46 protein-coding genes and 1 riboswitch are annotated in these 57,671 nt (G+C 74.1%); of the genes, 19 read left to right on the forward strand and 27 right to left on the reverse strand.

The window, feature by feature from the left end:
* Positions 1 to 39 precede the first annotated feature (39 nt).
* Positions 40 to 1,203: a xylose isomerase gene (xylA, locus tag GV155_RS04340; protein ID WP_160005575.1), complete on the forward strand. Its 1,164-nt coding sequence runs from the start codon at positions 40 to 42 to the stop codon at positions 1,201 to 1,203.
* A gap of 36 nt (positions 1,204 to 1,239) precedes the next feature.
* Positions 1,240 to 2,445 (forward strand): ROK family transcriptional regulator, encoded by a 1,206-nt coding sequence (locus GV155_RS04345; RefSeq protein ID WP_160005577.1) that lies wholly within the window; start codon positions 1,240 to 1,242, stop codon positions 2,443 to 2,445.
* Between the two features lie 79 nt (positions 2,446 to 2,524).
* Here the strand turns inward: GV155_RS04345 and GV155_RS04350 are convergent, their stop codons facing one another.
* The 6 genes from GV155_RS04350 to GV155_RS04375 form a co-directional block, all read right to left on the reverse strand.
* Positions 2,525 to 3,763, reverse strand: a complete 1,239-nt coding sequence (locus GV155_RS04350; protein WP_201300049.1) for an ROK family protein — start codon at positions 3,761 to 3,763, stop codon at positions 2,525 to 2,527.
* A gap of 10 nt (positions 3,764 to 3,773) precedes the next feature.
* Positions 3,774 to 5,066: a sugar ABC transporter permease gene (locus GV155_RS04355; protein WP_160005579.1), complete on the reverse strand. Its 1,293-nt coding sequence runs from the start codon at positions 5,064 to 5,066 to the stop codon at positions 3,774 to 3,776.
* A 27-nt stretch (positions 5,067 to 5,093) separates the two neighbouring features.
* Positions 5,094 to 5,873: an ATP-binding cassette domain-containing protein gene (locus tag GV155_RS04360; protein WP_160005581.1), complete on the reverse strand. Its 780-nt coding sequence runs from the start codon at positions 5,871 to 5,873 to the stop codon at positions 5,094 to 5,096.
* A gap of 170 nt (positions 5,874 to 6,043) precedes the next feature.
* Positions 6,044 to 7,132 (reverse strand): sugar ABC transporter substrate-binding protein, encoded by a 1,089-nt coding sequence (locus GV155_RS04365; RefSeq protein ID WP_160005583.1) that lies wholly within the window; start codon positions 7,130 to 7,132, stop codon positions 6,044 to 6,046.
* Positions 7,133 to 7,313: 181 nt separating this feature from the next.
* Positions 7,314 to 8,357 (reverse strand): mechanosensitive ion channel family protein, encoded by a 1,044-nt coding sequence (locus GV155_RS04370; RefSeq protein WP_160005585.1) that lies wholly within the window; start codon positions 8,355 to 8,357, stop codon positions 7,314 to 7,316.
* Positions 8,354 to 10,954 carry a bifunctional FO biosynthesis protein CofGH gene (locus tag GV155_RS04375; RefSeq protein WP_160005587.1) on the reverse strand — a complete coding sequence of 867 codons (2,601 nt, stop codon included), beginning with the start codon at positions 10,952 to 10,954 and terminating at the stop codon, positions 8,354 to 8,356. Before GV155_RS04375 ends, GV155_RS04370 begins: the two co-directional genes overlap by 4 nt.
* Positions 10,955 to 11,044: 90 nt before the next feature.
* Between GV155_RS04375 and GV155_RS04380 the strand changes: the two genes are divergently transcribed.
* Complete coding sequence (locus GV155_RS04380) at positions 11,045 to 12,592, forward strand: acyl-CoA synthetase (protein ID WP_160005589.1); 1,548 nt, start codon at positions 11,045 to 11,047, stop codon at positions 12,590 to 12,592.
* A gap of 17 nt (positions 12,593 to 12,609) precedes the next feature.
* Here the strand turns inward: GV155_RS04380 and GV155_RS04385 are convergent, their stop codons facing one another.
* The 4 genes from GV155_RS04385 to GV155_RS04400 all read right to left on the reverse strand — a co-directional run bounded on the left by GV155_RS04385 (position 12,610) and on the right by GV155_RS04400 (position 18,252).
* The gene (locus GV155_RS04385) at positions 12,610 to 13,446 is read right to left on the reverse strand and encodes a class I SAM-dependent methyltransferase (protein ID WP_160005591.1); all 837 of its coding nucleotides are present in this window, start codon (positions 13,444 to 13,446) and stop codon (positions 12,610 to 12,612) included.
* A 424-nt stretch (positions 13,447 to 13,870) separates the two neighbouring features.
* Entirely contained in the window at positions 13,871 to 15,019 is a 1,149-nt protein-coding gene (locus GV155_RS04390; protein WP_160005593.1) for an acyl-CoA dehydrogenase family protein, read from the reverse strand.
* A 75-nt stretch (positions 15,020 to 15,094) separates the two neighbouring features.
* A complete protein-coding gene (locus GV155_RS04395) occupies positions 15,095 to 16,126 on the reverse strand; it encodes an LLM class F420-dependent oxidoreductase (RefSeq protein ID WP_160005595.1) in 1,032 nt (343 codons plus the stop codon).
* Between the two features lie 50 nt (positions 16,127 to 16,176).
* The gene (locus GV155_RS04400) at positions 16,177 to 18,252 is read right to left on the reverse strand and encodes an acyltransferase family protein (RefSeq protein ID WP_160005597.1); all 2,076 of its coding nucleotides are present in this window, start codon (positions 18,250 to 18,252) and stop codon (positions 16,177 to 16,179) included.
* Positions 18,253 to 18,452: 200 nt separating this feature from the next.
* Between GV155_RS04400 and npdG the strand changes: the two genes are divergently transcribed.
* Complete coding sequence (gene npdG / locus GV155_RS04405; RefSeq protein ID WP_160005599.1) at positions 18,453 to 19,124, forward strand: NADPH-dependent F420 reductase; 672 nt, start codon at positions 18,453 to 18,455, stop codon at positions 19,122 to 19,124.
* A gap of 30 nt (positions 19,125 to 19,154) precedes the next feature.
* On the opposite strand, the gene GV155_RS04410 is transcribed toward npdG, so the two are convergent.
* Positions 19,155 to 19,703, reverse strand: a complete 549-nt coding sequence (locus GV155_RS04410) for a YbaK/EbsC family protein (RefSeq protein ID WP_236553970.1) — start codon at positions 19,701 to 19,703, stop codon at positions 19,155 to 19,157.
* A gap of 37 nt (positions 19,704 to 19,740) precedes the next feature.
* Here GV155_RS04410 and GV155_RS04415 point away from each other — a divergent pair, with 37 nt between their 5' ends.
* Together GV155_RS04415 and pcrA are read left to right on the forward strand one after the other, a co-directional pair.
* On the forward strand, positions 19,741 to 20,100 hold the full coding sequence (locus GV155_RS04415; RefSeq protein WP_160005603.1) for a hypothetical protein: 360 nt from the start codon (positions 19,741 to 19,743) through the stop codon (positions 20,098 to 20,100).
* 32 nt (positions 20,101 to 20,132) lie between these two features.
* Positions 20,133 to 22,610 carry a DNA helicase PcrA gene (gene pcrA, locus GV155_RS04420; RefSeq protein ID WP_160005605.1) on the forward strand — a complete coding sequence of 826 codons (2,478 nt, stop codon included), beginning with the start codon at positions 20,133 to 20,135 and terminating at the stop codon, positions 22,608 to 22,610.
* A 75-nt stretch (positions 22,611 to 22,685) separates the two neighbouring features.
* On the opposite strand, the gene GV155_RS20390 is transcribed toward pcrA, so the two are convergent.
* A complete protein-coding gene (locus GV155_RS20390) occupies positions 22,686 to 23,717 on the reverse strand; it encodes a M23 family metallopeptidase (protein ID WP_201300051.1) in 1,032 nt (343 codons plus the stop codon).
* Positions 23,718 to 24,072: 355 nt separating this feature from the next.
* On the opposite strand from GV155_RS20390, the gene sucC reads away from it, so the two are divergent.
* Positions 24,073 to 25,233, forward strand: a complete 1,161-nt coding sequence (gene sucC, locus GV155_RS04430; RefSeq protein ID WP_160005607.1) for an ADP-forming succinate--CoA ligase subunit beta — start codon at positions 24,073 to 24,075, stop codon at positions 25,231 to 25,233.
* 30 nt (positions 25,234 to 25,263) lie between these two features.
* Positions 25,264 to 26,160, forward strand: coding sequence for a succinate--CoA ligase subunit alpha (sucD, locus tag GV155_RS04435; protein ID WP_160005609.1), 897 nt, complete (start codon positions 25,264 to 25,266; stop codon positions 26,158 to 26,160).
* 82 nt (positions 26,161 to 26,242) lie between these two features.
* Here the strand turns inward: sucD and zwf are convergent, their stop codons facing one another.
* Both zwf and GV155_RS04445 read right to left on the reverse strand, forming a co-directional pair.
* A complete protein-coding gene (gene zwf, locus GV155_RS04440) occupies positions 26,243 to 27,682 on the reverse strand; it encodes a glucose-6-phosphate dehydrogenase (protein ID WP_160005611.1) in 1,440 nt (479 codons plus the stop codon).
* 56 nt (positions 27,683 to 27,738) lie between these two features.
* On the reverse strand, positions 27,739 to 29,661 hold the full coding sequence (locus tag GV155_RS04445; RefSeq protein ID WP_160005613.1) for a sigma-70 family RNA polymerase sigma factor: 1,923 nt from the start codon (positions 29,659 to 29,661) through the stop codon (positions 27,739 to 27,741).
* 134 nt (positions 29,662 to 29,795) lie between these two features.
* Between GV155_RS04445 and GV155_RS04450 the strand changes: the two genes are divergently transcribed.
* The 6 genes from GV155_RS04450 to GV155_RS04475 all read left to right on the forward strand — a co-directional run bounded on the left by GV155_RS04450 (position 29,796) and on the right by GV155_RS04475 (position 36,307).
* Entirely contained in the window at positions 29,796 to 31,082 is a 1,287-nt protein-coding gene (locus tag GV155_RS04450) for a cell division protein PerM (RefSeq protein WP_160005615.1), read from the forward strand.
* A gap of 10 nt (positions 31,083 to 31,092) precedes the next feature.
* Complete coding sequence (gene purN / locus GV155_RS04455; RefSeq protein WP_160005617.1) at positions 31,093 to 31,707, forward strand: phosphoribosylglycinamide formyltransferase; 615 nt, start codon at positions 31,093 to 31,095, stop codon at positions 31,705 to 31,707.
* Positions 31,708 to 31,715: 8 nt separating this feature from the next.
* A riboswitch (ZMP/ZTP riboswitch) is annotated at positions 31,716 to 31,791 on the forward strand.
* A gap of 33 nt (positions 31,792 to 31,824) precedes the next feature.
* A complete protein-coding gene (gene purH / locus GV155_RS04460) occupies positions 31,825 to 33,405 on the forward strand; it encodes a bifunctional phosphoribosylaminoimidazolecarboxamide formyltransferase/IMP cyclohydrolase (protein WP_160005619.1) in 1,581 nt (526 codons plus the stop codon).
* Positions 33,406 to 33,481: 76 nt separating this feature from the next.
* Positions 33,482 to 35,113, forward strand: coding sequence for a dihydroxyacetone kinase subunit DhaK (locus GV155_RS04465; RefSeq protein WP_201300052.1), 1,632 nt, complete (start codon positions 33,482 to 33,484; stop codon positions 35,111 to 35,113).
* Positions 35,114 to 35,144: 31 nt separating this feature from the next.
* Positions 35,145 to 36,014 carry a bifunctional methylenetetrahydrofolate dehydrogenase/methenyltetrahydrofolate cyclohydrolase gene (locus tag GV155_RS04470; RefSeq protein WP_160005621.1) on the forward strand — a complete coding sequence of 290 codons (870 nt, stop codon included), beginning with the start codon at positions 35,145 to 35,147 and terminating at the stop codon, positions 36,012 to 36,014.
* Positions 36,011 to 36,307 carry a DUF3017 domain-containing protein gene (locus GV155_RS04475; RefSeq protein ID WP_160005623.1) on the forward strand — a complete coding sequence of 99 codons (297 nt, stop codon included), beginning with the start codon at positions 36,011 to 36,013 and terminating at the stop codon, positions 36,305 to 36,307. Before GV155_RS04470 ends, GV155_RS04475 begins: the two co-directional genes overlap by 4 nt.
* 57 nt (positions 36,308 to 36,364) lie before the next feature.
* Here the strand turns inward: GV155_RS04475 and GV155_RS04480 are convergent, their stop codons facing one another.
* Positions 36,365 to 37,348: a malate dehydrogenase gene (locus tag GV155_RS04480; protein WP_160005625.1), complete on the reverse strand. Its 984-nt coding sequence runs from the start codon at positions 37,346 to 37,348 to the stop codon at positions 36,365 to 36,367.
* Positions 37,349 to 37,555: 207 nt separating this feature from the next.
* Here GV155_RS04480 and GV155_RS04485 point away from each other — a divergent pair, with 207 nt between their 5' ends.
* Positions 37,556 to 39,778 (forward strand): NADP-dependent isocitrate dehydrogenase, encoded by a 2,223-nt coding sequence (locus tag GV155_RS04485; protein ID WP_160005627.1) that lies wholly within the window; start codon positions 37,556 to 37,558, stop codon positions 39,776 to 39,778.
* 138 nt (positions 39,779 to 39,916) lie between these two features.
* Positions 39,917 to 40,798, forward strand: a complete 882-nt coding sequence (locus GV155_RS04490) for a deoxyribonuclease IV (protein ID WP_160005629.1) — start codon at positions 39,917 to 39,919, stop codon at positions 40,796 to 40,798.
* An 86-nt stretch (positions 40,799 to 40,884) separates the two neighbouring features.
* Here GV155_RS04490 and GV155_RS04495 read toward each other — a convergent pair whose 3' ends face one another.
* From GV155_RS04495 to GV155_RS04505, 3 genes are all read right to left on the reverse strand, one after another.
* Entirely contained in the window at positions 40,885 to 41,919 is a 1,035-nt protein-coding gene (locus GV155_RS04495; RefSeq protein WP_160005631.1) for a threonine aldolase family protein, read from the reverse strand.
* A complete protein-coding gene (locus tag GV155_RS04500) occupies positions 41,916 to 43,265 on the reverse strand; it encodes a class II 3-deoxy-7-phosphoheptulonate synthase (protein ID WP_160005633.1) in 1,350 nt (449 codons plus the stop codon). Before GV155_RS04500 ends, GV155_RS04495 begins: the two co-directional genes overlap by 4 nt.
* Before the next feature lie 75 nt (positions 43,266 to 43,340).
* Complete coding sequence (locus GV155_RS04505; protein ID WP_160005635.1) at positions 43,341 to 44,798, reverse strand: APC family permease; 1,458 nt, start codon at positions 44,796 to 44,798, stop codon at positions 43,341 to 43,343.
* Between the two features lie 172 nt (positions 44,799 to 44,970).
* On the opposite strand from GV155_RS04505, the gene GV155_RS04510 reads away from it, so the two are divergent.
* The gene (locus GV155_RS04510) at positions 44,971 to 48,531 is read left to right on the forward strand and encodes an ATP-binding cassette domain-containing protein (RefSeq protein WP_160005637.1); all 3,561 of its coding nucleotides are present in this window, start codon (positions 44,971 to 44,973) and stop codon (positions 48,529 to 48,531) included.
* A gap of 72 nt (positions 48,532 to 48,603) precedes the next feature.
* Here GV155_RS04510 and GV155_RS04515 read toward each other — a convergent pair whose 3' ends face one another.
* The 3 genes from GV155_RS04515 to GV155_RS04525 form a co-directional block, all read right to left on the reverse strand.
* Positions 48,604 to 49,314: an MOSC domain-containing protein gene (locus tag GV155_RS04515; RefSeq protein ID WP_160005639.1), complete on the reverse strand. Its 711-nt coding sequence runs from the start codon at positions 49,312 to 49,314 to the stop codon at positions 48,604 to 48,606.
* A 162-nt stretch (positions 49,315 to 49,476) separates the two neighbouring features.
* The gene (locus tag GV155_RS04520; RefSeq protein ID WP_160005641.1) at positions 49,477 to 50,502 is read right to left on the reverse strand and encodes an NAD-binding protein; all 1,026 of its coding nucleotides are present in this window, start codon (positions 50,500 to 50,502) and stop codon (positions 49,477 to 49,479) included.
* A gap of 2 nt (positions 50,503 to 50,504) precedes the next feature.
* Positions 50,505 to 51,533 carry a 6-phosphofructokinase gene (locus GV155_RS04525; protein ID WP_160005643.1) on the reverse strand — a complete coding sequence of 343 codons (1,029 nt, stop codon included), beginning with the start codon at positions 51,531 to 51,533 and terminating at the stop codon, positions 50,505 to 50,507.
* Positions 51,534 to 51,643: 110 nt separating this feature from the next.
* Here GV155_RS04525 and GV155_RS04530 point away from each other — a divergent pair, with 110 nt between their 5' ends.
* Together GV155_RS04530 and GV155_RS04535 are read left to right on the forward strand one after the other, a co-directional pair.
* Positions 51,644 to 52,459 carry a DUF1028 domain-containing protein gene (locus tag GV155_RS04530; RefSeq protein WP_160005645.1) on the forward strand — a complete coding sequence of 272 codons (816 nt, stop codon included), beginning with the start codon at positions 51,644 to 51,646 and terminating at the stop codon, positions 52,457 to 52,459.
* Complete coding sequence (locus GV155_RS04535; protein WP_160005647.1) at positions 52,456 to 52,983, forward strand: hypothetical protein; 528 nt, start codon at positions 52,456 to 52,458, stop codon at positions 52,981 to 52,983. The genes GV155_RS04530 and GV155_RS04535 overlap by 4 nt, the downstream gene beginning before the upstream one ends.
* Positions 52,984 to 53,003: 20 nt before the next feature.
* On the opposite strand, the gene GV155_RS04540 is transcribed toward GV155_RS04535, so the two are convergent.
* The 6 genes from GV155_RS04540 to GV155_RS04565 are packed head-to-tail and all read right to left on the reverse strand — an operon-like array spanning position 53,004 to position 57,590.
* Positions 53,004 to 53,921, reverse strand: coding sequence for a hypothetical protein (locus tag GV155_RS04540; protein WP_160005649.1), 918 nt, complete (start codon positions 53,919 to 53,921; stop codon positions 53,004 to 53,006).
* On the reverse strand, positions 53,918 to 54,424 hold the full coding sequence (locus GV155_RS04545) for a GNAT family N-acetyltransferase (RefSeq protein ID WP_160005651.1): 507 nt from the start codon (positions 54,422 to 54,424) through the stop codon (positions 53,918 to 53,920). Before GV155_RS04545 ends, GV155_RS04540 begins: the two co-directional genes overlap by 4 nt.
* Positions 54,417 to 55,064 carry a response regulator gene (locus GV155_RS04550; protein WP_160010829.1) on the reverse strand — a complete coding sequence of 216 codons (648 nt, stop codon included), beginning with the start codon at positions 55,062 to 55,064 and terminating at the stop codon, positions 54,417 to 54,419. The genes GV155_RS04545 and GV155_RS04550 overlap by 8 nt, the downstream gene beginning before the upstream one ends.
* A 44-nt stretch (positions 55,065 to 55,108) precedes the next feature.
* Positions 55,109 to 55,627: a flavin reductase family protein gene (locus GV155_RS04555; protein WP_160005653.1), complete on the reverse strand. Its 519-nt coding sequence runs from the start codon at positions 55,625 to 55,627 to the stop codon at positions 55,109 to 55,111.
* Entirely contained in the window at positions 55,624 to 56,814 is a 1,191-nt protein-coding gene (gene macS / locus GV155_RS04560) for a MacS family sensor histidine kinase (protein WP_160005655.1), read from the reverse strand. The genes GV155_RS04555 and macS overlap by 4 nt, the downstream gene beginning before the upstream one ends.
* A gap of 5 nt (positions 56,815 to 56,819) precedes the next feature.
* Entirely contained in the window at positions 56,820 to 57,590 is a 771-nt protein-coding gene (locus GV155_RS04565; protein ID WP_160005657.1) for a lysophospholipid acyltransferase family protein, read from the reverse strand.
* Positions 57,591 to 57,671: the final 81 nt, after the last annotated feature.

The raw sequence follows: 57,671 nt of genomic DNA on the forward strand, positions 1-57,671 counted from the left end.
CCCCGACTCCAGCACCAGCACCGACCGAGAGGCAGACCCATGAGCATCCCCACCCCGACCCCCGAGGACCACTTCTCCTTCGGCCTGTGGACCATCGGCTGGCAGGGCCGCGACCCCTTCGGCGAGGCCACCCGCCCCGCGATGGACCCGGTCCACGCGCTGGAGAAGCTGGCCGAGCTGGGCGCGTACGGCGTGAACTTCCACGACGACGACCTGATCCCCTTCGGTGCCGACGACGCCACGCGCGACGGCATCCTGGCCCGCTTCCGCCAGGGCCTGGCCGACACCGGCCTCGTGGTCACCACGGCCACCACCAACCTGTTCACCCACCCGGTGTTCAAGGACGGCGGGTTCACCTCCAACGACCGCGCCGTGCGCCGCTTCGCGCTGCGCAAGGTGATGCGCAACATCGATCTCGCCGCCGAGCTCGGCGCCAAGATCTACGTCTGCTGGGGCGGTCGTGAGGGTGCCGAGTACGGCGCCTCCAAGGACGTCGGCGTGGCCCTCGACCGCTACAAGGAGGGCTTCGACCTCCTGGGCGACTACGTCACCGAGCAGGGCTACGACATGCGCTTCGCGATCGAGCCCAAGCCCAACGAGCCCCGCGGCGACATCCTGCTGCCGACGGTCGGGCACGCCCTGGCCTTCATCGAGGAGCTCGAGCGCCCCGAGCTGGTCGGGGTCAACCCCGAGATCGGGCACGAGGAGATGGCCGGGGTCAACGCGGCCGCCGGCTACGCGCAGGCGCTGTGGTCCGACAAGCTCTTCCACATCGACCTCAACGGCCAGAACGGTCCCAAGTTCGACCAGGACCTGCGCTTCGGCGCCGGCAACGTGCGCGGTGCCTTCTGGGTCGTCGACACGCTGCTCGCCGGCGGGTACGACGGGCCGGTCCACTTCGACTTCAAGCCCGCCCGCACCGAGGGCGAGGACGGCGTCTGGGCCTCGGCCGCCGGCTGCATGACCAACTACCTGGTGCTGCGCGACAAGGTGCAGGCCTTCCGTGCCGACCCGGAGGTGCAGGAGGCCCTCGAGGCCGCCCGCGTGCCCGAGCTCGCCGTGCCGACCCTGGCCGAGGGCGAGACCTGGGCGCAGCTGCGCGAGGAGGCCGACCCCGACGTCGAGGCCCTGGCCGCCCGCGGGATGGGCTTCGAGCGTCTCGACCAGCTGGCGCTGGAGCACCTCTACGGCGTGCGCGGCTGACGGTCGGACGGTCGGACGGGCGGGAGCGCGGGAGTGGTGGCCGGCGGCGCGGGCACGACCGAGGGCCTGCGCCGGGCCAACACCTCCGTGGTCCTGCGGTCCCTGCGTGACCACGGGCCGGCGAGCCGGGCGGCGCTCGCCGCCCGCACCGGCCTGTCGAAGGCCACGGTCGGCGTCATCGTCGCCGGCCTCGAGGCGGCCGAGGTGGTCGCGCCGGCGTCCGCGGAGGTCCCCCCGGCCCGCGGGCGCCCCAGCCGGCCGGTGGCCCTGACCGGGCGGGACCACCTCGGCGTCGGGTTCGAGCTCAACGTCGACTACGTCGCCGCGTCGGTGGTCGACCTGTCCGGCCACGAGCGGCTCGCCACCACCCGGCCCGTCGAGCGTGGTCGCGGCCTGGCCGACCTCGGCCGCCTCGCGGGCGAGGTCGCCGACACGCTGAGCCGCTCCGGCGGCGGTGCCGGAGGGGCCCGGGTCGTCGGAGCCACCGTCGCCCTGCCCGGCCTGGTCCGCGGCGACGAGCGCACGGTCGCCTGGACCCCGAACCTGCACCTGCCCGACGACGAGCCGGCCCGCACGGTCTCCGAGGCGCTCGGGGACACCCTCGGCAGCGGCGTCACCGTGCGCGTCGGCAACGACGCCGACTGCGCGGCGCGGGCCGAGGCCCGTCACGGCGCCGCGCAGCAGGTCGGGCACGCGCTCTACATCACCGGCACCGTCGGCATCGGCGCCGGCATCCTCGAGGACGGCCGGCCGCTGCGCGGGGGAGCGGGCTTCGCCGGCGAGGTCGGCCACCTGCCCCTCGCCGGCCCCGACGCCCGGTGCGGCTGCGGGCGCACCGGCTGCTGGGAGGCCGCCGTCGGCCTGCACGCCATGCTCGCCGCGGTCGGGATGCCCGAGCTCGAGACGCCGCTGGCCTCGGCGGAGGCGGTCGCCGTGCGCGCCCGCACCGACGCGGGCGTACGCCGGGGGCTCGCGCAGGTGGGCCACGAGCTGGGCGTGGGGCTGTCGGTCCTGGTCAACGTGCTCGACCCCGAGGTCGTGGTGCTCGGCGGCTACTTCGCGGTGCTCGGCGACGACGTGCTCGACCCGGCGCGGGTCGCCCTCGACGCCCTGCTGGCCTCCCCGGTGCAGGTCCGCCCCGAGCTGCGGCCCGGGCGCCTGGGGATCGCCGCCGCGGCCCTGGGCGCGGCGGAGCGGTCGCTGGAGCCGGTGTTCGCGGGCGAGGTCGCGCTGCTCGCCTGAGCAGGCCGCGGGACGTCATCCACCCGGGTGCCTGGCCCGAGCACGTGGCGCATGACGTCCCGGGCGGTGCCTCCGGGCGCTAGCCCGCGAGGCGTACGGAGGCCTCGGCCAGCGACGACTGCAGCCCCGCCACGGGGTCGGCCAGCAGCGGCTCGAGCGCCATCTCGGCCGCGCCGAGCAGGATGGAGTCGGCGCCGAGGCCCGGCTGGGAGAGCACCAGCGACTCCAGCGGCGCGGGCAGCGTCCGGGCGTGGATGCCGGCGGCGATGTCGCCGGGGACGAGCCGGTGCAGCGCACGGAAGTACCCGCCGAGCACGACGACCTGGGGGTTGAAGGCGTTGACGATGCCCGAGAGGCCCTCGCCGAGCTGGTGCCCGATCCGGTGCAGCGCCGGCGGCGGGGTGGCGTACCCGTCGAGGACGTCACCCAGGGAGCCGACCGCGTCCGCGGGGCAGCCGATCGCCTCGGCGATGGCGTGCGCGCCGACCTCGGTCTCGAAGCAGCCCCGGCTGCCGCAGTGGCAGTCGCGACCGTCGGGGTCGAAGACCATGTGGCCGACCTCGCCGGCGTACCCGCCCGACCCCTCCAGCCGCTGACCGCCCGCGACCACGCCGGCACCGACACCGACGTTGCCGGAGACGAAGATGAGGTCGTCGATCCCGACGCCCACGCCGCGCCCGTGCTCGGCCAGCGCGCCGAGGTCGGCGTCGTTGGCCAGCGAGACCGGCACGTCGACGCCGAGCGCGGCGAGGATGATCGACCCGGGGGAGACGTCGACCCAGCCCAGGTTCGGCGCCAGCCGGACGAGGCCGTCGCTGCGGCGCACGAGGCCGGGGACGCTCATCCCGATCCCGGCCAGCGGTGCCCCGGTCGGCGCGCCCCGGACCACCCGGCGCACGAGCGCGGCGATGCCGGCGCCCACCTGCCAGGCCTCGGCGTCGGTGTCCACGGGTCCGCGGACCCGCTCGTGCACGACGCCCCCGAGACCGACCCGCGCCACGACGACCTGGTCGACGCCGAGGTCGACCGCCACGACGTACGGCCCGGCCTCGGCGAGGGCCACCCGGGGCGAGGGGCGACCGGCGCCCCGTGCCCCGCCCGGGCCGGCCGGGGCCGAGCCCACGGTGACCAGCCCGAGCGAGGTGAGCTCGGTGACCAGGCCGCCGATGGTGCTGCGGTTGAGGCCCATGGCCGCCGTCAGCTCCGCGCGCGAGGTCGGTCCGCCGAGGTGCACCTGGCGCAGCATCGTGGCCAGGTTGTGCCGGCGGACGCCCTCCTGGTTGGTCCCCGTGCCCGTGCGCCGTGGTGCGGCGTCCACGGCCACGGGACTAGATCCCGGCGGCCGAGCGACGGCGGCGCGAGATGGCGTCGACGCTCGCGGCGAGGAGCAGGACCCCGCCGGTGACCAGGTAGTTGATGAAGGAGGCCTGGTTGAGCAGGCCCAGGCCGTTGGCGATGGTCGCGATCACGATGCCACCGAGGACGGCGTCGAGCGCCCGGCCCTTGCCGCCGAAGAGGCTGGTGCCGCCGATGACCGCGGCGCCGACCGCGTAGAGCAGCACGTTGCCGCCACCGGAGGCGGTGGAGACCTTGCCGGTGTAGGACGACTGCACGATGCCGCTGATGGCGGCCATCGAGGAGCAGATGACGAAGGCGTAGACGCGCATCCGGAGCACGTTGATGCCGGCGCGACGGGCGGCCTCGGCGTTGCCGCCGACGGCGTAGAGGTGCCGGCCGAACGCGGTGCGGTTCAGCACGAACGTCCACAGGATCAGCAGGACCACGACGACGGGGATGACGTAGGGGATGCCCGCGATCGGGAAGACCGGGTTGAGGCTGCGGTTGATGTTCAGCATCGCGGTCAGGCCCAGGATGACCACGGCGACGACACTGATCTTGATCAGCACGACGCTCATGGGGTCGTGCTGGAGGTTGTTGGCGACCTGGCGACGCTGGCGCAGCAGGCTGCCGGCGGCGAAGGCGAGGGTGAGCAGCACCGCGGCCACCCAGCCGGCGGCGACCGGCACGTTCTCGATGGTCAGGCCCCGGATGACGGGGTCGGCGACGCGGACCGAGCCGCCCTCGCCGATCATGTAGAGGATGACTCCCTGGAGGCCCAGGAAGAAGGCCAGCGTCACCACGAAGGACGGGATGCCGAGCCGGGAGACCAGCTCTCCGATGATCAGGCCGATCAGGGCGCCGACCGCGATGGCGGCGAGCACCGCGACGTACCACGGCAGGCCGCGGTCGACGATGAACTGGGCGGCGACCGTGGCGGCGACGCCGCCGGCCACGCCGGCGGACAGGTCGATCTCGCCCAGCAGCAGGACGAAGACCAGGCCCATGGCGAGCAGGCAGATCGGGCCTGCCTGGACGGCCAGGTTGGCCATGTTGAGCAGGGAGAAGAACTCGTCGCTGGCGAGGCCGAAGACGACCAGCAGGACCACGAGGCCCAGGATCGCGGGCAGCGAGCCCATGTCGCCGCCGCGCAGGCGGCCGACGTAGTCGCCCACCGAGTCGCGCAGCGTGGCGGCCGATCGGTTGTCACCGGCGAAGTCGCCGGTGGCCATCTTGTCGCCGCCCTCGGGGGACGTGCGCGGGGTGGTCGGGGTGGTGCTCATCGGGTTCGGCCTCTCCGGTTCGGGCGGTCAGACGGTGGCGGTGGCGGGGTTGTCGCTGATGCCCAGCGACCCGCTGCGACCGGCGGTGATCAGCTCGACCACCTGGCTGTTGTTGACGTCCGAGGTGGCGACGTCGGCGGCCACACGGCCGAGGTAGAGCGCGGTGATCCGGTCGGCGACCTCGAAGACGTCGCCCATGTTGTGCGAGATCAGCACGACGCCGAGGCCGCGGTCGGCCAGGCGCCGGACCAGGTCGAGGACCTGGCGGGTCTGGGCCACGCCGAGCGCGGCCGTCGGCTCGTCGAGCAGCACGATCCGGGAGTTCCAGAGCACGGCCTTGGCGATCGCCACGGTCTGGCGCTGTCCGCCCGACAGGCTCGCGACGGACTGGCGCACCGACTTCACGGTGCGCACCGAGAGGGAGGCGAGCGTCTCGCGGGCCCGCGACTCCATCTCGGTCTCGTCGAGGACCAGGCCCTTGCGGGTCTCGCGGCCGAGGAACATGTTCTCGACGATGTCGAGGTTGTCGCACAGCGCGAGGTCCTGGTAGACGACCTCGACGCCGAGCTCGGCCACGTCGCGGGGGCCGTGGACCTCGACCTGCTTGCCGTCGTAGATGTAGTCGCCGTTGTCACGGCCGTAGATGCCGGCGACGACCTTGACGAGGGTCGACTTGCCGGCGCCGTTGTCGCCGACGAGCGCGGTGACCTGGCCGGGGTAGACCGAGAAGTCCACGTCGTGGAGGACGTGGGCGTTGCCGAAGCTCTTGTTGACCCCGCGCAGCTGCAGGAGTGGTTCGGTGGACATGCGTGGTTCCTCCGGTCGTGCGGGGACGGGCGGTGCTGGTGCGGTGGTGGTGGTGGTGCGGTGGTGCGTCGGCTGGAGTCGGGGGCGTGGCCTCGCGGTCGGCGGTGGCCGACCGCGAGACCCACCCTCGGACCTCAGCTGAGCCGCGGCTGGCGGTCAGCGGAGCGGCATCAGGAGATGCCGTTCTCCTCGCAGAGCTGGGCGAACTCGCCCGCGCAGACGTCCTCGACGGTCTGGCCGCCGTCGTCGATGACGTCCTGGACGTTGTCGATGGTGATCGAGACCGGGTCGAGCAGGACCGAGGGGACCTCGCGGCCGCCGTCGACGTCCTCGGTGGTGCCGTTGGTCTCGGCCTCGTCGCCCTGGGCCAGCGCGATCGCGACCTCGGCGAGAGCCTCGGCCTCCTGCGTGGCGGACTTGTAGACCGACATGCACTGGGTGCCGGCGAGGATGTTCTGCAGGCCCTCGACGGTGGCGTCCTGACCGGTGACGGGCACGTCGCCGGCCGCACCGTTCTTCTCCAGGATCGAGATGGCGGAGCCGCCGAGACCGTCGTTGGCGGCGTAGACGCCCTGCACGTCGCCGTCGGCCTGGGTGTAGAGCTGCTCGAAGATCGTCACGGCCTGGTCGTTGTCCCAGTCCGGCACGGCCTGCTCGCCGGCGTTGGTGTAGCTGCTGTTCTCGTCGAGCACCGAGTGCGCGCCCTCGGAGAACAGGGTCGCGTTGTTGTCGGTGGGGGAGCCGTTGAGGTAGATGATGTTCGCGTCCTCGTCACCCAGGCAGTCCGCGAGGCCCTGGCCCTGCAGCTCGCCGACCTTGGTGTTGTCGAACGAGACGTAGTACTCGGCCGAGCCGCCCAGCGTGAGCCGGTCGTAGTCGATCGTCGAGACGCCCTGGGTGGCGGCCTTCTCCTGGATCGCCGCACCCGAGTCGGAGTCGAGGTTCACGATGGCCAGCACGGTGACGCCGCTGGCGACCATGCCGTCCGCGATCTGCGCCATGGTGTCGGCGCTGCCCTCGGCGTTCTGGATGTCGTACTCGACGCCGGCCTCCTCGAAGGCCGCCTCGAGCGCCGGGCGGTCCGCGGACTCCCAGCGCACCGACGACTTCGTGTCGGGCAGGATCACGCCGATCTTGCCCTGCGACTCGCTGCTGCTGCCGCCGTCGCTGGCGCTGTCGTCCGAGTCGCTGCCGCACGCGCCGAGCGCGAGTGCCAGACCGACCGTGGCCATCATCGCCAAACCCTTGTTTCGCTTCACGCGAACCGCCTCCTCGCGGGTACCCGTGTCGGCTCTGGAGCGACACGCCTTTTGTTGTGTGGCACAACATATGAGCGTGGCGGCCGTCACGTCTACAGGCACAAAGTCCATGTTTCGCAACTGTTACCTCCGCAGGGACCTGCGGGACAGGCAGGACTTAAGTTGGTCGGGACAACAAAGGTCACGCGTCCTCGGTGCGATCCACCGTCAGTCGCTGGCGGGGCAGACCGGCCGGGTCGTGCGTCCGGGCCCAGCGCAGCAGCTCCTCGCGCACGTGGCAGCGCAGGTCGAAGAGCAGCGAGGCGTCCGCGGCGGAGACCAGCACGCGGACCCGTGCGAACCCGCCGACGGCGTCGGTGACCTGGAGGACCTGGGTACGCCCGTCCCACAGGTCGGTGAGGGGCAGCACCCGCTCGAGCTCGCGGCGCATGCCGTCGGTGTCGACACCGAAGTCGAGGTCCATCTCGACGACGCCGAGCAGCTCGGACCCGTGCCGGGTCCAGTTCTGGAACGGCGTGGTCGTGAAGTAGGTGCAGGGCAGGACCATCCGGCGGTCGTCCCACAGCCGGACCACGACGTAGCTGAGCGTGATCTCCTCGATCCAGCCCCACTCCTCCTCCACGATCACCGCGTCGTCGAGACGGATCGCGTCGGAGAACGCCAGCTGCATCCCGGCGAAGACGTTGGCCAGCGTGCTCTGGGCGGCCAGGGCGGCCACCACCGAGATCAGGCCGGCCGAGGCCAGCACGCTCGCCCCGACCGCGCGCACCCCCGGGAAGGTCAGCATCACCGCGCCGACCGTCACCAGCACGACCACCGCCACGGTGACCCGGCGCAGGATCAGCACCTGGGTGCGCCGGCGGCGGGCGACCCGGTTGTCGGGGACGTCGGTGCGCGCGCCGATCAGGGCGAGGTCGCCGAGGAAGAGCAGCACCACGCCGACCAGCCAGGCGACCGCGACGATGGCCAGCACCCGCCCGGCGTGCGTGGTGGCCTGCCACCACAGCTCCTGCCGCTCCCCGCGCACGCCCGCGACCACCCCGTTCAGGGCGAGCACCAGGACCAGCACCCGGAACGGCACCCGGGCGGCGTGGACCAGGCGGCGGCCCGGCTCCCAGCGACGCACCGCCAGCCGGGCCAGCAGCTCCACGACGACGACGGCCAGGAGGGCGCCGAGCAGTGCCCCGCCCAGCGCCAGGGCCAGCTCGGTCCGGGTCAGGCTCATGGGTGGCAGTCTGCCGGGTCGGCGACGGCCGGGTCGGCGACGGCCGGGTCAGCGATGTACAGCGTGGTCCGCTCCCGGACCGGGCGACCGATGCCGGCGCCGATCTCCACCAGCTCCGCGACGGTCTTGGCCGAGCCGTGCTCGGAGCCGGCCATCCGGCTGATGGTCTCCTCCATCAGCGTGCCGCCCACGTCGTTCGCGCCCGCCCGCAGCATCGCGCGGGTGCCGTCGACACCGAGCTTGACCCACGAGGTCTGGATGCTGTCGATCCGCCCGTGCAGCAGGATCCGGGCCATCGCGTGCACGGCCAGGTTGTCGCGCAGGGTCGGGCCGGGGCGGGCCACCCCGGCCAGGTAGATCGGGGCCGAGGTGTGCACGAAGGGCAGCGGCACGAACTCGGTGAACCCGGCCGCGCCGTGCTCGCGTGCGGCGTCCTGGACCCGCGAGAGCACCCGCAGGTGGCTCACCCAGTGCCGCGGGTGGTCCACGTGGCCGTACATCATCGTCGAGGTCGTCGGCAGGCCGACGCGGTGCGCGGTGGAGACCACGTCGACCCAGGTGCGGGTGGGCAGCTTGCCCTTGGTCAGCACCCAGCGGACCTCGTCGTCGAGGATCTCCGCGGCCGTCCCGGGCAGGGAGCCCAGGCCGGACTCGCGGGCCTTGATCAGGAAGTCCTCCACGCTCAGCCCGGTGCGGGCGGTGCCGTTGACGACCTCCATCGGCGAGAAGGCGTGCACGTGCATCTCGGGCACCCGGCGGCGCACGGCCGCGGCGAGGTCGAAGTAGGCCGAGGCCGGCAGCTCGGGGTCGATCCCGCCCTGCATGCAGACCTCGGTGGCGCCCAGGTCCCACGCCTCGGCCGCGCGGTCGGCGACCTCGTCCAGGGTCAGGGAGTAGGCGTCGGCGTCGGTGCGCCGCTGCGCGAAGGCGCAGAAGCGGCAGCCGACGTAGCAGACGTTGGTGAAGTTGATGTTCCGGTTGACCACGTAGGTGACGTCGTCGCCGACCACCTCGCGGCGCAGGTCGTCGGCCAGCCGGCAGACCTCCGTGAGCAGGTCGCCCTCGGCGGTCATCAGGGTCAGCGCGTGCTCGTCGGAGAGCCCGCCGGGGTCGGCCTCGGCCGCGGCCAGCGCCTCGCGGCCGTGGGCGTGCAGCACGACGGGTCCGCCCGCGGAGGCGGTGGCGGCGTCGGCCACCGAGCCCCAGTCGCCGTAGACGGTGTCGAAGTCGGCGCGGCGGTCCTCGGTGCGGCCCTCGGTGTCGACCGCGGTGTGGAGGTCGGTACGCCCGGAGCCGGCCCCGGGGCCGGTGAACCCGCCGTCCGGCTCCTGCCAGGGGCGACCCACGGGGCGTACGCCCGGCACCGCGAGGCCGTCGGGCCCGGCCAGTGCGGCCACGTGGCCGGCGACCCGGGGGTCCAGCCACGGCTCGCCGTGCTCCAGGGCGCCACGGACCTGCTCGGGGTGCACGGTCAACCGGGCGCGCAGCTCGAGGCCGGCGTCGGCGGTCAGCTCCCGCAGCCGCTCGAGGCTGGGCCAGGGGCGTTCGGGGTTGACGTGGTCGGGCGTCAGCGGCGAGACGCCGCCCCAGTCGTCGATGCCGGCGTCGAGCAGGGCCCGCGCCTCCTGCGCCGACCCGGCGTGGTCGACCAGGTTCGGCGGGGCCTGGACCCGGGCACGGGGACCGAGGACGAGCCGGGTGACGGCGACGGCGGCGAGGTGCTCGTCGAGGTCGACGTCGTCGACGTGGCGCATCGCGGTGTCGGGCTTGGCCCGGAAGTTCTGGACGATGACCTCCTGGACCGAGCCGTAGGCCCGGGAGACACGGCGCAGCGCGAAGATCGTGTCCGCGCGCTCCTCGAGGGTCTCGCCGATGCCGACGAGCAGGCCCGTGGTGAACGGGACCGAGAGCCGACCCGCGTCCTCGAGCACGCGCAGCCGCACCTCGGGGTCCTTGTCGGGCGAGCCGAAGTGGGCCAGCCCGCGGGTCTCGTGCAGCCGCCGCGAGGTGGTCTCGAGCATCATGCCCATCGACGGCGAGACCGGCTTGAGCCGGTTCATCTCCTCCCACGACATGACGCCGGGGTTGAGGTGGGGCAGCAGCCCGGTCTCCTCCAGCACGCGCACCGCCATCGCGCGCACGTAGGCCAGGGTCGAGTCGTAGCCCTGCTCGTCGAGCCAGGCCCGCGCCTCGGGCCAGCGGTCCTCGGGCCGGTCGCCGAGGGTGAACAGGGCCTCGAGGCAGCCCAGCTCGGCGCCCCGGCGGGCCAGGTCGAGGATCTCGTCGGGGGAGAGGAACAGCGGCTCGTCGGCCCGCTCGAGGTGGCCCGGGGTGGTCACGAAGGTGCAGTAGTGGCACCGGTCGCGGCACAGCCGGGTGACCGGGACGAAGACCTTGGGGGAGTAGGTCACCACGCCCGGGCGGCCCGCGGCGACCAGGCCGGCGTCGCGCACGGCGGCGGCCGCGCGGCACAGCCGGTCGAGGTCGTCGCCGGTCGCGGCGAGGAGCACGGCCGCCTCGGCCGGGTCCAGCGCGGCGCCACGCTCGGCTCGCGCGAGAGCCCGTCGTACCTGCTGGGGCGTGGGGCGATCGCTCATCGCGACCACGGTATCCCGGGTCCCCGGGCCGCTGACGCGCGACCGGTCCCGGTCCTGGCGCACGGACGTGACGCGGGGCACACTGCGCGCATGTACCCGGGAACCTGGGCGGCCCTCCACCCCGACAAGCCGGCGCTCGTGATGGCGGGGTCCGGCCGCACCCTGACCTATCGCGAGCTCGACGAGCGCAGCGCCCGTCTCGCACGGCACCTGCACGAGCGGGGCCTGCGCACCGGCGACGTGGTGGCGCTGGTCAGCGACAACACGCCGGAGGCCTACGAGGTCTACTGGGCCGCGCTGCGCTCGGGCCTCTACGTCACCGCGGTCAACCACCACCTGACGACCGAGGAGGCCGCCTACGTCGTGGAGGACTGCGGGGCCCGGGCGCTGGTGGTCTCGGCCACGGTCCCGCGCACGCCGCAGGAGCTCGCCGGCCGGCTCGGAGGGGTGCAGGAGCGGCTCGCCTTCGGCGGCGAGGTGCCGGGCTACGCCGACTACGAGGCGGCGCTGGCGGCCTCCTCGCCCGAGCCGCTGCCCGAGCAGCCGCACGGCGACGACCTGCTCTACTCCTCCGGCACCACCGGGCGTCCCAAGGGCGTGAAGCCGCCGCTGCCGGCGATCGCGGTCGACGAGCCCGGCTACCGCTACGTCAGCCTCTTCGGCACCCTCTACTCGTTCACCGAGGACAGCGTCTACCTCTCGCCGGCGCCGGTCTACCACGCGGCGCCGCTGCGCTTCGGTGGCGTCGTCCACGCCACCGGCGGCACCCTGGTGATGATGGAGCGCTTCGAGCCGGAGGCGTTCCTGCGGGCCGTCGAGGAGCACCACGTCACCCACACGCAGTGCGTGCCGACGATGTTCGTGCGCCTGCTGAAGCTGCCCGCGGAGGTCCGCGCCGCGGCCGACACCTCCTCGCTGCGCGTGGTCGTGCACGCGGCGGCGCCGTGCCCGGTCGAGGTCAAGCAGGCGATGATCGACTGGCTCGGACCGGTCGTGGAGGAGTACTACGCCTCGACCGAGGCCAACGGTGCGACCTGCCTCGACACGGCCCAGTGGCTGGCCCACCCCGGCTCGGTCGGCCGGGCCCTGCTCGGCACGATCCGCGTCGTCGGCGAGGACGGTGCGGAGGTGCCGACCGGGGAGGTCGGGACCGTCTACTTCGACCGGCCTGAGTTCGAGGGCGCCCCCTTCAGCTACCACAACGACCCGGAGCGGACGCGGGCCACGCAGCACCCCGACCACCCCACCTGGACCACGGTCGGCGACCTCGGCCGCGTCGACGAGGAGGGCTACCTCTACCTGACCGACCGCAAGGCGTTCATGGTCATCTCGGGCGGCGTCAACATCTACCCGCAGGAGGTCGAGGACCACTTCAGCCTGCACCCGGCCGTGGCCGACGTGGCCGTTCTCGGCGTCCCCGACGACGACCTGGGCGAGCGGCTGGTGGCCTTCGTGCAGCCGTCCGACGACGCGACCCCGGGCCCCGACCTGGCCCGCGACCTCACCGACTTCGCCCGTGAGCGGATGGCCGGCTACAAGGTCCCGCGGGAGTTCCTGTTCCGCGACGCGCTGCCCCGCACGCCCACCGGCAAGATGGTCAAGGGGCGACTGCAGGAGGAGTACGCCGCCGTCCGCTGACCGGCCGGGCCGGCGGCTCAGCCGGGTGCGACGGCCTGCAGCGTGTAGCTGTGCGGCAGCCGCTCCGGTCGGTCGACCAGGCGCATCTCGCCGCCGCCGACCGGCTCCATCTGCCCCGGCAGCGCGTCCCACGGGACGCTGTCGTGCTCGACGAGACCGGTGATCCGCAGGCCCTGGTGGAGCAGTGCGGTGACGATCTCGCCCAGCCCGTGGTTCCACTCGTGCGTCGTGGTGCTGGTGAAGACGTGGTCGGTCTCGACGTACGTCCCGCCGTCGTCCCAGACCATCGGGTCCGCGGTCTCGACGTAGGGCAGCTCGAGGGTGAGCAGCCCGTCGGGGCGCGGGTCGGGCAGCGCCCACAGGACGGGGTGGCCCTCGCGGAGGAAGAGCCGCCCGCCGGGGGCCAGCAGGCGCGCGACCACCTCGGCCCACCGCGCCACCGACGGCAGCCAGCACAGGGCCCCGATCCCGGTGTAGACGAGGTCGTAGGCGTGCTCGGGCAGAACGTCGGCCGCGTCGTGCACGTCGGCCCGGACGAAGTCGACGTCCGTCCCGGTCGCCCGCGCCAGCGCCCGGGCCTCGTCCAGCGAGGCGCCCGAGAAGTCGAGGCCGGTCATCCGCGCACCGAGCCTGGCCAGCGAGACCGTGTCGGTGCCGATGTGGCACTGCAGGTGCACCCCGCGCAGCCCGGCGACGTCACCGAGCCGGGGCAGGTCGAAGCGCACCACGCCCGACAGGAAGGTCGGGTCCTCGTGGAAGCGCGCCACGTCGTAGTCGGGCGAGGCCGCGTGCGCGGGCGCCCGCTCGTCCCACTGGGCCCGGTTCAGACGGACGTGCTCCGGCTCCTCGCTCATGCCGGCCACGCTGCCACACGCCGAGATGACGCTCGCGGACAGCCGAGATGACGCTCGCGGCGCGTCGAGATGACGGTTCCGGCGGGTACGCCGGGCTGGCTCCTCGTCGAGTCGTGGATCGGTGTCACCTGGTGGCACCAGATCGCGAGTCGAGGCGGTTCCTCGACCACCGGTCAGCCGGACCACGACGCCGTCCGGGACGTCCTCCCCGGTGCGGTGCAGCCGGACCACGAGGTCGCGCTCAGCCGGCTGCGACCCCCACTCGCCGTCGGTACGCAGGGCGAGCCGCTGCTCGAGCGTGCCGAGATCGACGTGGAGCACGAAGAGCCCGTCGAACAGGTCGACGAGGGTGGCGTGGGTATGGGAGCGGCCGGAGAAGAAGGTGGTGGCCGCGTCGCCGCAGCTCGTTGCGCACCCCCGTCGCTCAGATCCCGAGGCTGCGCCCGATGATCTCCTTCTGGATCTCGGTGGTGCCGCCGTAGATGGTCTGGATCCGGCTGTCGATGAACGCCTTGGCGATCGGGTACTCCGACATGTAGCCGTAGCCGCCGTGCAGCTGCACGCCGTGGTCCACCAGCTTGGTCTGCAGCTCGGTGGTCCACCACTTGGCCATCGAGGCCAGCGCCGTGTCGACGGTGCCCTCGTTCAGACGGGTCACGCAGTCGTTGACGAAGACGCGCGCGATGTGGACCTCGGTGGCCATCTCGGCGAGCAGGAAGCGGTTGTGCTGGAACTTCCCGATGGGGCGGCCGAACGCCTCGCGCTCCCGGGCGTACGCCAGGCACAGCTCAAGCACGTGCTCGCAGGCCGCGACCGCGATCGCGGCGATCGAGACCCGCTCCTGAGGCAGGTTCTGCATCAGGTAGACGAAGCCCTGGCCCTCCTCGCCGAGGAGGTTGGTCTTGGGCACGACGACGTTGTCGAAGAAGAGCTCGGCGGTGTCCTGCGCCTTGAGACCGACCTTGTCGAGGTTGCGGCCGCGCTCGAAGCCCTCCATCCCGCGCTCCAGGACCAGCAGGCTGATGCCCTGGTGGCCCGCGTCGGGGTCGGTGCGGGCGACGACCACGACCACGTCGCTCATCACGCCGTTGGAGATGAAGGTCTTGGAGCCGTTGACGACGTAGTGGTCGCCCTTGTCGACCGCCGAGGTGCGGATGCCCTGGAGGTCCGACCCGGCGCCGGGCTCGGTCATCGCGATCGAGGAGATCAGCTCACCGCTGACCAGGCCGGGCAGCCAGCGCTGCTTCTGCTCCTCGGTGCCGAGCGTGCTGATGTACGGCACGATGATGTCGGTGTGGACCGGGAAGCCGAGCCCGCTGGCCCCGACCTTGCTGATCTCCTCGGTCAGGACCATGTTGTAGCGGAAGTCCTTCATCCCGGCGCCGCCGTAGGTCTCGTCGACGTCGAAGCAGAGCAGGCCCTGCTCGCCGGCCTTGCGCCAGACCTCGCGGCTGACCTGGCCGTCCTTCTCCCACTGCGGGTGGTGCGGCACGACCTCGCGCTCGAGGAAGGACCGTGCCACCGCCCGGAAGTCCTCGTGCTCCTGGTCGTAGATCGAGGCGGTCTGGGGCATCGGGTCTCCTGGGGTCGGCCTGGATCAGCTGCTCGACCTCACTGTGACAGCAGAACTGTCAAGGTTCAAGGGTCCTCAGGAGACCCACTCCTTGAGCTGCCGGATCGTGCCGGCCGGGTCCTGCGTGGCGGGGGAGACCTGGAGGTTGGTGACGCCGGCCTCGCGGAACGCCTCGACCCGCTCGCGCACGTACGACGCCGGTCCGACCAGGTTGCCGGCCTCGAGCCAGGCGCGCGGCACCAGCGCCTCGGCCTCCTTCTTGTGGCCCTCGAGGTAGAGGTCCTGGATCTTCTCGGCCTCCTCCTCGAAGCCGTACTGGCGCGCCAGGTCGTTGTAGAAGTTCTTGCCGCGGGCGCCCATCCCGCCGACGTAGAGCGCGTAGGTGGGGCGCATCAGGTCGAGCAGGCCGTCGACGTCGTCGCCGATCGCGACCATGCCGCCGGCGCTGATCTCGAGCGGGCCGAGGTCGGCGGATCGCTTGGCGGTGCCCGCGGCGAGCGCGTCGCCCCACACGGCGTGGGCGCGCTCGGGCAGGAACAGGAACGGCAGCCACCCGTCGGCCACCTCGGCGGTCATCGCCACGTTCTTCTCGCCGAGGGCCGCGACCCACAGCGGTACGGAGGACCGCTCGGGCCTGGTCAGCAGCTTCAGCGGCTTGCCCAGGCCGGTGCCCTGGTCGGCCGGCAGGGGCAGGGTGAAGCTGCGGCCCTCGTGCACCAGCGGCTCACGGCGCAGCCCCATCCGGAGGATCTCGATGACCTCGCGGGTGCGGCCGAGCGGGCGCTCGTACGGCATGCCGTGGAAGCCCTCGACGACCTGCGGGCCCGACGCGCCCAGGCCGATCACGGCCCGACCGCCGGAGACGTTGTCGAGACCTGCAGCGGTCTGCAGCAGCGCGCCCGGGGTGCGGGAGTAGACGTTGAGGATGCCGGCACCGATCTCCACGGTCGTGGTGCGGGCGGCGAGGTAGCCCATCAGCGTCGGGGCGTCGAAGCCGTACGGCTCGGCGACCCAGACCGTGTCGAGACCCGCGGCCTCGAGCCCGGCGACCTGGTCGGCGGCCTCGCGGGGGTTGCCGGAGTAGACGAGAGGGGTCGAGAGCTTCACGGTTCTCCTGGGTGTCGTGGTGGTCCACGGCCCCGGCGCAGCGGCGAGGGTCAGTCCTCGAGCATGCCCAGGGCCGAGCCGAGCGCCTCGGCGAGCGAGGCGGAGTACTCGGTGGTCAGGTGGTCGGAGTCACGGTAGGACAGCGTGCCACCGATGACGGCCGGGCAGTCGCCCTCGAAGCAGAGCCACGACGTCGGGTCGACGACCTCGACGTCTGCGTCCTCGGCCGCCTCGACCGACACGTCGGCCAGGTAGGCCGAGCGCTCCTGCGGCTCGAAGGTGCACCGCTTCAGGGAGTTCTCGACGCTGAGGCAGGTGCCGGGGGCCTCCGCCGCCTTCGGCACGTCACGGATGAGCACGGTCCGCTCCGCGGTCCCGGCGAGGTCGGCGAACAGGTCCTCGTAACCGGCGTCCAGGAGCGGGGCGATGTCGTCGACCTCGGAGAGACGGGTGCCGGACTCGTCGAAGACGCCGTTGACCGGGGGGGAGGAGGCCACCACGACGAGGTCGGGGTCCAGGTTGCCCACCTGCTCCTGGGTCCACTCGTGGAAGTCGGTGCACTCGTCGAAGGGCGTGTCCTCCTCGATCGGCGCCACCACCACGTGGGCGGCCGTGCACTGCGACTTCACCAGGTAGTGCATCCGCCACCCGGCGGCCTGGGCGATCCGGTCGAAGGCGGGGATCCAGGCCCGGGCGTGGGAGTCGCCGACCAGCACCATGCTCCGATCGCCCGTGGGGTCACCGCGTTGGCACAGGTCGCGGACGTCGGTCCGGTAGTCGCACAGGCCCACGTCGGCGATGCTCTCGGGGAGGGCGTAGAGGTCCGGCGTCAGGTCGCTGGGCACCTCGACGTCGTCGCGCGCGGCCTCGACCGAGGCCTGGACGAGCGCCTCGACCTGCTCGGTGCTGGTGCCGGACGGGTCCGCGGTGATCGCCGGGTTGTCGCCGGACTCGCCGAACCTGCTCTCGGTCCAGGCCCAGGCGCCCGCGCTGGAGCCGAGCACCAGCACCAGGCTGACCGGGTAGAGGATCAGCCCGCGACGCACCTGGAGCCGCACCGCCGTCCGGCCGGTGCGGAACGGGGTCTCGACGAGGTGGAAGGTCGCCGCCGAGAGGAGCACGGTCGCGACGAGGGCGCCGGCCGTCTCGGCCGGGGCGAGCGTGCGGCCGAGCGCCTGCTCGGGCAGGACGAGCGCCGGCCAGTGCCACAGGTAGAGCGAGTAGGACCAGTCGCCCACCGTGCGCATGAACGGGTTGCCGAGGAGCAGGTCGGTGACCGGTCGGGCGCGGCCCGCGCCGGCCAGCAGGACCGCGGCGGTACCGAGCACCGGCAGCGCCGCGGCGTACCCCGGGAACGGCGTGCCGGGGGAGAACAGGACGACGGCCAGGAGCCCGGCCAGCAGGCCGGCGCCGGCGAGGAGCGAGGCCGAGGTCCGCGTGAGGTGCCGGGTCGTGCGGGCGGTGACCAGGGCGGCGAGGGCGCCGACGCCGAGCTCCCAGGCCCGGGTCAGGGTGGAGAAGTACGCCGCGGGCGCGTCCCCGGAGGTCTGCAGGACCGACCAGGCGAAGGAGCCGGCGGTCAGCACCACCAGCATGGCTGCGATCGCGCCCCGCGGTAGCGGGCGACCCGGGCGCAGGCCGCCGGCGGAGCCACGCATCGAGCGGGCCGCGCGGACCAGGGCCAGGCAGCCGAGCAGCAGCAGCGGCCACACGACGTAGAACTGCTCCTCGACGGCCAGGGACCAGTAGTGCTGGAGCGGGGAGGCGTCGACGTCGCGGCTGAAGAAGTAGTCGTCCTGGCGGGCGAAGTGCAGGTTGACGACGAACAGCCCGGCCCACAGGGCGTCCTCGACCAGGCTGCGGCCGTCCAGCAGGGGCAGGACCGCCAGCCCGGCGAGCAGGGTCGTCAGGAGCACGACGGTCGCCGCGGGCAGGATCCGACGGGCACGACGGGCCCAGAACCGGGTCAGCGAGACGCCGCGGCCGGCGGCGAGGTCCCGGTAGAGCAGGCCGGAGATCAGGTAGCCCGAGACGACGAAGAAGACGTCGACGCCGACGAACCCGCCCGGCAGGAACGGGACCCCGGCGTGCGCGACGACGACCGCGAGGACTGCGACGGCACGCAACCCCTGGACATCGCCGCGACTCGCCGTCGTGCCCCCCATGTCTCCTGCTCCGATCGACGCGCGGACGATACCAAGGTCCGGGACGCGCGCGTCCCGTCGTCGTCACGCCCGTGGGGGAGCGGGCGCGACGGGTGAGACGATACGGCCCCGTCCCCCGCGCACGCGACCCGCGCGCACCCCGTACGACACCGGAGGTCTCCGTGAGCCAGCACCGCATCGCCGTCGTCGGGGGGACCGGGCCCCAGGGCCGCGGCCTGGGCTACCGCTTCGCCCGCGGTGGGCACGACGTCGTCCTGGGCTCGCGCTCGGCCGAGCGGGCCGCTGCGGTCGCGGACGAGGTCCGTACCCGGCTCGACGGGGTCGGGGGTGCGGGCGAGGTGAGCGCCGCGTCGAACGAGGAGGCCTGCCGGGACGCGGACGTCGTGCTGCTCGCCGTGCCCTACGACGGCCACGACGAGCTGGTCGCGTCCCTGCCGCTGGTCGGCAAGGTCGTCGTCTCCTGCGTGAACCCGCTGGCCTTCGACAAGCGCGGCGCGCACGGTGTCGTGATCGACCACGGCCTCGGCTCGGCCGCGGAGAGCGCGCAGCGGCTGCAGCCGGACGCCACCGTGGTCGGGGCCTTCCACCACGTCTCCGCCGTGACGCTCTGGGGCGAGGAGGACTTCCTCGACGGCGAGGACGTCCTGGTGGTCGGGGACTCGCGCGAGGCCAAGGAGGTCGTGATGGAGATCGCCCGCTCGGTCACCTCCCGTCCGGGCGTCGACGCCGGCAAGCTGCGCCTGGCCCGCCAGCTCGAGCCGTTGACGGCGGTGCTGATCTCGGTGAACCGGCGCTATAAGACCCACTCCGGGCTGCGGGTCCACGGCCTGTAGGCCGTTCCTCGGGCGGCGCGGGCGGCGCGGTCAGCCGGCGAGGTCGGTGACGACCTCCGCCCCGGGCAGGTCGCCCAGCCGCGCGCCGGGCAGGAGCAGCTTCGAGCGGCGCACGCCCGAGCCGATGACGGCCACCTCGACGTCGAGCACCCGTGCGTCGAGGAGCAGCCGCCAGTGCGGGGGCAGACCGACCGGGGTGATCCCGCCGTGCTCCATGCCGGAGCCCTCGACGGCCCGGTCCATCGGCAGGAACGAGGCCTTGCGCACGTCCAGCATCCGGCGGACCACCCGGTTGACGTCCGCACGCGTGTCGGCGCGCACCAGGCAGGCCGCCACCCGCTCCTCGCCGGCGCGGGTGCCGCCCACGAGGACGCAGTTCACGCCGGCGGCGAGCGGGACGTCGTAGGCCTCGCTCATCGTCGCGGTGTCCGCGAGGTCGGGGTCGATCCCCACGACCCCGACCTGGGAGGCGGGCGGCCAGCCGACGAGGGCGGCGGCCACGGGGTCGGCGAGCAGGTCGGGACGGTCCAGGGCGGGCTCGCTGCGCAGCCGGCCGAGGACGGGGCTCGGGGAGGTCACGGGGCCATGGTGCCGTGCCGGCCCTACGCTCTGAGGCATGGAGACCCTGCGCCTGGTGCTGCTGTTCCTGCACGTCCTGGGCTACGCCGCCCTGATCGGCGGCCTGCTGGCGCAGGCCCGTACCCCGGAGAAGACGGTGAACGCGGCGATGCGTGACGGCGTCGGCACCGCCTTCGTGACCGGGCTGCTGCTCGTGGGCGTGCTCGAGGCCGGTGACGGGTCCGTCGACCACGTCAAGATCGGCGTCAAGTTCGCCGTGGGGCTGGTGCTGCTCGTCCTGGTGATGGCCAACACCCGCAAGGAGCGGATCCCGCAGGGCCTCTGGCTGGGCCTGCTCCTGCTGGCCGTCGCCAACGTCGCGGTGGCCGTGTTCTGGTCCCCGGTGCACGTGAGCTGACCGTCCGCGGCGCGGCCTAGGATGGGGCCACGATGACGATCCCCTTCCCCGGCCTCGAGCTGCCCGCCGGTGAGCCGGCCGAGAAGCCCCGGACGCCGCGGGGCCCGAGCCGCGAGGAGCTGCTCGCCGGGCTGAACCCGCCGCAGCGCGACGCCGTCGTCCACGCCGGTGCGCCGCTGCTGGTCGTCGCCGGCGCCGGGTCGGGCAAGACCCGGGTGCTGACCCGACGGATCGCCTGGCTGATCTCCGAGCGCGGTGCCCACCCCGGCTCGATCCTGGCGATCACCTTCACCAACAAGGCCGCCGCCGAGATGAAGCAGCGCGTCGAGGACCTCGTCGGCCGCCGGGCCCGGATCATGTGGGTCTCCACCTTCCACTCGGCCTGCGTGCGGATCCTGCGCAAGGAGGTCGAGCGGCTGGGCTACCGGTCGAGCTTCTCCATCTACGACGCCGCCGACCAGAAGCGGCTGATCGCGCTGGTGTGCAAGGACCTCGACCTGGACCCGCGCAAGCACCAGCCCGGGGCGGTGCTGCACTGGATCAGCAACCACAAGAACGAGCTGCGTGACCCGGAGCAGGTCGCGGCCGACGCGCACAACCACCTCGAGGAGCGGTACGCCGCGGCGTACGCGCTCTACCAGCGTCGCCTGCGCGAGGCCAACGCCCTCGACTTCGACGACCTCATCATGCTCACGGTCCACCTGATGCAGACCTTCCCCGAGGTGCGCGAGACCTACCGGCGACGCTTCCGCCACGTGCTGGTCGACGAGTACCAGGACACCAACCACGCGCAGTACTCCCTGATCCAGCAGCTCTGCGCCGACCCGCGTGAGGAGCCCCTGACGGGGGCCGCCGCGGCGGGTGCGGCGGAGAGCGCGGCCGAGCGCGTGCCGCCGGCCGAGCTGATGGTGGTCGGCGACGCCGACCAGTCCATCTACGCCTTCCGGGGCGCCGACATCCGCAACATCATGGACTTCGAGCAGGACTTCCCCGACGCCACCTCGATCCTGCTGGAGCAGAACTACCGCTCCAGCCAGACGATCCTGACCGCGGCCAACACCGTGATCGGCCACAACAAGGGGCGCAAGCCGAAGCGGCTGTGGTCCGAGGCCGGCGACGGCGAGCGGATCGTGGGCTACGTCGGCGACGACGAGCGCGACGAGGCCAGGTTCGTCTCCGAGGAGATCGACACCCTGGTCGACGCGGGCCTGCGCCCCGGCGACGTGGCGGTGTTCTACCGGACCAACAGCCAGTCGCGGGTGTTCGAGGAGGTCTTCATCCGCACCGGCCAGCCGTACCGCGTGGTGGGCGGCGTGCGCTTCTACGAGCGCCGCGAGGTGCGGGACGCGCTGGCCTACCTCCGGGTCCTGGCCAACCCCGACGACCAGGTCTCGCTCCGTCGGATCCTCAACACGCCGCGCCGCGGCATCGGCGACCGTGCGGTGGCCTGCGTGCAGGCGCTGGGGGAGCGGGACGGGCTGACCTTCTGGCAGGCGCTGCGCCGCGCCGAGCACGCCCCCGGCCTGGCCACCCGCTCGCTGGGCAGCATCCGCACCTTCGTGGACATGCTCGAGGAGCTCCAGTCGATGGTCGCGGCCGGCGAGCGCGCCGACGTGGTGCTGGAGACGGTGCTCGCCCGGTCCGGCTACCTGGTCGAGCTCGAGAGCTCCGACGACCCGCAGGACGAGACGAGGGTCGAGAACCTCGGCGAGCTGGTCGCCGTCGCACGCGAGTTCTCCGACGACCCGGTCGCCGGGCCCTCGGCCGACCCCGCCGACGTCGACGCCGGCCTGGTCGCCCCCGGGCTGGTCGACTTCCTGGAGCGCGTCGCGCTGGTCGCCGACGCCGACCAGATCCCCGACGCCCCCGGCGACGCCGAGGGCCGGGCGGCCGCCGCCCAGGCCGCCGCCGACGGCATGGTCACCCTGATGACGCTGCACACCGCCAAGGGGCTGGAGTTCCCGGTGGTCTTCCTGTCCGGCCTCGAGGACGGCGTCTTCCCGCACGCACGGTCCTTGGGCGACCCGACCGAGCTGGAGGAGGAGCGGCGCCTGGCCTACGTCGGCGTCACCCGGGCCGAGCAGCGCCTCTACGTCTCCCGCGCGCTCGTGCGCTCCTCGTGGGGCGCTCCCGCGCACAACCCGGCCTCCCGCTTCCTCGACGAGCTGCCCGTCGACCTCGTCGACTGGCGCCGTACCGAGGCGGCGCAGACCAGCTGGTCGCGCGCCGACCACGCCTCGGGCTCCCCGGCCGCGATGGGCCACCCGACCGCCGCCGGCCGCCGCAACTTCTCCTCCGCCGCGGCCCGCGCCGACGCCCGGTCCAAGGCCAAGCCGGCCCGCGAGGTCCCGTCGCTGCACCCGGGGGACCGAGTCGTGCACGACTCGTTCGGGATGGGCACGGTGGTCACCGTCGAGGGCGCGGCCGACCGGGCCGTCGCCTCGATCGACTTCGGCTCCGAGGGCGTCAAGCGGCTGCTGCTGCGCTACGCGCCGGTCGAGAAGCTCTGAGCGGCCGCGTCGCCGCGGCGTGTGCCTGACGACGCGCTCCAGCGCGTCCTCAGGCACGCGGCCCCGGATGTCGGATCAGGGGGTGAGGCCGTGGACCGACAGCGCGGAGTACGGGTCGACCGGGTCGCCGCCACCGGGGCGGACCTCGAGGTGCAGGTGGGGGCCGGTGACGTTGCCGGTCGAGCCGACGGTGCCGATGACCTGGCCGCTGGAGACGGTGTCGCCGACGCTGACGTCCATCGTGGTCTGGTGGCAGTACCAGACCTCGGTGCCGTCGTCGAGGGTCACCACGGTCTTGTTGCCGTAGGAGCCGTCGTAGCCGACGTCGGTGACCGTGCCGTTGGCCACCGAGGTGATCGGCGTCCCGGTGGGAGCGGCGAAGTCGAGGCCGGTGTGGTAGGTCGCCCAGAGGCCGACGTCGCCGTACTCGGCGGTGAGGCGGTAGCCGCTGGTGGGCAGCGACCACTGGTTCAGCGCGAGCTTCTCGGCCTGCTGCTCGGCCTGCGCGGCGAACTGCGCGAGGGCGGCGTCGCGCTGCACGGCCTGGCGCTCGGCGGCCGCGACGAGACGGTCCCCGGAGGCGGCCTGCAGGGCCTGGCGGCTGGAGTCGCGGCTGACCGTGGCGGTGGTGCGGTCACCGGAGGAGACGGCGCCGACCCCGCTGCTCCCACCGAGGGCGGTGGGTGCCTGCACGGTGCGGGAGGAGGCGCTGGTGGTGGTGGCCGCGTCGTCGGTGCCGCCCTGGGAGGCCGAGCTGGCGGCCCCGCCGAAGGCCACCGCGAGCGTGGCGACGCCGATGATCACCGGGCGGGGGCGCAACGCGCGCACCAGCGGGTGGCTGCGGCGCTCGCCGCGAGCGGCGCGGCGACGGCCGGCGGCCGTCACGACCAGCGGGGCGACCGGGGCGATCCGGGCGACCGGAGCCACCGGCAGCGTGACCGGCGAGACGGTCTCCGACAGCACCGGCACCTCGGCGGGCAGCTCGACGGGACCGGTGGCGGTCGTACGTCCTGCGACCCGGCGCCCGACGTAGGTCGACGACGCGGACGACTCGTCGGCGGTCTCGCCTCGCCGCGGCGCGCGTCGTTCTCCCCGGTGGTGGCCCATCGATGCGTGTCCCTCAGTCGGTGCCAGGTGGTCTGCTCCGCGGGACATCCGGTGGACGGCGTCCTGCACGCGGGCGTCAGGAGACCATAACGGACCGGTCACGGTGGCTCAAACCGGCGTCCACCGACCCGGGGTGACCCGCCACACCCCAGAGGGGGGCGCCGCTCGGCCGGCCCGTGCCGGCCCGCGCCTGGTGGGTGCGCGACCACCGGCGTACGCCCTGTGCCGTCGGTCACCCCGGCCACCGCGGGCCTCCCCGCGGTCGGTGGATGTGACTAGGGTGCCGGGGACACCCAGCGCGGGCGTACGCGCCCCAGGCTGGACGACGCATGACGCGAGGGAACGTGGTGGATCAGTGGATCTGATGGAGTACCAGGCGAAGCAGCTCTTCGCCAAGCACGGCGTGACGGTCACCGAGGGCATCGTGGCCACCACCCCGGAGGAGGCTCGTGCTGCGGCCGAGCAGCTCGGGGTCGTGGTCGTCAAGGCCCAGGTCAAGGCCGGCGGACGCGGGAAGGCCGGCGGCGTGAAGCTGGCCAGGACCCCGGACGAGGCCGAGCAGCACGCCTCGGACATCCTCGGGATGGAGATCAAGGGACTCACCGTCCACCGCGTGCTGGTCGCCCCGGGCGCCAGCATCGTGGACGAGTACTACTTCTCCTTCCTGCTGGACCGCTCGAACCGCCAGTACCTCTGCATCGCCAGCGTCGAGGGCGGCGTGGAGATCGAGGAGGTCGCCAAGACCAACCCCGACGCGGTCAAGCAGATCCCGATCGACCCGGGCACCGGCGTCGACGAGGCCAAGGCGCGCGAGATCGTCGCCGAGGCCGCCTTCCCGGCCGAGCTGGCCGACCAGGCCGTGGACATGGTCCTGGCGCTGTGGAAGGTCTTCGTCGAGGAGGACGCGACCCTGGTCGAGGTCAACCCCCTGGCCCGCCTCGAGGGCGACGTCCTCGAGGCGCTCGACGGCAAGGTGTCCCTCGACGAGAACGCGGAGTTCCGCCACGAGGACCACGCGTCCTTCGAGGACAAGGAGGCCGCCGACCCGCTCGAGGCCAAGGCGAAGGCCAAGGGCCTGAACTACGTCAAGCTCGACGGTGCCGTCGGCATCATCGGCAACGGCGCCGGGCTGGTCATGTCCACGCTCGACGTGGTCGCCTACGCCGGTGAGGCGCACGGCGGCGTCACGCCGGCCAACTTCCTCGACATCGGCGGCGGCGCCTCGGCGCAGGTCATGGCCGACGGCCTCGACGTGATCCTCGGCGACGAGCAGGTCAAGAGCGTGTTCGTCAACGTCTTCGGCGGCATCACCTCCTGCGACGCCGTGGCCAACGGCATCGTCGGCGCCCTCGAGATCCTGGGCGACGACGCCACCAAGCCCCTCGTGGTGCGCCTCGACGGCAACAACGTCGAGGAGGGCCGCCGGATCCTGGAGGAGAAGAACCACCCGCTGGTGACCCTGGTGGAGACGATGGACGGTGCGGCCGACAAGGCCGCCGAGCTGGCGAACGCCTGAGCTGCGACGAGGAGCGAGAGAGACACACTTATGTCCATCTACCTGAACAAGGACAGCAAGGTCATCGTCCAGGGCATCACCGGCGGTGAGGGCACCAAGCACACCCGCCTGATGCTCCGCTGCGGCACCCAGGTCGTCGGCGGGGTCAACGCCCGCAAGGCCGGCACGACCGTCACCCACGCCGACGCCGACGGCAACGACGTGGACCTGCCGGTCTTCGCCAGCGTCGCGGAGGCGATGGCCGAGACCGGTGCCGACGTGTCGGTGGCCTTCGTGCCGCCGGCCTTCACCAAGGACGCCTGCCTCGAGGCGATCGACGCGGGCATCGGCCTGCTGGTCGTCATCACCGAGGGCGTCCCGGTGCAGGACACCGCCGAGGTCTGGGCCCACCTCCAGGGCAAGCAGACCCGGATGATCGGCCCGAACTGCCCCGGCATCATCACGCCGGGCGAGGCGCTGGCCGGGATCACCCCGGCCACGATCGCGGGCAAGGGCCCGATCGGGCTGGTCAGCAAGTCCGGCACCCTGACGTACCAGATGATGTTCGAGCTGCGGGACTTCGGCTTCTCCACCGCGATCGGCATCGGCGGCGACCCGGTCGTGGGCACCACCCACATCGACGCCCTCGAGGCCTTCGAGAACGACCCGGAGACCGAGGCCATCGTGATGATCGGCGAGATCGGCGGCGACGCCGAGGAGCGTGCGGCCGACTACATCAAGGCGCACGTCACCAAGCCGGTCGTCGGCTACGTCGCGGGCTTCACCGCCCCCGAGGGCAAGACCATGGGCCACGCCGGCGCCATCGTCTCGGGCTCCTCGGGCACGGCCGCGGCCAAGAAGGAGGCCCTCGAGGCCGCCGGGGTCAAGGTCGGCAAGACGCCGTCGGAGACCGCCCAGCTGATGCGGGAGATCCTCGGCTCGCGCTGAGCCGTCCCGCCCGCTCGACACCGCAGCGGATCACTGCCACCTGGTGGCAGTGGTCCGCTGCTGTCGTACGGGCGGGTGCCGCTCAGGCGCCGTGGGTGTCCGGGTCGCGCCAGGTCCGCTCGAAGGGCAGCCGCCAGGTGAACGGCGCGATCAGCTGGTGGATCTGGTTCGGGCCGTAGGAGCCCGGCTGGTAGGGCCGCACGATGGGCGGGTTCTCCAGCAGCGGGGCCGAGACCTCCCACAGCCGCTCGATGCCGTTCGCGGAGTTGAACAGCGTCCGGTCGCCGCGGGCCGCGTCGTAGATGAGGCGCTCGTAGGCCTCCAGGATGCTGCCGGCCCACCCGGTGTCGTTCATCGAGAACTGCATCGAGAGCTTGTCCAGCTTCATCCCCGGACCGGGTCGCTTGCCGTAGAACGACAGCGACATGCGGGCCTTGTCGGCGAGGTCGAAGGTCAGGTGGTCGGGGCCGTGGTCGCCCAGTCCCGAGCCCGCGGGGAACATCGAGCGCGGGGGCTCCTTGAAGGCGATCGACACGACCCGGGCGCCCTCGGCCATCCGCTTGCCGGTGCGCAGGAAGAACGGCACCCCGGCCCAGCGCCAGTTGTCGACGAAGCACTTCAGGGCGATGAAGGTCTCGGTGCCGGAGTCCTCCGCGACGCCGTCGACGTCCTGGTAGCCGGTGTACTGGCCCCGCACGACGTCGTGCGGCTCGATCGGGAGCATCGAGCGGAAGACCTTGACCTTCTCCTCGGTGATCGCCTCCGGCTCCAGGGCGCTGGGCGGCTCCATGGCGATGAAGGCCATCACCTGGAACAGGTGGGTGACCACCATGTCGCGGTAGGCGCCGGTGCTCTCGTAGAACGACGCCCGCTGCTCGAGGCCCAGGTCCTCCGGGACGTCGATCTGCACGTGGTCGATGTGGTGGCGGTGCCAGATCGGCTCGAAGAGACCGTTGCCGAAGCGGAAGGCCAGGATGTTCTGGGCGGCCTCCTTGCCCAGGAAGTGGTCGATGCGGAAGATCTGCTCCTCGGCGAAGACCTCGTGCAGCGCCGCGTTGAGCTCCCGCGCCGAGGCCAGGTCGGTGCCGAAGGGCTTCTCCATCACGATCCGGCTGTTCTCGACCAGTCCGGCCTCCTCCAGCTCGTGGACGACCGTGAGCGCGGCGCTGGGCGGCACCGAGAGGTAGTGCAGGCGCACCGCCTCCTCGGTCCAGCCGGACTCGGCCTGCTCGACCGCGGCCCGCAGCCCCGCGGGGCCGTCGGCGCCGGGCGCCCAGTGGAGCAGCTTGGCGAACTCGTCCCAGCTGTCGATGTCGCCGTCGTCGCCGCTGAACTCGACGGCGGCCTCGCGGGCCAGCGCCACGAAGGACTCGCGGTCGTGGTCGTCGAGGGAGGTGCCGACCACCCGCAGCTCGGGCAGCAGCCCGGTCTGGAAGAGGTGCAGCATCCCGGGCAGCAGCTTGCGCCGGGCGAGGTCGCCGGTCGCGCCGAACAGCACGACGGTCGTCGGGTAGTGAGCCATGTCCCCAGCCTGCCCGGTCGGGTCCCGACCGAGAAGGGCCGGGTGTGAACGCCTGGTTACGACCTGCCGCCGCCGCCGCCGCGGCCGGCACCGGGCGTGGGGTACGCCGGCAGCTCGCCGAGCCGGACCCGGGCCCGCTCGGCCAGCTCGATGAAGGCACCGTCGCGCAGGGCCACGCCGGGCGCCGGGACGAAGCCCACCTGCGCCACGCCCGTGCCCTGACGCACCACGGCCATGAAGAACCGGATCGAGCGGTCGTCGGAGATCTCGGCGGTCAGCTGCCAGGCGTCCAGGGTGGTGCCGTCACCGGTCGAGCCGCCGATCCGGGTGACGTCGGTGCCGAGGTCGTCCGAGCACGTGTCGAGCCGGTCACGGACCCGTTCCACGAAGCCCTCCGCCTGGGCCGCCGGCAGGCTGCCGACGGTCTCGGTGAGGCCGAACTCGGTCGGCAGGTCGGCCTCGGGCAGCAGGAAGGTGCGCGTGCTGCTGCGCTGCCAGGCGGCGCCGTCGAAGGTGCCGGTGAACGACGAGCTGTCGCAGCTGGTCGCGGCGGCGTTGGTCCGCGCCGGCACCGGGTCGGTGCCCACCCAGGGCTGCTCGACGCCGGAGACCGGCGGGAGGTCGATCTCGTCGATCATCGCCGGTGCCGTGGGCAGGGTCGGCGGCGGCGCGTCGGCGACCTGGGGCGTGCGGGCGCAGGGCCCGGCGCCCCGTACCTCGCAGACCCCGTCCACGGCGGCGGCCTGCAGCCGGGCGGCGGCGGCGGGGGCGGGGGCGGTCTCGCCGGCGTTGGTCACGGAGGTGGCGGTCAGCACCGCACCGGTGCGGGCGACCTGCACGACGGTCGTGGTCACGGGGGACTCCCAGTCGCGCAGCACCAGCTGGACGGCGTCGTCCCCGACACCCTCGACGACCCGGCTGTCGACCAGCTGGGTGCGGGGCTCGGCGCCGGTGCAGGAGCCGACCCACCCGGTCAGGGTGCGCAGGGCACTGCGGGCCGCGGCGGGGGAGGAGGAGACCTCGGTGAGCTGGACGGCGGTGGGGCGTACGGGCGCGCCCTGCTGCGCGGCGCGGAACTCACGGACCAGGGCCGCCTCCCCCTCGGGGTCGACGTAGCGCTCGACCTGGCAAGGCAGCACCAGGCCGTTGCCCTCGCTGTTGTCGCTGGTCGAGGCCACCGCCCAGCCGGTGCCCGGCAGGGCCCGGGCGACCTGGGGGGCGGCGAGCAGGGTGCTGCGGGGGAGGAGCTCGGCGGGCTCGCCGCCCGAGCCCTCGGTGACGACGTCGGGCTCGTCACCCTCGTCCGCCCCGCCGACGCCGACACCCTCGACGGCCTGGGCCAGGGTCGGGCGCAGCCCGGAGGGGTCGGAGACGAAGAGGCCGCTGAGCACGAGGGCGGCCACGACGCCGAGCACCCCGACCACCGTGTGGGCCCGGCGACGGGCCACGCCCGTGCGGCGCACGATGGTGGAGCGGGGCCAGGTCGTCTCGGCGCTCACGGCGGTCAACGGCTCCAGCGCCGCGTTGACCCCGGCGGCGGGGATCCCGAGGGCGAGGACGAACGCGGCGGTCGCCCGCTGCAGCTGCTGCTCGGTGGCCGGCACGGTGAGCCCGACCTCCCGGGCGAGGTCGGGCATCGAGACCGAGGCCAGGTGGGCGAGCACCAGCACCCGGCGCTGCTGGCCGCCGAGCGTGGCCAGGGCGTCGAGCGTGGCCCGGGTCGCCGCATCCACGTCCTTGTCGCGGTGCCAGGGCCGGGCGCCGTGGCGGCGCTGCGCCTTGCTCCAGGCGATCTCGCGCACGGCCGCCTCGGGGTCGCTCGCGCGCGCGACCCGGGACCGGTGGTGCCAGGCGGCGACGAAGGCGTCCCGCACGGCACCGCGCGCCGCGGCCCGGTCCCCGGTCAGGGCATAGGTCTGCACGAGCAGGCGCTCGCGCACCTCCCGGTAGAAGGCGTCGAAGTCAGCGGGATCCGTCATGGCCGTGCCACGTTACGTGCCGGGCCACCGGGGACTCCAGCCGCGAGCGTCCGCGGGCCGCGTGAGGCTGGCCACCCACGGGTGCGGCGTGCCTGCGCCGAGCGGCCCGCCGGGCGGGTGACGATGGTCCGACCATGACCTCGCTGTTGCCGACCTCGGCCCGACCAGGCCGCCCCGCGGCGGGCGGAGCCCGCCCCACCCCGGCCGGTGGCGAGCCCGGCCAGCCCCGCCCGCTGGTCGCGGTCGCCGCCCTCGGCGGGCTGGCCGCCGCGCTGGCACCGCTCGTGGTCTGCCTCGGCATCGGCGTCGTGGGCTGGTTCGCCAGCGACGCCGGCGCGCACGGCACGCCCCGGGACGGGCTGCGGGTCGGCGCCCTGGGCTGGCTGGTCGCCCACGGCTCGGGCGTGCGCGTCGACGGCGCCGCGGTCACCGCGCTCCCGCTCGGGCTCACGCTGCTCTGCGCGCTGGTGACCTGGCGGTTCTCGCTGCGCGTGGGCGAGGCGCTGGCGGGGCACGGGCCGGACGCCGACCGGATCGGCGACGGCGAGCGCGACTGGACGGTCGGCACGGCTGTCGTGGTGCTGACCGCGTCGTACGCCGTGGTGCTCACGGTGGCCCACACCCTCGCGGCGACCCCGGCCACCGCGCCGTCCCTGCCCGCCGCCCTGCGCTGGACGCTCGTGCTCGGCCTCGTCGTCGTCCTCCCGGCCGTCGCGGTCGGTTCCGGCCGGGCCGCGATCTGGCTGGCGTCCCTCCCGGGCGTCGTGCGCGAGATCGCCGACCTGGCCCGCCGGGTGGTGGTGGCGTGGTCGCTGGCCGCCCTCGCCCTGCTGGTGGTGGCGCTGCTGGTCGATCTCGGCACCGCGGCCAACGTCCTGGCCCAGCTGCACACGTCGGTCGGCGAGGCGCTGCTGATCTGCGCGCTGTGCCTGCTGCTGCTCCCCAACGCGGTGCTGTGCGCAGGCGCCTACCTGCTCGGGCCCGGCTTCGCGGTGGGCACCGGCACCGTGGTCTCCCCGACCGTGGTCGTCCTGGGTCCCGTGCCGATGGTGCCGCTGCTCGCCGCGCTGCCCGACAGCGGCGACGTCCCCGCGTGGACCCCGTGGCTGGTGGCCGTGCCGGTGCTCCTCGCCGCGCTCGTCGCCGGGCGCCACCTGCGTCGCCACCCGGCCGACCGGTGGGACGCGGCCGCGCTGCGCGGCGCCGGCGGCGGGGTGCTGGCCGGCGTGGTCCTCGGGCTGCTCGCCGCACTCGCCGGGGGAGCGGTCGGCCCCGGCCGGATGCAGCAGCTCGGCCCGGCCGCGCTCGAGGTGCTCGTCCACGCGGTCACCGCGCTCGGGGTGGGCGGGCTGGTCGGCGCCCTGGTCGTCCACGCCTGGTCGCGCCGCTCCCGGCGCGACGACACCGAGCCCGCGGTCTAGAGTTCGGCGCGTGCCGCCCCCCGCCCGCCTGGTCGTCCTCGTCTCGGGCAGCGGGACCAACCTGCAGGCCCTCCTCGACGCGTGCGCCGAGCCGTCGTACGGCGCCGTGGTCGTCGCCGTCGGCGCCGACCGCGACGGCATCGAGGGCCTCGCCCGGGCCGAGCGGGCCGGCCTGCCGACCTTCGTGCACCGGGTCCGCGACCACGCCACCCGCGAGGAGTGGGACGCCGCGGTCACCAGGTCCTGCCTGGCCCACGAGCCCGACCTGGTGGTCTCCGCCGGGTTCATGAAGCTCGCCGGTGAGGCCTTCCTGACCGCCTTCGCCGGTCGGTACCTGAACACCCACCCGGCGCTGCTGCCGTCCTTCCCGGGGATGCACGGCGCGCGCGACGCCCTCGAGCACGGCGTGAAGGTGACCGGCGCGACCCTGTTCGTGGTCGACCCGGGCGTCGACACCGGGCCGATCGTGGCCCAGGCCGTGGTCCCGGTGGAGGACGACGACGACGTCGAGCAGCTGCACGAGCGGATCAAGGCGGCCGAGCGCGGGATGCTCGTCGAGCACGTCGGCCGGATGGCGCGCGAGGGGTTCGTGGTCGACGGTCGCCGGGTGCGGATCGGCCACTGATCCCTATGCTGGTCGCACACGACTGGCGCAGGTGGGTCACCACCGGGGAGTGAGGTCGGGGCATCGTTCGCCTGGGTGCCCCGGGTCCGACGTACCCGACCCCCGCAGGAGCACGAGATGACCGACCAGATCCCGATCAGGCGCGCCCTGGTGTCCGTCTACGACAAGACCGGGCTCGAGGAGCTCGCCCGCGGCCTGCACGAGGCCGGCGTGGCGATCGTGTCGACCGGGGGCTCCGCCGCCCTGGTCGAGGGCCTCGGTGTCCCGGTCACCCGGGTCGAGGAGCTCACCGGCTTCCCCGAGTGCCTCGACGGCCGGGTGAAGACCCTGCACCCGCGGGTGCACGCCGGGATCCTGGCCGACCGGCGTCTCGACAGCCACGTCGCGCAGCTGGCCGACCTGGGCGTCGAGCCCTTCGACCTCGTCGTCTCGAACCTCTACCCGTTCTCGGACACCGTGGCCTCCGGGGCGGGCCCCGACGAGTGCGTCGAGCAGATCGACATCGGCGGGCCCTCGATGGTCCGCGCCGCGGCCAAGAACCACCCGTCGGTGGCGATCGTGACCGACCCGGCGCGCTACGCCGACGTGCTCGCCGCCGTCGCCGCCGGCGGCTTCACGCTGGATGCGCGCCGGGGCCTGGCCGCGGAGGCGTTCGTGCACACCGCGACCTACGACGTCGCGGTCGCCTCCTGGATGGGCAGCGTGCTCACCGATTCCTCGGGCGGGGAGGGCTTCCCGGCCTGGCTCGGCGCGACCTGGGACAAGGCGGCGGTGCTGCGCTACGGGGAGAACCCCCACCAGGAGGCGGCGCTGTACCGCAACCAGCAGGGACCCTCCGGCCTGGCCGGCGCCGAGCAGCTGCACGGCAAGGAGATGTCCTACAACAACTACGTCGACACCGACGCGGCGCGCCGCGCGGCGTCGGACTTCGACCGACCCGCGGTGGCGATCATCAAGCACGCCAACCCCTGCGGGATCGCGGTCGGGGACGACATCGCCGCCGCGCACCAGGACGCGCTGGCCTGCGACCCGGTCTCGGCCTTCGGTGGCGTGGTCGCCGCCAACCGGCCCGTCTCCCTGGCCATGGCCGAGCAGGTCGCCGACGTCTTCACCGAGGTCGTCGTGGCCCCCGGCTACGAGGACGGGGCGCTCGAGGTGCTGACCCGCAAGAAGAACATCCGGGTCCTGGTCTGCGAGAACCCCACCGGCAGCGGCGAGGTCGAGATGCGCCCGGTCAGCGGCGGCCTGCTGCTGCAGCGCCGCGACCACGTCGACGCCGCGCTGCCGGGTGCCGTCGGCGGCGACGACCCGTCCACGTGGACCCTGGCCGCCGGCGAGGCCGCCTCGCCCGAGGTGCTGGCCGACCTCGAGTTCGCCTGGCGCGCCTGCCGGGCGGTGAAGTCCAACGCGATCCTGCTCGCCAAGGACGGCGCCTCGGTCGGGGTCGGGATGGGCCAGGTCAACCGGGTCGACTCGTGCCGCCTCGCCGTGAGCAGGGCCGGCGACCGGGCGACCGGCTCGGTGGCGGCCTCGGACGCGTTCTTCCCCTTCGAGGACGGCCCGCAGATCCTGCTCGACGCCGGGGTCCGCGCCATCGTCCAGCCCGGTGGGTCGGTGCGCGACGAGCTCACGCTGGAGGCCTGCCGCCAGGCGGGGGTGACGATGTACCTGACCGGCACCCGACACTTCTTCCACTGACGGGTCCCGTCCCGGGGCCCGACCCGTCCGACGCGCCGCCCGGCCCGTCCACCCGTCCTACTCAGGGGAGATCCTCGTGCCGACCCGATTCTTCGACGACCCCGACCAGACCGTCGACCAGATGCTCGAGGCGCTGGCCCGCACCCGACCGGTGCGGGTCAGCGAGGCTGGGTCGGGCGTGATGGCCCTGGTCCGCACCGACCTCGACCCCGACCAGGTGGCCGTGGTGTCCGGGGGCGGGTCGGGCCACGAGCCGGCCCACGCCGGACTCGTGGGGGAGGGCCTGCTGGCCGCCGCGGTCTGCGGCGACTTCTTCGCCTCGCCGTCGGTCGAGGCGGTGCTGAGCGTGGTGCGCGAGGTCACCGGGCCGGCCGGCTGCCTGCTCGTGGTCAAGAACTACACCGGCGACCGGCTCAACTTCGGCCTGGCCGCCGAGCGGGCCCGCGCCGAGGGGCTGGCCGTCGAGGTGGTCGTGGTCGCCGACGACGTCGCCCTGCCCGACAACCCCCAGCCGCGGGGACTGGCCGGCACGGTGCTCGTGCACAAGGTCGCCGGCCACCACGCGCGGCGCGGGGCGGACCTGGCCACGGTGACCGCGGCGGCGCGCCGTACGGCCGGGGACTGCCTCACCCTCAGCCTGGCGCTGTCCTCCGCGCTCCTCCCCGGGCAGTCCGGCGAGCGACGCACCGCCGAGCTGGGCCTGGGGATCCACAACGAGACCGGCGCGCGCGACGTCGACCCGTCGGGGGCCGAGGAGGCGGTCGGGCTCGTGCTGGAGGCGCTGCTGCCGGTCGTCGACCAGCGGCACGGCGCGGGCACCCCCCTCGTGGTGCTGCTCAACGACACCGGCACCTGCACCACCCAGGAGCTGGCGGTGCTGACCACGGACGTGCTCCGCGCCCTCGGGGAGCGTGCCCGTCTGCTCGTGGGGCCGGCGCCGCTGATGACCTCGGTCGACATGCACGGCTTCTCGCTGACGGTGCTGCCGTACGACGACGACCTCGCCGCCGCGCTCCTGGAGCCGGTGGCACCGGCCGACTGGCCCGGGGTGTCGCCGGTGGCGCAGCCGGTCACGTTCGCGCCGCAGCACTCCGACGAGCCCGACTGGGGCGCGGGGGAGCGGGACGAGGGCGTCGGGACCGGACTCCGGGCGGCGACCGCGGCCCTGGCCGACGCCCGGGACCACCTGGACGAGCTCGACGCCGCGGTGGGCGACGGGGACGCCGGCGCCACGATCGCGCGCGGGGCGACGGCCGTCACGGAGGCGCTGGACGCGGACCGTCTCTCGACCGGCAGCCCTGCCCTGCTGTGCCACGAGCTGGCCTCGCTGGTCGAGCGGAGCATGGGCGGCTCCTCCGGCGTGGTGCTCTCGATCCTGCTGACCGCGGCCGCGGGGGAGCTCGAGGACGGCGGGGACGTCGTCGCGGCGCTGCGCGCCGGCCTCGAGCGGGTGCGGGTGCACGGCGACGCCGAGGTCGGTGGGCGGACCATGGTCGACGCGCTCTCCCCGGCGACCGACGCACTGCCCGAGGGGCTCGACGCCGCGGCCCGTGCGGCCCGCGCGGGCGCCGACCGCACGGCGGAGGTGACCAGCACCGGCGTGGGCCGCTCGAGCTACCTGCGCGCCGAGGTCCTGCACGGCGTCGTCGACCCCGGCGCGGAGGCCGTGGCCACCGGCCTCGAGGCCTGGGCGGCGTCCCGGGGCTGAGCGGGGCCGACCGGGTGGCAGACTCCCACCCGTGACTGCGCAGACGCTGGACGGCACCGCCACGCTCAAGGCCATCAAGGCCGAGCTCCGGACCCGGGTGGAGGCGCTGCGCGCCGCGGGTGTCGTACCGGGCCTCGGCACCGTGCTGGTCGGCGACGACCCGGGTTCGCACTGGTACGTCGGCGCCAAGCACAAGGACTGCGCCGAGATCGGGATCGAGTCGCTGCGCGTCGACCTCCCCGCGAGCGCCACCCAGGCCGAGGTCGAGGCCGAGATCGACCGCCTCAACGCCGACCCGGCCTGCACCGGCTTCCTGGTCCAGCAGCCCACCGGCCTCGACGAGTACGCGCTGCTCTCCCGCGTCGACCCCGACAAGGACGTCGACGGCCTGCACCCGGTGAACCTCGGCCGGCTCGTGCTCGGGGAGCGGGGCTCCCTGCCCTGCACCCCGGTCGGCGTCATCGAGCTGCTGCGCCGCCACGACGTGGAGCTGCGGGGCGCCGAGGTGTGCGTGGTCGGGCGCGGACTGACCGTCGGCCGCCCGCTCGGCCTGCTGCTGACGCGACGCAGCGAGAACGCGACCACCACGCTGTGCCACACCGGCACCCGGGACCTGGCCAAGCACGTGCGCGAGGCGGACGTGGTCGTCGCCGCGGCCGGCGTGCCGGGGATCATCACGGCCGCGATGGTCAAGCCGGGCGCGGCCGTGCTCGACGTCGGCGTCTCCCGGGTCGACGGCAAGATCGCCGGCGACGTCGCCCCCGACGTCTGGGACGTGGCCGGGTGGGTCTCGCCCAACCCGGGCGGGGTCGGGCCGATGACCCGGGCGATGCTGCTGAGCAACGTCGTCGAGATCGCCGAGCGGGCGGCCGGCACCGGCCCGGGCGCCGCCGGCTCGTGAGCGAGCCGCTCGAGGAGCGACGTCACCCCTCCACCATCGGCGGGGCGCTCTACCTCGTCGTGCTCGCGGTGGTGGCGGTCGGCCTGGGCCTGACCGTCTCGGACTGGCGGCTGGGCATCAAGGTCGTCGCCGGCGCGCTGTCGGGAGCCGCCCTCGCCCGGCTGGTGCTGCCCCGGCGCGACGCCGGCATGCTGGCCGTACGGCACCGGTTCACCGACGTGGTGGTCCTGGTCGGCGTCTCGGTGGCGCTGTGGCTGCTGGCCGAGACGATCCCGAACCAGCCCGGCACCTGACGCAGCGGGCCCCGGGTGCAGGTGCACCCGGGGCCCGTCGTACGGACGTCGTCTCGCTCAGATGAGCCCGAGCTCGGTGACCGTGGCGCGCTCCTCCGAGAGCTCGGCGGTCGAGGCGTCGATCCGGCCGCGGGAGAAGTCGTCGATCTCCAGGCCCTGGACGATCTCCCAGTCGCCGTCCTTCGTGGTGACCGGGAACGACGACACGATGCCCTCGGGGACGCCGTAGGAGCCGTCGGAGAGCACGGCCATCGAGACCCAGTCGTCCGCGGCGGAGCCGTGGAGCCAGTCACGGGCGGCGTCGATGGTCGCCGAGGCCGCGGAGGCGGCCGAGGACGAGCCACGGGCCTCGATGATGGCCGCGCCGCGCTTGGCGACGGTCGGGATGAAGTCCTCCTCGAGCCAGGCCTGGTCGCCGACGACCTCGGCGGCGTTCCGGCCGCCGACCTCGGCGTGGAAGATGTCGGGGTACTGGGTGGCGGAGTGGTTGCCCCAGATCGTCATCTTCGTGATGTCGGTGACCGGGGCGCCGGTCTTCGCGGCCAGCTGCGAGATGGCCCGGTTGTGGTCCAGCCGGGTCAGCGCCGAGAAGCGGTCGGTCGGGATGTCGGGGGCGTTGCTGAGCGCGATCAGCGCGTTGGTGTTGGCCGGGTTGCCGGTCACGCCGATGCGGACGTCGTCGGCCGCGACCTTGTTGAGCGCCTTGCCCTGCGCGGTGAAGATCGCGCCGTTGGCCTCGAGCAGGTCGCCGCGCTCCATGCCGGGGCCGCGGGGGCGGGCGCCGACGAGCAGGGCGAGGTTGACGCCGTCGAAGACCTTCTCGGCGTCGTCGCCGATCTCGACGCCGGCCAAGGTCGGGAAGGCGCAGTCGTCGAGCTCCATGACGACGCCCTCGAGCGCCTTCAGCGCGGGCGTGATCTCGAGCAGGCGCAGCTCCACGGGTCGGTCGCCCAGCGCTCCGCTGGCGAGGCGGAAGAGCAGGCTGTAGCCGATCTGACCGGCGGCACCGGTGACGGCGACCTTCAACGGGGTAGAGCTCACGGGGACTCCTTCGAGGCGGGTTCTGGACTCGTGCGACGGGACGTCGCGACGCTAGCAGCGCCCGGTGCCCGCGCGGCTCCCACCCGGGAGCGTCGTTGCCGGGCCCGCGCCACGGGTGACACGCTGGCCGGGCAGTCCCGTCAGGTATCTTGACGTCAAGTTACTTTCCGCACGTCCGCCCCGCAGCCGAGCAGGAGTCGTTGCCCCATGGCCGAGAAGCCCGCCACGATCGTCTACACCCACACCGACGAGGCGCCGCTGCTGGCGACGTACTCGCTCCTGCCGATCGTCGAGGCGTACGCCGCCAAGGCCGGCGTGGAGGTCGAGACCCGCGACATCTCGCTGGCGGGACGGATCCTCGCGCAGTTCCCCGACCGCCTCACCGAGGACCAGCGCGTCGAGGACGCGCTGGCCGAGCTGGGCGAGCTGGCCACCAAGCCCGAGGCCAACATCATCAAGCTGCCCAACATCTCCGCCTCGATCCCGCAGCTCAAGGCCGCGGTCAAGGAGCTCCAGGAGCAGGGCTTCGACCTCCCGGCCTACCCCGAGAACCCGCAGTCGGAGGAGGACAAGGAGGTCCGTGCCCGCTACGACAAGGTCAAGGGCTCCGCGGTGAACCCGGTCCTGCGCGAGGGCAACTCCGACCGCCGCGCGCCGGCCTCGGTCAAGGGCTACGCCCGCAAGTACCCCCACTCGATGGGCGCCTGGTCCTCCGACTCCCGCACCAACGTCGCCACGATGGGCAAGGACGACTTCTTCAGCAACGAGAAGTCGGTCGTGGTCGAGGGCGACGACACGCTCTCGATCGTCCACGTCGCCACCGACGGCACCGAGACCGTGCTCAAGGACGCCGTGACGGTCCTGCCCGGCGAGGTCATCGACGCCACCTACATGAACGTCGCGGCCCTGCGCCGGTTCCTGACCGAGCAGATCGCCCGGGCGAAGGCCGAGGACGTGCTGTTCTCGGTCCACCTCAAGGCCACGATGATGAAGGTCTCCGACCCGATCATCTTCGGCCACGCCGTCCAGGCGTTCTTCCCGACGCTCTTCGAGCAGTACGGCCCGCAGCTGCGTGAGGCCGGCATCTCGCCCAACGACGGCCTCGGTGCCCTGCTGTCGGCGGTCGGCGACCTGCCCGACGGCGAGGCGATCAAGGCCTCGGTCGAGCAGGGCCTGGCCGACGGGCCGGCGATGGCGATGGTCGACGACCGCAAGGGCATCACCAACCTGCACGTGCCCTCCGACGTCATCATCGACGCCTCGATGCCGGCGATGATCCGCACCTCGGGCCACATGTGGAACCCGGCCGGCGAGGAGCAGGACTGCCTCGCGGTGATCCCGGACTCCTCCTACGCGAGCGTCTACCAGACCGTGATCGACGACTGCCGTGCGAACGGCGCCTTCGACCCCTCGACGATGGGCTCGGTGCCGAACGTCGGGCTGATGGCCAAGGCCGCCGAGGAGTACGGCTCCCACGACAAGACCTTCGAGGTCCCCGCGGCCGGCCAGGTGCGCGTCGTGGCCTCCGACGGCACGGTGCTGCTCGAGCACGACGTCGAGCCCGGCGACATCTGGCGCGCCTGCCAGACCAAGGACGAGCCGATCCGCGACTGGGTCAAGCTGGCCGTCACGCGGGCCCGCGCCAGCGGCTCCCCGGCCGTGTTCTGGCTCGACGAGGCCCGCGCGCACGACGCGAGGCTGATCGCGAAGGTCCAGGAGTACCTCGGCGACCACGACACCGACGGGCTCACGATCGAGATCATGACGCCGGCCGAGGCGACGGCGTACTCCCTGGAGCGGATCCGCCGCGGCGAGGACACCATCTCGGTGACCGGCAACGTGCTGCGCGACTACAACACCGACCTGTTCCCGATCCTCGAGGTCGGCACGTCGGCCAAGATGCTCTCGATCGTGCCGCTGATGAACGGTGGCGGCCTGTTCGAGACCGGTGCCGGCGGCTCGGCGCCCAAGCACGTGCAGCAGCTGATCCAGGAGAACTACCTGCGCTGGGACAGCCTGGGCGAGTTCTTCGCCCTGGCCGCCTCCTTCGAGCACCTCGCGGGCTACGCCGACAACCCGCGCGCGCAGGTCCTCGCCGACACCCTGGACCGGGCGACGGCGACCTTCCTGGAGGAGGACCGGTCCCCGAGCCGCAAGGTCGGCGGCCTCGACAACCGCGGCTCGCACTTCTACCTCGCGCTCTACTGGGCCCGCGAGCTGGCGGCGCAGGACGACGACGCCGAGCTGGCCTCCGACTTCGCCGCCCTGGCCGAGCGCCTGGGTGCGGACGAGCAGACCATCGTCGACGAGCTCGCCGCGGTGCAGGGCAGCCCGGCCGACGTCGGGGGCTACTTCCGCCCCGACGACGCCAAGGCGGACGCGGTCATGCGGCCCTCGGCCACGCTGAACGAGGCCCTCGCCTCGCTCTGACCCGATGCTCGACCCCGCGGGGCCGCCACCTGACCGGGTGGCGGCCCCGCGGTGTCTGTCGTGGGGCTGGTGGGGCCCGGGGGTGGACGGCGCCGGGCGGGCGGCGGCGGCGGCGGTCCGGTGCGTACGGTCGGCGCCATGCGCAACCCCGTCGGCACCCACGTCCCGGTCGGCAAGGGGCTCGTCGCCGGGGCGCTGGCGCGGGCCGAGCAGCTCGGCTGCGAGGCGTTCCAGGTCTTCGTCGGCAACCCGCGCGGCTGGGCGCTCTCGGCCGGGGACGCCGCCGAGGACGCGCGGTTCGCCGCGATGACCGCCGAGCGCGGGCTGCGGGTCTTCGTGCACACGCCCTACCTGGTCAACCTGGGCAGCCCGACGGCGGCCACCGTCGAGCGGTCGGTCGCCCTGGTGGCGCACAACCTGGCCCGGGCCGCGCGGATGGGTGCCGAGGGCGTCGTGGTGCACACCGGGTCCTACGTCGACGCACCGATCGACCCGGAGCAGGCCGGCGCGCGGCACGCCGCCGCGCTGCGGCAGGTCGGCGAGGCGCTCGCACCCGTCCTGGACGGCCTGACGGCGCTGGGCGAGGACGCCCCGTGGCTGTTGCTCGAGCCGACCGCGGGCCAGGGCCGCAGCCTGTGCGCCGGCGTCGACGACCTGCCGGCGTACCTCGACGTCCTCGGGCGGCACCCGCGCGTGGGCCTGTGCCTGGACACCTGCCACGTCTTCGCGGCGGGCGCGCCGCTGGACGAGCCGGGCGGTGCGGCCGCGACCCTCGACCGGGTGGTCGAGCTGGGTGGACCGGAGCTGCTGCGGCTGGTGCACGCCAACGACTCGAAGGACGCGCGGGGCTCGATGCGCGACCGTCACGAGCGGATCGGCGAGGGGCCGCTGGGACTGGACGCCTTCGGCGAGCTGCTCGCCCACCCGGCGACGGCGGGCGTCCCGTTCGTCCTGGAGACCCCCGGGTCGAACGAGCCGGACGACGCCCAGGTCGGCGTGCTGCAGTCGCTCCGCGCCTGACATCCGGGCAGTCGGGGCTGTCCGCAACCGTCACCTCGACGCGCCGCGAGCGTCATCTCGGCTGTCCGCGAGCGTCATCTCGGCGGTCAGGTCGCGGCGAGGCGTCCCAGCACGGCGGCGGCGCGGTCGACCTGCTCGCGGGTGGCGTCGAGGTGGGTGACCAGGCGGACCGTGGTCGGGCCGACCGCGGAGACCAGGACGCCCTGCTCGCGGGCGGCGAGCACGAAGTCGGCGGCGTCGCTGCGGGGCACGACCACGATGTTGGTGTCGACCCCGGCGGGGTCCACGCCGACGGCCTCCGCGAGCAGGCGGGCGTGCTCGTGGTCCTCGGCCAGCCGCTCGACGTGGTGGTCCAGCGCGTGCAGGCCGGCGGCGGCCAGGATCCCGACCTGGCGCATCCCGCCGCCCATCCGCTTGCGCCACACCCGGGACTCGTCGACCACGGCGCGGCTGCCCACGACGAGCGAGCCGACGGGGGCGCCGAGCCCCTTGGACAGGCAGACGCTGAGGGTGTCGACCACCGCGCCGTACTCGCGCAGCGGGGTGCCGGTGGCGACGTGGGCGTTCCAGATCCGGGCGCCGTCGAGGTGCACCGCGACCCCGACGCCGGTCGCCCACTCGCGCAGGTCCTGCAGGGCGGCCAGCGGGTTGACGGTGCCGCCGGCGAAGTTGTGGGTGTTCTCGACCGCGACCGCCCCGGTCGGCACGAAGTAGGGACCCAGGTCGGGGGCGTAGAGGCTGCGGACCGCGTCGAGGTCGACCAGCCCGCGCGGGTGGGTCCAGGTGCGGGTGGTCAGCCCGGAGTAGGCCGCGTGCGCCCCGAGCTCGGCACGCACGACGTGGGAGGAGGACTCGCAGAGCAGCTCGCGCCCGATCGGGACCAGCGCGCGGACGGCGAGCACGTTGCCCATCGACCCGGTCGGCACGAACAGCGCGGCCTCGTGGCCGAAGAGGTCCGCGACCCGCTCCTCGAGGGCGAGCACCGTCGGGTCCTCGCCGTAGACGTCGTCGCCGACCTCCGCCTCGGCCATCGCCGTGCGCATCGCCCGGGTCGGGCGGGTCACGGTGTCCGAGCGCAGGTCGACCGGGCGGCCGTCCGGGGCGGCTGGGGCGTCGCTCATGCCTGGCGCAGCATCTCCGCGACGACGAAGGCCATCTCGAGGGACTGCACCCGGTTCAGGCGCGGGTCGACCACGGACTCGTAGCGGTGGGCCAGGCCGGCCTCGTCGATCTCCTCGCCCCCGCCGATGCACTCGGTGACGTCGTCGCCGGTCATCTCGACCAGGATGCCGCCGGGCCAGGTGCCCAGCGAGCGGTGCACGTCGAAGAAGCCCTGCACCTCGTCGACCACGTCGTCGAAGCGGCGGGTCTTGTAGCCGGTGCTCGACTCGAAGGTGTTGCCGTGCATCGGGTCGCAGACCCAGGCCACCTTCACGCCCTCGGCGGTGACCTTCTCGACCAGCTGCGGCAGGCCGTCGCGGATCTTGGAGGCGCCGAAGCGGGTGATGAACGTCAGCCGGCCCGGGGTGTTGTCCGGGTTGAGCTTGGCGGCCAGGTCGAGCGCGTCGTCGGCGGTGGCCGTGGGGCCGAGCTTGCAGCCGATCGGGTTGCGGATGTGGCGGAAGTACTCGACGTGGGCGCCGTCGAGCTGGCGGGTGCGCTCCCCGATCCACACGAAGTGGCCCGAGACGTTGTACGGCTGGTCGGTGCGCGAGTCGATCCGCGTCATCGCGTGCTCGTACTCCAGCAGCAGCGCCTCGTGGCTGGAGTGGAAGTCGACGCGGCGCAGCTCCTCGGGGTCGGCCCCGATCGCGCGCATGAAGGACATCGCGCGGTCGATCTCGGCCGCGACCTGCTCGTAGCGCTGCCCGGCCGCGGAGGTGCGCACGAAGTCGGTGTTCCACTCGTGGACCTGGCGCAGGTCGGCGTACCCGCCGGTGACGAACGCGCGGACCAGGTTCAGGGTGGCCGCGGAGGCGTTGTAGACGTCGAGCAGGCGCTGCGGGTCGGGGATCCGGGAGGCCTCGGTGAAGTCGAAGCCGTTGACCGCGTCACCGCGGTAGGCCGGCAGCGTGACCTGCTCGCCGTCGATCTCGCGGGTCTCGAGGTCGGAGGAGCGCGGTTTGGCGTACTGCCCGGCGAGCCGGCCGAGCTTGACCACCGGCACCGAGCCGGCGTAGGTCAGCACGACGGCCATCTGGAGCAGCACCCGCAGCTTGTTGCGGACGTTCTCGGCGGTGACGCCGTCGAAGGTCTCCGCGCAGTCGCCGCCCTGGAGCAGGAACGCCTCGCCCCGGCTCACCGCAGCCATCTTGGCGGTCAGGTCGTCGCACTCGCCGGCGAAGACCAGCGGCGGCATCCGGCGCAGCCGCGCGACGGCGGCGTCGACGGCCGCGGCGTCGGGGTAGGTCGGCTGCTGCGCGGCGCCGATGGCGTGCAGGGCCGCGAGGTCGGGGAAGCTGCTCACACGCGCCAGGGTACGCGGGTCTCGACCGGCTCCCCGACCACGATCCCCGCCGTGGACGCCCGGCGTACGCCCGGGTCAGCCGCCGAGGCTGCCCACGTCGTCGAACCGGGCGCTGCGGTCGCGGGCCCGGCGGTTCAGCAGCGCGGTGACGCCCCAGAGCACGACCCCGAGGACCAGCAGGCCGCCGCCGACGGAGTACTGGATCCAGTCCTCGCGGTCCCGCGCCCACGGGCCGACCAGGAAGGCGGAGGTGACCGCCCCGGCCCACGGGGTCCAGCGCGGGGCGTGGAAGGCGCCCGGCACGCCGGGCTCACGGCGCAGCACCAGGCAGGCGATGTTGACGACGGTGAACACCCCCAGCAGCAGCAGCGCGGTGGTGCCGGAGAGCGCCGTGATCACCGAGGTCTCGGCCAGGACGGTCACCAGCACGATGACCACGAGGGCCAGCGCGGTGGAGAAGGCGATGCCGACCCAGGGCGTACGTCGGCCCGGCAGCACCTTGCCGAGCGAGCGGGGGAGCACGTCCTGGCGGGCCATGCCGTAGAGCAGCCGGCTGGCCATCAGCATGTTGATCAGCGCGGTGTTGGCCACCGCCACCACGGTCAGGAACGGGAAGATGGTGCCGATCGGGAGGTCGGGCGCACCGAGACGGACCACGTTGAGCAGGACCTTGCCCTCCTCGCCGGCCACCCGCTCGAGGTCGCCGGCGGGCACGACCGCGATCACGGAGATCGCGACCAGGACGTAGAAGACGACCGCGATGCCGAGCCCGGTGAGCATCACCTTGGGGAAGGTGCCGTTCGGGTCGTGGGTCTCCTCGACCATGTTGACCGAGTCCTCGAAGCCGACCATCGCGAAGAACGCGATCGCGGTGGCGACGGTGACGGCGAGGAACAGCCCGCGGTCGGAGTCGGACTCGAAGGCCACCACCCGCGACATGTCGGCGTCGCCGCGCGCCATCACCGCGAAGCCGATCCCGATCACGATGACCAGGGCCAGCATCTCGATCAGCGTCAGCACGACGTTGAAGACGACCGACTCCCCCACCCCGCGCAGGTTGACCAGCGCCAGCAGGAGCATGAAGCCGAGCGCGACCGCGGTGATCGCGAGCTGGCCCTGCGGCACCGACCAGCCGACGCCGTCCAGCCCCGCGAGCAGGTTCGTGGCCAGCAGGTTGGCCGACGTCGAGGCGCTGGTGATGCCCGAGCAGATCACCGCGAAGGCGACCAGGAACGTCACGAACTGCACCCCGAACGCCTTGTGGGCGTAGAGCGCCGCACCGGCGGCCTGCGGGTGCTTGGTGACCAGCTCCAGGTAGGACAGCGCGGTCAGCGTGGCGACGCCGAAGGCGATCAGGAACGGCAGCCACACGACCCCGCCCACCTCGAGCGCCATCTCGCCGGTCACGGCGTAGATGCCGGCGCCGAGGATGTCGCCGACGATGAAGAGGAGGAGGAGCTTGGGCCCCATCACCCGCTTGAGCTCGGGCTCCTCGATGACGTGGTCCTGGGTGTCGGCTGCGGTCGAGCCCATCGGCCCCTCCTCGAGATCGGGTGCCTCACTAAAGCGCCTGGGAGGCGCTCGCGTCGACCACCGCGCCCGGCCAGTCGCGCCCGTTCCGTGGACCGGTCCGGGCGCAGGTCCGGGCGCGGGGCGAAAAGCAGGTGAGCGCTGTCGGTGCGGTGGCGTAGCGTCCGTCCACGCCATGACCACCACGCGCGACGCCCCCGACCGCCTCGACGAGGGCACCCCCGTGCAGGCCGTCGACCGACCCGAGCGGCGCCTCGACCTCGCCCGGTTGAGGGGGGCCGCCAGCGTGCTCGCGGTCGGCGTCGCGGCCGTCGCCGCCCTCGGCCAGGCGCTCGGCACGGTCGTCGCGGGGCAGGTCGCCGAGAGCCCGTCCGGGCTGCTCGTGGGCGCCCTGGCGCTGTGCCTGGTCGGCGGGGCGCTGCTGGACACGGTCGGCCGCACGGTCTGGGCGGCCGTCGTCGACCGTGCCGAGGGCCGGCTGCGCGCCGACCTCCTGGCCGCCGCCCTGCTCCAGCCGCTGGAGGTGCTCTCGGACCAGGCGGTCGGCGAGGTCCTGGACCGGGTCGACGACGACACCTACGAGGTCGGCTCGCTGCTGCGCCAGTCCGCCTGGGACGCCCTGCGCACCGCCCTGGTCACCGTGCCGATGTGGGTGGTGGCCGGACTGACCTGGTGGCCGGCGTGGATCCTGTTCCCCCTCTTCACCGTCGCCGCGCTGGCGCTCGTACGCCCGCTGCTCGGCGAGGTGGCGCGCCGCAAGGTCCTCGAGGAGATGGCCTGGACCGACCACGCCGCGGTGATGGAGGAGGGCATCGCCGGTCGCGACGACCTCCGCACCAGCCTCGGCCAGCCGTTCCTGATGCGCCGCTCCGCCGAGCTGACCGCGCTGGTGCACCGCCGCTTCGACGACGTGCTGCGGCTCGAGACCCAGATGACGCGCCGCACCGGCGTGCTGCTGCACGCCCTGCTGGCCGGCATCGCGGTGGCCGGGGTCGCGCTGGCCACCGCCGACCGGCTCTCGGTGGGCGAGCTGGTCACCCTGTTCCTGGTCACCTCCACCTTCGTCGGCCAGATCGACCAGCTGGCCCGGCACCTGCCCGACCTCCAGGCCGGCCTGGGCGCGGTGATCCGGCTGCGCCAGCTGCTGGCCGCGCCCGAGGAGCCGGTCGGCGGGCGGGACCTGCCCGACGGCGCCCTGGACCTCGAGCTGCGCGGGCTGTCGTACTCCTACCCCGGCGCCGGCGGCCCGGTCCTCAGCGACGTCCGGGTCTCCCTGCCGGCCGGGCGCACCTGCGCGCTGGTCGGCCGCACCGGCTCGGGCAAGTCGACCCTGGTCTCCCTGGTCTCCCGCGCCGCCGACCCGCCCCCGGGCACCGTGCTCCTCGGCGGCCGCGACGTGCTCGATGTCGACCTGCAGCACCTGCGCCGCGCGGTCGGCGTGGTCAGCCAGCGCACCGAGATCCTGGCCGGCACGCTGGCCGAGAACGTCGCGCTCTTCGGCGAGGTCCCCCGCGCCCGGGTCGAGGCCGCCGTCGTCGAGCTGGGGCTGGAGGACTGGGTGGCCGGTCTCCCGGCCGGCCTGGACACCCCGCTCGGGCCCGGCGGCACGACCCTGTCGGCGGGCGAGGAGCAGCTGGTCGCCTTCGCCCGGCTGCTGGTGCGCGACGTCAGCGTCGTGGTGCTCGACGAGGCCACCGCCCGGATGGACCCCCACACCGAGGCCCAGGTCGTGCGCGCCGCCGACCGGCTGCTGGCCGGGCGTACCGGCCTGCTCGTGGCGCACCGGCTCGCGACGATCCAGCGCGCGGACCACGTGGTGGTGCTCGAGTCCGGCCGGGTGGTGCAGCAGGGGCCGCGGACGGTGCTGGCCGGTGAGGACGGCGCGCTGCGGCGGCTGATGCAGGCCGCCGCCACCCCGACCGACCCCGCCCCGAGCACCCTCGACGAGCCCGACGAGCCGGCGGCCCCGGTCCCGGCGGCCGCGATCGGCGGCGTCCGGCGTACCGGTCCCCCGCCCCCGCTGCGCGACCCCGGCCACGGGCCGAGCCTGTCGCGCACCGTCGTGCGCGCACTGTCGATCCACCCGACCTGGGGCCTGTTCCCCGCCGGGCTGTTCCTGCTGACCTCGCTGGTCGGTTCCTTCGGGGCGCTGACCGGCCTGGCGTGGGGCCAGCTGGTCCAGGGTCTGCAGGAGGGTCGCGACACCGGCACCACCACCGTCGCGCTGGCGGTGGCGGTGGTCCTGTCGCTGATGGCAGCGCCGCTGCTGCTGGCCTCGGCGATCCGGCGCTACCCGCGCTGGTGGGTCGCGGTGATGCTGCGGGTGCGCCAGTCCGTGCTGGTGGCCCAGACCCGTCAGCACCGGCTGCGCCGCACCCCGCCCGGCGAGGCCGTGGCCCGGGCCATGGACGCCGACCGGCTGGCCCGCTACGCCGACCGCTGGGTCGACGTGCTGAACGGGCTCGGCGTCGTCGTGGTCACCACGCTGCTCAGCGGGAGCCTGCTCGCGGGTGGCGTGCTGATGACGGTGATGGGCGTCTCGGCGGCCGCCTCCGCACTGGGCTCCCCCGTCGCCGGCCGCTCGGCCGCCGCGGCGTCGACGTCGCGCGCCGACTTCGGCCGGTCCCTGGTCTCGGCGCTGGAGTCCGCGCGCACCGTCAAGCTCGCCGCCGCCACCCCGGCCGTGCACGCCCACCTGCTGCGGGTCGACGGCGGCCGGGTCGACGCCGCCGTCAAGGAGCACCGGGTCCAGGCGCTGCTGGCCGGCGTGCCGGTGCTGATGGTGCAGGCCGGGGTCGTCGCCGCCTGGGCCGTGCTGCTGCTCGGCGGGTGGGAGCTCGCCACGGCCCTGCTCGTGGCCGGTGCCGTCACCGGCTTCGACTGGTTCGGCCGGGTCGCGGGAGCCGTGATCACCGAGGCGCCGGGCGTGCGCGCCTGGGCCCGCGCGACCTCCCGCCTGGCCGGCGGCGACGAGATGATGCTCGTGCCGGACGGCATCGACCTGGTCTCCGGCGCCGCCCCCGCCCCGGACCTCGCCGGTGAGCCGGTCCGCCTGCGCGAGCTGCGGGTCAGCGACCTCGGCGCGATCCACGACGACGGCACGATCGGCGTCTCCGGCGTCGACCTGCACGTCGGGCCGGGCGAGCTGGTCCTGCTGCTGGGCCAGGTCGGCTCCGGCAAGTCGAGCCTGCTCTCGGCCCTGGCCGGCCTGGTCGAGCACACCGGCAGCATCCGGTGGAACGGCCACGAGGTGGAGGACGCCGAGACCTTCCTGCGCCCCGGCCAGGTCGCCCACGTCGCCCAGGTGCCGCGGGTGCTCTCGGGGACCTTCGCCGACAACGTCGCCCTCGACCACGCCGACCGGTCGCTGCACCCCGCCGTCGACGACGCGCGGCTGGGCCGCGACCTCGACGAGGCCGGCGGGCCGGACGCCGTCGTCGGCCACCGCGGCGTACGCCTGTCCGGCGGGCAGGTGCAGCGCCTGGCGCTGGCCCGGGCGCTGGCGGCCGAGACCGAGCTGCTGCTCGCCGACGACGTCTCGAGCGCCCTCGACGCCACCACCGAGGTGGAGCTGTGGGCGGCGCTGCGTGCCCGCGGCACCGCCGTGCTCGGCTCGACCTCGAAGTGGGCCGCCCTCACCCAGGCCGACCGGGTCGTGGTGCTGGTCGACGGCGAGGTCGCCGCGACCGGCCCGTGGAGCGACCTGGCCCCGTCCTGGGGCCACCTGGCCGGCTGACGCCCGGGACGTCATACGGGTGGCGGCGTGGTCACCACCCGCTCCGTATGACGTCCCGCGGCCGGGCTGGGCCTAGGTGGTCGTCAGCTCGTCGCCGACCCGCACCGTGCCCGGGACGCTGACCGAGCCTCCGACCGCGAGGGTGCCGCCGCGCTCCCGGTGGATGCGGCGCAGCACCTCGCGGTCGACGTCGATGCCGTCGGGCTGGGCGCGGGTGACCATCACGCACCGCGGGACCGGGGTGGTCACCTCGACGGTGGCGGCGCCGATCCGTACCGACCGCCCGACCAGGTCGTCCTCGCCGGGCTCGTCGACCACGACGTTGGCGCGGAACCGGCGCAGGGGCTCCCCGGCCGCGCTGGCGGTGGACAGCACGGTGACCGTCGCGCCCGCAGAGTCGTGGAACGCGCCACCGGCGCCGGTGAACGGGCCCCACGACGCCTCGGCCTCGGTCTCGGTGTCGTCGGGGTTCTCGTAGCGCCGCTCCTGGACCTCCTCGAGCGAGCGCAGCGCGACCGGGCGCCCCAGCCACGCCGACAGCGCGGCGTCGTCGGCCGCGACCGTGCCGTCGGGCAGGACGATCTCGACGCCGCCGGCCGTCGTACGGGCCGAGGCGAACAGCATCCGCGGCTCCCTCCGGGCGGTCAGCCCGAACCCGGTCCCGAGGTCGAAGATCGCGTACCGGCGGTCCCCCTCGATGCCCAGGTCGCCGAACGACGCCTGGTCGAGCCGCTCGCCCTGGAGGGACTTCACCGGGAACCGCCACAGCTCCGTGACCCGCATGTCGCTCCCCTCGTCCCGGTCGACCTGGCCGGACCCGCACGCTAGCAACGCCCGCGCGGTGCGTGAGCCGCCCGATCGGACAGGTCACGACCGCGGGCGCGCCCAGGACGTCATACGGACGGAGGAGACATCACCACCGTACGTATGACATCCCGCGGCCGCTCACCCGACCGCGGACGTGATCTCGTCGGCGGTCAGCCGCCGCTCCCCGACGTAGTAGAGGACCGCGTCGCGCGACAGGGTCGACTCCCAGCGCGGGTCGACGAGCGCCCCGCCGCGGCGCACCGCGATCACCGTGGCGCCGTGGGTGCGCCCGAGGCCTTCCTGCACCCGACCGAACGACACCTCGCCCAGCGCCACCGGCAGCGGCGCGCTGTAGGTGTTGCGGCCCCCGTAGGTCATCAGGTCGGCGTAGACCTGGGAGATGCCCGGGTCCTCGAGCTCCTCGGTGACCAGCCGCGGCGAGTGCCACTGCACGCAGCTCACGTCCGGGTCGACGTACGACAGGTTGCGGGCCGCCGACATGTCCCGCAGCGTCACCACGGCGTGCACGTCCGGGTTGACGTGCATCGCCGCGACCGTGAGCGCGAGCGCCTCGTTGTCGTCGCGGGCGTCGACGAGGAGCCGGGCGGCCCGCTGCACCCCGGCGCGGCGCAGCACGTCCTCGTCGGTGAGGTCGCCCCGGACGAACACCACCTCGCCGCGCTCGGGCATCGGGTTCTCGGGCACGTCCTCCCAGGCGCACAGCACGACCTGGGTACGTCCCTCCGCGGTGTACTCGTCGACGAGCCGTTCGGTGCGACCGGGGGTGTACCCGATGATCACCAGGTGCCCGGACACGTCGGTGTCCGCCAGACCCTTCATGCGTCGTCCCTTCGTCTTTTCGAGGGCCACCGAGACCCGGGTGAACAAGGTGGTCAGCGTGACGATCCCGCCGAGGATGACGTACGCCCCGACCACGTGGCCGGCCGCCGAGACCGGGAAGTGGTCCCCGTACCCGACGGTGGCCGCGGTCACCACGAAGTACCACCAGTAGTTCCCGGGCGCCGTGATGGTGTTGCTGGCCGGTTCCGCGAGCACCATGAGCGGCCAGCTGGTGAGGAACACGACGGAGATGATGAGGGCGGGCAGGGCCCACGCCCGGGTCTGTCCGAGTCGCCGCAGCGCCCGTGAGAGCAGCAGTGTCATGGTCAGCCGAAGAAGACCTCGGCCTCGGCGTACTCCGCCGGGCTGACCAGCTTCAGCTCGGCGGTGCCCTCGCTCAGCGGTACCCGCACGATCCGGGTGCCGCGCAGCGCCATCATCGTGCCGAAGTCGCCGTCGGCGACCGCGTCGGCGGCCTGGAGGCCGAAGCGGGTGGCCAGCCAGCGGTCGAAGGCGGTGGGGGTGCCCCCGCGCTGCACGTGGCCGAGCACGACCGCGCGGGCCTCCTTGCCCGTGCGGTGCTCGATCTCGGAGGCGAGGCGGTCGCCGATGCCGCCGAGGCGGACGTGGCCGAAGGCGTCCTTCTCCCCCGACGACAGGGTCATGTCGCCGCCCTCGACGGGCACGGCGCCCTCGGAGACGACGACGATCGGGGCGTACTCGCTCTCGAAGCGGGTCTCGACGTGCGCGCAGACCGCCTCGATGTCGAAGGGCTGCTCGGGGATCAGCACGGCGCTGGCCCCGCCCGCGAGGCCGGCGTGCAGCGCGATCCAGCCGGCGTGGCGGCCCATCACCTCGACGACGAGCACCCGGTGGTGGCTCTCGGCGGTGGTGTGGAGACGGTCGATGGCGTCGGTGGCGATGTTGACGGCCGTGTCGAAGCCGAAGGTGAAGTCGGTGCCGGACAGGTCGTTGTCGATGGTCTTGGGCACCCCGACCACCTTGACCCCGGCCTCGGCCAGCGTGGTGGCCACCCCGAGGGTGTCCTCGCCGCCGATCGCGACCAGGGCGTCGACGCCGGCCGCGGCGAGGTTCTCCTTGATCCTCTCCACGCCGCCGTCGACGGCGAACGGGTTGGTCCGCGAGGACCCCAGGATCGTGCCGCCGCGCGGGAGGATGCCACGGCACTGCTCGATGCCGAGCTCCATGGTCACGCCCTCGAGCGGGCCGCGCCAGCCGTCGCGGAAGCCGACGAAGGTGAAGCCGTGGTCGCGCACGCCGCGACGGACGACGGCGCGGATGACCGCGTTGAGGCCGGGGCAGTCCCCGCCCCCGGTGAGCACTCCGACGCGCATGGACGGTCCTCCTTGGTTCCTCCGGACGAGACGGGCCGACCCTACTGTGACCCGGCCCACGGCCGACGCCCGTCCAGGAGCGGGCCCGGGCACCCGCCTAGGCTCGGGGCATGACCTTCTCCATCGTGGCCCGCTCCGAGGACGGCGACTCCTGGGGCGTCGCCGTCGCCTCCAAGTTCCTCGCCGTCGGCGCGGTCGTCCCGGCCGCGGTCGCCGACGTCGGTGCGCTGGCCACGCAGGCCGACGCCAACGTGGCCTACAAGGGCCTCGCGCTGTCCCACCTCGACGACGGCGCGACCGCGTCCGTCGCCCTGCAGCGGCTGCTCGAGGAGGACCCGGGCCGCGCGGACCGCCAGGTCGGCATCGTCGACGTCGACGGCGGAGCGGCCTCGCACACCGGTGAGGACTGCATCCCGTGGGCCGGGGGCCGCACCGGCGACGGGTACGCCGTCCAGGGCAACTGCCTGACCGGGCCCGAGGTCGTCGACGCGCTCGAGACCGCCTGGCTGGCCTCGGACCCCACCGCCCCCCTCGGGCAGCGGCTGCTCGACGCGCTGGCCGCGGCCGACGAGGCCGGCGGCGACAAGCGCGGGCGCCAGTCCGCGGCGCTGCTGGTGGTCCGCGACGGGGCGGGGTACGCCGGCGGCGACGACGTCGACGTGGACCTGCGGGTCGACGACCACGCGGCCCCGGTGCCCGAGCTGGCCCGGCTGCTCGACCTGAACACGCTCTACCTGACCGCCTCGACCGAGGAGGAGAAGGTACCGGTCGACGACGCGGTGCGCGCCGAGCTCGAGGCCCACGCGGCCGCGGCCGGGCACCCCGACGTGGCGACCTGGGTCGGTACCGAGAACTACGAGATGCGGGTCGCCGACGACCTGACCTGGGTCGACCGTCGGATCCTGGCCGTGGTCCGCGGGGGATGACCCGCCTGGTCTGGGACGTCGACGCGCTGCTGGCCACGCTCGACGGCGCGACCCGACCCCAGGCCCTCTGGGACGCCGCCCTCGCGGCGCTGTCCGCCGCCGGGGGGTCCGCCGCCGGGGGGCCCGGCGAGCCGTCCGGGGTGACCGAGGTGGCCGTGGTCGACGCCCCCACGGGTGCGGTGCTCTGGGACGCCGAGACCCTGGGCGTCCCGCGCCCGCTCGACCCCGGGGGCAGCCTCGTGTCGCTGCTGGCCGACGTCGCCGACACCGACCCGCGGACCTGGGCCGGCGTCCTCGAGGGGCGGTACGCCGCCGGCAGCCTCGGCTCGTACCTCGTCGCGCGGGCGACCCGGGGGCTGGAGCACGTCGGCCTCGCCGGTGCGGTGCCGGACCTCGCCGCTCTCCCGGCCGGCGCTCCCGACGACGTGCTCCCCGAGGTCCTGCCGCCCGGCCCGGTCGGCACCACCGACCCGGCCTGCTGCGCCGGGCTACGGGTCCCGCTGCTGCTGCTGCTACCGGCCTGATCCGTCGCGGCGGCCCCGGGTCACTCCTCGTCGAGCGCGGCGCGGACGGCCTGCGCGGCGTCGCGGTCCGCGGTCGCGGTCCCGGTCACCCGGGAGGCCTCCGCGGCGGCCTCCTCGGCGTCGGCCAGCTCGTCCTCGGCCTCCTCGGCGGCCGTCTCGGTCGCAGCGACCCGGCGGCGCAGCTCCTCGAGCTCGGACTGCAGCTGCAGGCCGCGCGCCTCCAGCTGGGCGACCTCCTCCCGCGCGGCGGTCTCCTCCTCGGTGGCGGCGGCCAGCTGCTCCTCGGCCTCGGCCAGGGCCTCGTCGGCGGCTGCGACCGCCTTGAGGTGGGCGTCCGGGTCGGGCACGACGTGCAGCCCGTGCCGTCCGTCCGCACCGGCGTCCTCGTCCTCGACCCCCTCGGTCTCGCGGGCGGAGGCGGCGAACCCGAGCGCCTCGGGGGCGGCGAGCGCCGCGGCGACGTCGGTCGACCCGACCCCGGTCGAGGCCAGCGGCGTCACGAGCAGCCCGCTGCGGACCCCGGCCGCGCAGTCGGCGTCGACCATGGCCGCGGTCAGCGTCGCCTCGACCTGGTCGGCCACCGGCCCGGTCACCTTCACCCCCAGGCCCCGGGCGACGGCGCGGGCCCGGGTCGTGACCGCGGCGGTGACCTGGCGGCGCTGCCGGGTCAGCGCGCGCAGCTCGTCGGCCGACATCGAGCGCTGCGCCTCGCGCAGGGCGTCGCCGACGGCGAGCAGCTGGTCGACCTGCTCGGTCTCGCCGCGCACCAGCTGGTTGACCACCCAGGCCGCCGTGGCCGGCTTGCGCAGCGCCTTGACCGCCGCGGACAGCGCACGGTCCTCCGTGCGCAGCTCGCGGGCGCGGGCGTCGCGGGTCGGGGTGAAGTCGCCCAGGGGCAGGCCGTAGAGCCGGTCGGCGACCTCGAGCAGCGTGGTCACGCCCCGGATCCTGCCAGGACGAGCTCGACCTCGACCGGGTGCGGCGCGTAGACGGCCTCGCGCTCGGTGCCGGTGGGCCGCCAGCCGCGGCGCGCGTACAGCCCGAGCGCCCGCTCGTTGCGACGCAGGCACCAGAGCCGGGGCACACCCCCGCCCGCCCGGACCCCGGCGACGGCGCGGTCCAGCAGCGCCGAGCCGAGCCCGGCCCCCCAGGCCTCGGGCCGGACCGCGACCTGACGCACCCAGGTGTCGTCGTGGGCGACGAACCCGACCGGCTCGCCCCGGTCGCCGTCGGCCACCCACGCGACGACGGCGGGCTCGCGCAGCGCGGCGACCCAGCGCTGCTCGACCGCCTCGTCCGGGAACGGGTGCTCCGCCGGCGGGAAGACGTGCGCCAGCGCCACCAGGTTCGCCGCCCGCTCCAGGTCCCGCAGGAGCGGGGCGTCGTCCGGCCCGGCCCGGCGCAGCCGCACCCTCCCCCGATCCGGGCCGGGCTCAGGCACGCGGGTCGTCCGGCTCGCCGTCCAGGCCCTGCTCGATCGCCCACCGGGTCAGCTCGACCCGGTTGTGCAGCTGGAGCTTGCGCAGCGTGTTCTGGACGTGGTTCTGCACCGTGCGGTGGGACAGGACCAGCCGGTCGGCGATCTGCCGGGCCGACAGCCCGGTGGCCACCATCCGCAGCACCTCGGTCTCGCGCTCGGTCAGCTGCGGGCGCTCGGGTCCGGCCGCGGGCTCCGAGAGCCGGCGGTACTCCCCCAGCACCAGCCCGGCCAGCCCGGCGGTGAAGACGGCCTCGCCGCGGGCGACCCGGCGTACGGCGTCGACGAGCTCCTCCCGCGAGGCCGACTTGACCAGGTAGCCGGTGGCGCCTGCCTTGACCGCCGCGAGCACGTCGTCCTGCTCGCCGGAGGCCGACAGGATGAGCACCCGCGCCGACGGGTCGTGGGCGAGGACCTGCCCGGTCACCTCGACCCCGGACGGCGGCGGGATCTGCAGGTCGAGCACGACCACCTGCGGACGGGCCGCGGGGAAGCGGGCGACCGCCTCGGCGCCGGTCGCCGCGACGGCGACGACGGTGAAACCGGCCGCGGCCAGGTCCCGCTCGACGGCGTCGCGCCACATCGGGTGGTCGTCGACCACCATCACCCGCAGGGCCTCTCCCGGCACCTGCAGCGTCTCCTGTGCGGTCACGACGTCTCCCCCTCCACGCGGCGGTAGCGGCCGCGGTGGTGCAGCAGCGGCGCCGGGTCGGCGTCCCCGGCCCCGACCTCCTCGACGACCAGCCGCAGCTGGCGCGACCACCCGACCTCGTCGGTCGACTCCAGGCGGAGCCCGGCCCAGGTGCGGTCGCCGGTCAGCCGCGGACCCCAGGCGGTGTCCTCGAACGGCGCTTGGCGGAACAGGCCGCCCGGTGCCGGGGCGGCCCCGGCGAAGGCCTCCGCGAGGTCGCGGTCGGCCCAGCCGAGCAGCTGGAGGACGGCCGTCCCGACCTCGGCGACGGTGTCGGCGAGGTCGGAGTCGGGGTCGACCAGGGCGAGCACCCGGGCCGGTTCACCGTGCGCGACGACCACCGAGGTGACGGTCAGCCCGGCCCGGTCGACGCCCGCGCCACTGGTCAGCAGGGTCACCCCGGAGGCCAGCCGGCCGCGCAGCCGACGTACGGGGTCGGGGTCGGCGGCGAAGGGGTGGGTGGTGTGGATGGTCACGGGTGCTCCCGGGGTACGGCGAGGCGCCACGTCGTGCCGTGGCGTCCGGTGTCCAGGGTGGCGGTGCCCCCCAGGTCGGCCACCCTGCCGCACACCGACTCACGCACCCCGAGGCGGCCCTGCGCGGCGGCGTCGTCGAGGCGCCCCTCGGGGATGCCGGGGCCCTCGTCCCGGACGGACACCGCGACCTCCGCACCGAGGTCCTCCAGCAGCACCCAGGCCCGGGCGTCGTCACCGACGTGGCGGGCGACGTTGTCGAGGCAGGCGACCACGGCCGCGACCAGCTCGTGGGCGGTCACCGGCGGGGCGGGGACGGAGCCACCCGGCAGGACCACCTCGACCCCCGGTCGCGCGCCGAGCGAGGCCAGCAGCGCGGCCACGTCGACCGGCTCCCCCGGGGCGAGGACCGCGCCGTCCGGGCCGTACGGGCCCTGCGCGCCGTCGGCTCCGGGTGGGGCCCCGGCCGCGACGGCGTCCTGCGCCCGGATCAGCCGACGCAGCCCGCGCTCCTGCTCCCCGGCCAGCCGACCCAGGTCCGCGGCGTGCGGGCCCAGCTCGCCGGCGCGGCGCTGGACCAGGGCCAGCACCTGCAACGTCCCGTCGTGGACCGCGCGCGCCAGGCGGGCGCGCTCCGCCGCCGTCGCCGCCGACCGCTCGGCCCGGTCACGCTCGTCGGCCATCTGCTGCAACGAGCCGGTGAGGTAGCCGACGACGGGTCCGCCGACGACGAGCAGGAACGCGTTGCCGTAGACGGTCAGGGTCACGTCCGGACGCAGGGCCAGGTCGACCCCGGCCAGCACGACCCCGGCGACCAGCCCGCCCGCGGTGCGCAGGTGGATCGCCCAGGCGAACAGCACGGCCATGATCCAGAACCCGGGCACGGTGGCGACGAAGTCGGGGCCCTTGGCCCACGGCCCGGCCAGCAGGACCCCGAGGGCGACCGCCAGGTCCACGCCCAGCAGGACCGGTCCCCGGCGGGCCGGGGAGGCGTACCCCCAGGTCGCCACGCCCGTCCACGCCGTCATCAGCACCAGGCAGGCGATCACCCCGGCGGGCCGCTCGGCCCCGTCGAGGGTCCACAGCCCGACGCCCCAGGCGTTGAGCAGCACCACCAGCCGCAGGCCGGCCAGCGCCCGCAGCAGCCGACCCTCGACCGCGAGGGACCCGGCGGCCCGGGACACGGCCATCGGCGTCAGGACGCCTTGCGCTGCTCGGCGGTGGCGCTGGAGGAGCCGGCGGCGCGCTCCTTGGCCCGGGCCTGCTCCTTCGCGAGCTCCTTGGCCTGCTCCTTGGCGAGTTCCTTGGCGCGGGTGGCGTACTGGTCGACGTACTCCTGCCCGGACAGACGCATGATCTCGTACATGATCTCGTCGGTGATCGAGCGGAGGATGTAGCGGTCGTTCTCCATCCCGGCGTAGCGGGAGAAGTCCAGCGGGGCGCCGAAGCGGACCACCGGGCGGGTGATCGAGCCGAACTTCTTGCCCGGGGGCGCGACCGTGTCGGTGCCGACGACGGCGACCGGGATCACCGGCACGCCGGCCTCGAGCGTCAGGCGTGCGACGCCGGTCTTGCCGCGGTAGAGCCGGCCGTCGTGCGAGCGGGTGCCCTCGGGGTAGATCCCGAACAGCTCACCGCGGTCGAGCACGGCCTTGGCCGACATCATCGCGCCCTCCGCGGCGTCACGGCCGGCCCGGTCGATCGGGATCTGACCGGAGCCGGAGAAGAAGGTCTTCTTCAGCCGGCCCTTGATCCCCCGGCCGGTGAAGTACTCCGCCTTCGCCACGAAGCTGACCCGCCGCGGCAGGGCGTTCGGCATGAAGAGCCAGTCGGCGTACGACAGGTGGTTGCTCGCCAGGATCGCCGCGCCCTCGGTCGGCACGTGCTCCAGGCCGTGGGCCTGCGGTCGGAAGACGATGCGGAGCAGCGGCCCGATCGCGATCCACTTCAGGAACCAGTAGAACAAGCCGACACCTCTCCCTCGTCTGCGCGGCGTCGGCCCGGTCCGGCGTCCAGCGGGGTCACCCTAGTGCCTGGACGGCCCCGG

Source organism: Nocardioides sp. AX2bis, from assembly GCF_902506435.1.
GTDB lineage: Bacteria > Actinomycetota > Actinomycetes > Propionibacteriales > Nocardioidaceae > Nocardioides.

Excerpts from the sequence above, each read along its gene's own strand:
- xylA (WP_160005575.1), top strand. The coding sequence starts at position 40 with ATGAGCATCCCCACCCCGACCCCCGAGGACCACTTCTCCTTCGGCCTG.
- GV155_RS04355 (WP_160005579.1), bottom strand. The coding sequence starts at position 5,066 with ATGAGCACCACCCCGACCACCCCGCGCACGTCCCCCGAGGGCGGCGAC.
- GV155_RS04360 (WP_160005581.1), bottom strand. The coding sequence starts at position 5,873 with ATGTCCACCGAACCACTCCTGCAGCTGCGCGGGGTCAACAAGAGCTTC.
- GV155_RS04370 (WP_160005585.1), bottom strand. The coding sequence starts at position 8,357 with ATGAGCCTGACCCGGACCGAGCTGGCCCTGGCGCTGGGCGGGGCACTG.
- GV155_RS04375 (WP_160005587.1), bottom strand. The coding sequence starts at position 10,954 with ATGAGCGATCGCCCCACGCCCCAGCAGGTACGACGGGCTCTCGCGCGA.
- GV155_RS04380 (WP_160005589.1), top strand. The coding sequence starts at position 11,045 with ATGTACCCGGGAACCTGGGCGGCCCTCCACCCCGACAAGCCGGCGCTC.
- GV155_RS04385 (WP_160005591.1), bottom strand. The coding sequence starts at position 13,446 with ATGAGCGAGGAGCCGGAGCACGTCCGTCTGAACCGGGCCCAGTGGGAC.
- GV155_RS04390 (WP_160005593.1), bottom strand. The coding sequence starts at position 15,019 with ATGCCCCAGACCGCCTCGATCTACGACCAGGAGCACGAGGACTTCCGG.
- GV155_RS04415 (WP_160005603.1), top strand. The coding sequence starts at position 19,741 with ATGGAGACCCTGCGCCTGGTGCTGCTGTTCCTGCACGTCCTGGGCTAC.
- pcrA (WP_160005605.1), top strand. The coding sequence starts at position 20,133 with ATGACGATCCCCTTCCCCGGCCTCGAGCTGCCCGCCGGTGAGCCGGCC.
- GV155_RS20390 (WP_201300051.1), bottom strand. The coding sequence starts at position 23,717 with ATGGGCCACCACCGGGGAGAACGACGCGCGCCGCGGCGAGGCGAGACC.
- sucD (WP_160005609.1), top strand. The coding sequence starts at position 25,264 with ATGTCCATCTACCTGAACAAGGACAGCAAGGTCATCGTCCAGGGCATC.
- zwf (WP_160005611.1), bottom strand. The coding sequence starts at position 27,682 with ATGGCTCACTACCCGACGACCGTCGTGCTGTTCGGCGCGACCGGCGAC.
- GV155_RS04445 (WP_160005613.1), bottom strand. The coding sequence starts at position 29,661 with ATGACGGATCCCGCTGACTTCGACGCCTTCTACCGGGAGGTGCGCGAG.
- GV155_RS04450 (WP_160005615.1), top strand. The coding sequence starts at position 29,796 with ATGACCTCGCTGTTGCCGACCTCGGCCCGACCAGGCCGCCCCGCGGCG.
- purH (WP_160005619.1), top strand. The coding sequence starts at position 31,825 with ATGACCGACCAGATCCCGATCAGGCGCGCCCTGGTGTCCGTCTACGAC.
- GV155_RS04485 (WP_160005627.1), top strand. The coding sequence starts at position 37,556 with ATGGCCGAGAAGCCCGCCACGATCGTCTACACCCACACCGACGAGGCG.
- GV155_RS04490 (WP_160005629.1), top strand. The coding sequence starts at position 39,917 with ATGCGCAACCCCGTCGGCACCCACGTCCCGGTCGGCAAGGGGCTCGTC.
- GV155_RS04495 (WP_160005631.1), bottom strand. The coding sequence starts at position 41,919 with ATGAGCGACGCCCCAGCCGCCCCGGACGGCCGCCCGGTCGACCTGCGC.
- GV155_RS04505 (WP_160005635.1), bottom strand. The coding sequence starts at position 44,798 with ATGGGCTCGACCGCAGCCGACACCCAGGACCACGTCATCGAGGAGCCC.
- GV155_RS04510 (WP_160005637.1), top strand. The coding sequence starts at position 44,971 with ATGACCACCACGCGCGACGCCCCCGACCGCCTCGACGAGGGCACCCCC.
- GV155_RS04515 (WP_160005639.1), bottom strand. The coding sequence starts at position 49,314 with ATGCGGGTCACGGAGCTGTGGCGGTTCCCGGTGAAGTCCCTCCAGGGC.
- GV155_RS04520 (WP_160005641.1), bottom strand. The coding sequence starts at position 50,502 with ATGACACTGCTGCTCTCACGGGCGCTGCGGCGACTCGGACAGACCCGG.
- GV155_RS04525 (WP_160005643.1), bottom strand. The coding sequence starts at position 51,533 with ATGCGCGTCGGAGTGCTCACCGGGGGCGGGGACTGCCCCGGCCTCAAC.
- GV155_RS04530 (WP_160005645.1), top strand. The coding sequence starts at position 51,644 with ATGACCTTCTCCATCGTGGCCCGCTCCGAGGACGGCGACTCCTGGGGC.
- GV155_RS04535 (WP_160005647.1), top strand. The coding sequence starts at position 52,456 with ATGACCCGCCTGGTCTGGGACGTCGACGCGCTGCTGGCCACGCTCGAC.
- GV155_RS04550 (WP_160010829.1), bottom strand. The coding sequence starts at position 55,064 with ATGGTGGTCGACGACCACCCGATGTGGCGCGACGCCGTCGAGCGGGAC.
- macS (WP_160005655.1), bottom strand. The coding sequence starts at position 56,814 with ATGGCCGTGTCCCGGGCCGCCGGGTCCCTCGCGGTCGAGGGTCGGCTG.